Origin of the sequence: Flavobacterium sp. UW10123 (genome assembly GCF_040538975.1) — a bacterium.
In the GTDB taxonomy this organism is placed as follows: Bacteria; Bacteroidota; Bacteroidia; order Flavobacteriales; family Flavobacteriaceae; genus Flavobacterium.
The window spans coordinates 57,672-115,342 of sequence record NZ_JBEWQE010000012.1; the positions used below are offsets into that span (position 1 = coordinate 57,672).

Genomic DNA, 57,671 nt, shown 5'->3' on the forward strand with positions numbered 1-57,671 from the left:
GATCTGTTCTGCTTTTCCTCCACCCGCATGCTGACCTATGAAAAGCCCTGGGACTTTTCGCAATAAGTCCTGAGAATTTGAAATAGGCTGAATTTCAAAATCGATTTTAGAAATGGTATTCAGATATTTTAGATTATTGCCAATCTTAACTTCTTCCAGTAAAAATGGCTTTTCTTGTAATGAAATAGTCAGAAAATCTAAAGAAGCTAGTTTTATTTTTTGAGTTGAAAATCCTTTTTTAGTAATAACCAAACTATCATTTACCTGTACATCTTCTAAAGTAAATTTTCCGTTTGCATCGGTGTGAGCATGTGCTTTTGAATTTAGATTTCGAATTAAAACTTCTGATGATGCTTTTCCGTCAGAATCATTTACAATACCGTTTAAAGATTGTGCATTAATAGAAAAAGAGAGAATAAAAAAGATAAGTGCTGATAAAGATTTCATTGCTATTTTGGTAACTTATTGGAATAATTTGAGAGCAAAAATAGCATAAAAAAGCATTTTTCAGCTTTATTCTAATGAATCTGAAATATTCTTTCTCTTAGGGTCATAAAGCATAGCAGTACACAAACAGTTTTTTCTTTCCTTACTTAATAATATTGGACAATTGATACAGCTTTTGCAGTTTTCCCAAAAAAGTTCATCGTTTGGTAATTCAGAATAAGTTACGGGTTCAAAACCGAGTTCGTGGTTCATTTTCATAACGGCTAAACCTGTCGTAAGGCTGAAAATAAGCGCTTCTGGGTATTTTTTACGACTAAGTTCGAAGATCTTTATTTTAATTTTTTTTGCCAATCCTGTATTTCTAAATTCAGGTGCGACAATTAATCCCGAATTAGAAACATATTTTCCGTTTTCCCACAAAGATATAAAAGCAAAACCCGCCCATTTTCCGTCTGGCGCAAATGCAATAATGGCTTCACCTTCTTTCATCTTTTTCTCGAGTAACTCTGGTGGTCGTCCTGAAATGCCAGTTCCACGTGCTTTAGCAGATAATAGTGTTTCTTTACAAATCTCATTTATATACAAAATATGCCTAGCCGTTGCCTCTTCGATAATGAAATCATACGATTCACTAACTTTTTCATCAGAAGAAAAAACAGTTGCATCTCTCCTATCCTCAATGGTTTTCATACTATGGCACTAAACTATTTTAGCGATCAGCATAACCGTGATAAAAAGAACTACCGTAAATACCATTAAGTTGACGAATCGATCTTTGTTTCGTCTAGATTTATTTGAAAAATACGTTTTTGTTATTTCTTTATTTCTTTTGTTACTTGTTTTCATATTCTTTAAATGCTTTTATAATTAAAGGCTAGTTTATCATCTATAAGATAAAAACAAAAGGCATACCACAGCAACGCAACCCGAAATAAACCACTGATTATAAAACAAATAACAAAAAATAAGTTTTAGTTAATTTGTAAAAACTTATCAAAATGATACGATGATTTTCAAAATGAAAGGGATTCAAATAAAAAAGCTCTAAATCGAAACTTAGAGCTTTCTTAATTATATAGGTGATTATAAATTAATCCCACTGATTGTTTTTGGAAACAGCAAATTTCCCCGCTCCAGTAAAGAACAATGCAAGAGCACCTAAAAAATACAGCATTAATAATTCTAAAGCATATCCTCCGTGCTCACTAATTGAGAAAATTTCCTGACTATGCATTGTTGCAACCGCCACCACACAAGTTATTGCCAAAAGAACTGCTGCAATTCTAGTTCTAAATCCTAATAAAATGGCAATTGGAGCTAAAACTTCGCCAATGTAAACTGCATATCCAAATGCGCCCAAGCTTTCTACAAGGAACGAAACTCCGTGAATTAGTTTAGAAACACCGTGAAAAAGCATTAGTCCACCAGTACTTAAACGCAATAGCAATAATCCAAGGTCTGTGTTTTTTGAAATCATAAATAATTTTGTTTTAGGTTAAAAATTTATCCAAATTGGGTTTGTAAGCGGACTAAAATACAAAATTTTCTTATTTAAAAACAATATTATTTAAAACGGTTCAAAATAACCTTTTTAAGCTATCACAATGCTTATTTTACGCTTTAAAATGTAATGGCAATCTTTCCAATTGTTCGGCCTGACTCCAAAAGTTCATGCGCTTTTTTCAGATTTTCAGCTGTAAGTCCATTTAAGGTTGTATTTAAAGTTGTTTTCAGAATGCCATCGTCCAACAAATCTGCTACAATATTTAAAATATTATGCTGTTCAATCATATCTTCCGTCTGATACATAGAACGCGTGTACATCAATTCCCAAGAAAAAGATACGCTTTTACTTTTCAATTTGGTTAATGCAACAGGATCGCTGCTTCCTGTAATTGAGGCAATATGTCCCTGCGGTTTTATCAATTCGACCATTGTATCCCAATAAGCGTTAGTGTCTACGAAATCTAAAATAAAGTCCACGTACTCAAAACCAGCTTCTCGAACCGAAGAAACCAAATCTTTATGATCTACGACAAAATCGGCTCCTTGCTGTTTGCACCATTCAATAGTTTCAGGACGCGATGCTGTTGCAATAACAGTTAAACCTGCAATTTTCTTAGCCAATTGAATAGCAATCGAACCTACTCCGCCTGCTCCGCCGATAATTAAAATCGATTTTCCTTTGTCTTTATCTACCGTAATTCTGATTCTGTCAAATAAAATTTCCCAAGCAGTTAAAGCCGTTAACGGAATTACAGCTGATTCTTCAATACTTAATGATTTCGGTTTTCTGCCGACAATTCTTTCATCAATAATCTGATATTCGGCATTGCTTCCTTGTTTGGTAATATCTCCAGCATAATAAACGGAATCTCCTACTTCAAACAAAGTAACGTCTTGTCCAACAGCTTGAACGATTCCGACAGCATCCCAGCCAATGATCTTTGGAGCTTCTAAAACAGTATCTTTCGCGCTATTCTGGCGAATCTTAAAATCAACTGGATTTACTGAAATCGCGTCAATTTTAACTAATAAATCGTGTGGTCCAGGGATTGGTTTTACAGCTTCAAATTCGATAAAACTTTCTGGGTTTTCTATGGGTAATGATGTTTTAAATCCTATTGCTTTCATTTCTTTTTAATGTTTAAATTAAAACTATACTACAAATATAAGACGAGTTGAAATCTCTTAATTGGTATATTTTGAGTGTATATTTGTATATATTAAGCACAATGTCTTTTTTGTTTCACGCAGATTTTACAGATTATAGCTGATTCTGCAGATTTTTTATTTAAAATTTGCTAAGATCTGCTCAAATCCTTTAAAATCTGCGTGAAATAATTTTAAAGACTAAATTTGCTAAAAACACGTCACTATGAATATAAGAAAAGCCGAAAAATCAGACTCAAAATATATCGCTCCCATATTATTATTAGCAATGGAAGATATTATCTATAAGTTTATTGCAAAAGAAGATTACGCTTCCGCGAAAGACTTTCTACAACATTTCGTTGAAAGTGAAAACAATCAATATTCATATCAAAACTGTTTTGTAGCCGAGGAAAATAACGAAATCATTGGCGCAGTAAACATTTATAATGGTGCTGATATTGAAAAATTAAGAAATCCTATAGTTGAATATGTGAGGAAACACCATAATCCTGAATTTGATCCAGAGTTTGAAACTCGTGCTGGAGAATATTATATTGATTCTTTAGGCGTGAATCCGAAATATCAAGGAAAAGGAATTGGTTCTCAATTATTGCAATTTTTGATTGATAAATACGTTCATAAAAATAAAGAGGTTTTAGGTCTGCTGGTTGAGGAAGACAATCCGAGTGCTAAAAAACTGTATTTAAAACTTGGTTTTAAAGTAGTTGGAAACAAAACTTTGGTTAAGAAGAACCTGGAACATCTTCAAATCAAAAATTAATTATAGAATGAAAAACATCACAATATTAGAAGCAGGTTTAATTTTAAGAATAGTTTTAGGAATCACAATGCTTTCGGCCGTAGCAGACCGATTTGGAGTTTGGGGCGCACCGGGATCTAACGCAGTCGCCTGGGGAAATTGGGAAAACTTTGTTATCTATACACAAACCCTAAATTCTTTTGCCAACAGAGCCACAGCAGAAATTCTTGCAGGAATTGCAACTTTCTTTGAAGTTATACTGAGTCTTCTACTATTATTTGGTTTCAAAACCAGACTTGCAGCCTTAGGAACTACCGTTTTAATGTTCTTTTTTGCTTTTGCCATGTCGGTTTCTGTTTCTGTAAAAGCACCTCTAGATTATTCGGTTTGGACAAGTTGTGCAGCGGCTTTACTACTTGCTAATATTGGTAAAACCTCTTTTGCGGTTGACAATAGAATATAGTTTTCGATAAAAGCGTTCTAGAAACTTTGTCAAAGTTTAAAACTTTGACAAAGTTAATCGCTTCGAAAAATTCAGCTTAAAAAACATCTTTTTTACATCTTTTTTCGAAAATAAATTCGTTTTGGAAATTGATCTTCCATGCTTTCTTCTAAACCAAATTCTTCATAATTTAATGATCGTAATATATCGATCAAAGCAGTATCTACGGCAAAAGTTTGCACCCAAATTAAATCGTGTTTTCGCTGATAAGCAATTTCTTCTGCTCGTTTAATAAGCGCTGTTAAATCTTCTTCATCAAAATAAATAATCTCGCTTAGATTAATTGCTTTTGACGCTCCTAGATTTTCGTTTAATATTCTTGATGAATCTAGTTTTAAATAAGATTGAGGAATTTCGCCAAGATATGCCATGAGAATTTCTATCGAAAAATCATTCTGAATTCGAAACAATTCTTTTTGAGAAAGATGCTGTTCTGCATATTTTTCTCCTAAATCTTTTTTCTTAAATAAATTGGTATAAAACTGAACGGCTTTATCTTCCATCCAAAAGACATTATCGTTAATTATGACCACAAATTTTGCAATTTTACTCATTTCTTTTCTTTTATAATAAGAGAGCAAAATTCTATCGATTATAGGTCTGAAAAAAGAGCGATACGGCTTCAAAATTGTGCAAAATGTCGTAAATCCTATTTTATTCGTTTTGTTTTTTTCGATATTCTAAAGGCGAAATCCCTTCGCGGTTTTTAAAGAATCTTCCAAAAACAGATTGATCAGTAAAATGCAGTAAATCACTTATCTGATTGATTGACATTTTTTTATTCTGCAAGAGGACTTTAGCTTCTAGAATCACCATTTTGCTAATCCAGTCACTCGCAGTCTTTCCACTGTGTTTTTTAATGACTTCAGACAAATATTTTCGACTTACATTCAATTCATCGGCATAATGCTTAACCGTTCTAAAATTCAAGAAATCTTTAAAAAGAAGCTTTCTAAATTTTTCATATAAAGTGTTTTGCACTTCTGTAGCGCCTTTTTCGATCTGAATGGCATCGATCTCATAAATCAAAATATACAGATAACTCCTTAAAATAGAAGCTTGATGCTTAGACTTGCCATCTGATGCTTCTTTAATCAAATTAAAAACACGTTCAAACTTATTTTCATCTGTTTTTGCAAGCTGAGATAAGTGATTATGACTGTTTTCAAAGAAATCATATTGCGCAAGAAAAAATACATTTGCCTGATTTTCAAGAAAGAAATGCGGTTTAAAGAATATAATATCAATTAAAATTTTGTCATCATTTTTAGAAAAACTCCTAATCACAGATGGTCCCAAAGTAATAATGGCTGGAGCATGAACTACTTTTCTCTCGAGTCCAGTCTGCATGATTATACTTCCTTTTCTTAAAAACTCAATTGCATAACTTTCTGCACGATAAGGCTCACTGATGTAAGGATGCTCGCTAGTTTGGACGTAGAAATATTCTTTCTGATCTGCATTAGAAAACAAACTCTTATGGTGCGTTAAGGAATAAGTGAGAATTTTATTCTTCAATACTGCTCTTTTTAATAATCATTGTTTTTTCAAATATAAGAACTTTTTTAGTAGAAGTTTTCGACTGTAACTAAACCCTAAAAACATTTTTAAGGTATATTTAAGTTCATGAACAAATATGTATTCGTAAATTAGCAATTACAAAAACATATCTTAAATGACAATACTTACCTTTACACTGATTATGATTCTGGGAGCCTTTTTGGCTGGATTTATCGGTTCATTATCAGGCTTAGGAGGCGGTATCATTATTATTCCGCTTCTTACGATTATTCTCGGTGTCGATATTCATTATGCCATTGGAGCTGCTTTAGTCTCTGTTATCGCCACTTCTTCGGGCTCTGCCGCTGCTTATGTAAAAGAAGGAATTACCAACATGCGAATGGGGATTTTTCTCGAAATCGCCACTACTATCGGAGCCGTTTGCGGAGCATTGCTTTCTACAATTGCCCCTACCTCTTTTATAGCCGTTTTATTTGGTTTGACTCTAATTTTTTCTGCAATTAATTCGCTTCGAAAAAAAGAAGAACACATTGTTTTAGAATCTAGTCCATTAGCTAAAAAACTAAAATTAGAAGGAACGTATCCTACCCACGACGGTGAAGTTGTAAAGTACGGAACCAAAAACGTAATTGGCGGTTTCAGTATGATGGGAGTTGCAGGAATGATGTCTGGCCTTCTCGGAATTGGTTCTGGGGCTTTTAAAGTGATTGCAATGGATAATATTATGCGAGTTCCTTTTAAAGTTTCGACAACTACAAGTAATTTTATGATGGGTGTTACAGCAATGGCGAGTTCTGTAATTTATATTCAAAAAGGATATATCGAACCTGGAATCTGTATGCCGGTTGTAATTGGAGTTTTGTTTGGAGCTATGGCCGGAGCAAAAATCTTAGTAAGAACGAATCCGAAGAAATTGAGAATATTTTTTGCCTGCTTGATCTTTGTTTTGGCAATAAACATGATTTATAACGGTCTAAATGGAAAAATCTAATATGGTACAAGAAGAAAAATTTGGAGAAAAAGATTTTCAGACAATTATAGGAAACTTGCTTCGTTACGGAGTTTGGATTTCATTATCGGTTGCTTTTATTGGCGGAATTGTATATTTAATTCACAACGGCAGCCAAATTGAAGATTATTCTGTTTTTAAAGAAAATGACCGAAATATATTTGAAGTAATTACCGCTATTTACAATGGTGCAATTCAAGGAAACGGAGAATCGTTAATATTTACAGGAATTATTTTCTTGTTCATGACACCCGTTTTACGTGTATTGCTTTCGTTGTTTTCATTTTTATTAGAAAAAGATTATTTATACGTTGGCATTACGCTGATTGTGATCATGATTATCATTATCAGTATTTCATTCGGATTCTCACATTAATTGGCTGTAAGCCATAAGCTTTAAGCTATACGCTCCAAAAATGCCTAAAGCTTAAAGCCTATTGCCTAAAGCAAAAAAATAATATCGCTCTAGGCTATAAGCCGTAAGCTTTAGGCTTTCTAAAATGCTTACAGCCTATAGCGTAAAGCTTAAAGCTAAAAAATTATGGAAATAGGAATAGACAGTTTTGCTTCGGCAATGTATGGCGATAACAACACTCTGAGCAGTGTTGATGCCATGGAACAGCTTTTGCAGCGAATTGAATTTGCAGATCAGGTTGGTCTTGATGTTTTCGGAATTGGAGAACATCATAAAAAAGAGTTTTTAGATTCTGCGACAGCTGTTATTTTGAGTGCAGCAGCGGCAAGAACAAAAAATATCCGACTTACAAGTGCCGTGACTGTTTTAAGCGCTGCAGATCCAGTGAGGGTTTATCAGAGTTTTGCCACTTTGGATTTAATTTCTAAAGGAAGAACTGAAATTGTAGTAGGGAGAGGATCTGCCATTGAAGCTTATCCCCTTTTTGGATATGATTTGAGAGATTATGATGCTCTTTTTAAAGAAAAACTAGAACTTCTTCTTCAAGTTAGGGATAATGAATTTGTTTCTTGGGAAGGAAAATTTCGTCCTGCTTTAAACAATTTACCTGTTTATCCAAGAGCTTTACAAGAAAAATTACCAATTTGGCTTGGAGTTGGCGGAACGCCAGAATCTTTTATAAGAGCTGGTTCGTTAGGCCTCCCATTAATGGTTGCTGTTATAGGTGGACAAACTCATCGTTTTAAACCTTTAATTGATTTATATCGTGAAGCTGGAAAAGCCGCAGGCTATAAACCGAATGAATTAAAAATAGGCTTGCATTCACCTGGATATGTAGGCGCAACAACAGAAAATGCTATTGCAGATTATTACCCAGGGTACGCCGAATTATGGACTAAATTAGGATACGAAAGAGGTTGGCCTCCTGTAACAAAAGGTCAATTTGACGGTTTAATTGATGATTTAGGCGTTTTAATTGTTGGAAGTCCAGAAAGAGCTGCAGAGAAAATTCTGCGACACAGCGAAGCGCTAGGTGGTGTGAACCGATTCACTTTCCAAATGGATAATGCTGGTTTGACACACAAACAATTAATGAATGCCATAGAATTGATTGGAACAAAATTGATTCCTTTGATACGCAAGGCATAATAATTAATCTCGCAAAGTCGCTAAGACGGAAAGTCTTTGTTTTTAAAAAGCCACAGATTACACAGATTAAAAGGATTTAAAAAAAAATGAATAGCGTCCAGCTTAAGCTGGATGGAAAAATATAGCAAAAAACGAAAGGCTTTAGCCAAACTTCATCTAGTTTGGCTAAAGCCTTTCCAATTTCAATTTACAAAACCTCCAGTTAAAACTGGAGGCAATTCAAAAAAGCTATACTTCAAGACCTTTCTTCCTCTGAACCTTTGAACCTTTGTCCCTTTGAACCTAAAAACCTTAGAACCTTAGCCCCTTTAAAACTTGTAAGTAACCCCAACTCTAAAGTTTCTTGGCGCTTCAGTCTGCCAGTAGTAAGCACTTAACCACTCGTAGTACGAACCGCTGTAAAGACATCTATCTAAAATATTGAATACGTTTGCTGTAACTTTAATTTTACCAGTTTCATAAGACAATCCACCATCTAATTTAAAGTAAGTTGGAAGTTTTACAACTCCTGGACTCCAAGTATCTGTTTGGCGTCCATCAAGAAAAGTTCCTCCGATTGAAGCACCAAAACCTTTTAATTTTCCGTGCTGAAGCGTGTAATTTAACCATGCATTTGCAGTATGTTTGGCATAACCAGGCACAACATCTCCAACCTTAATACCATTAGCTTCAGAAACATCTGGATCAATTTTAGTTACAACTGACTCTGTAAACGCATAATTTGCAATAAGATTTAAGCCGTCAAAGATTTTTCCTCTCAAATCAAACTCAACACCACGAGCTCTTTTTTCACCCAAAACAATTTTATACTGTTCATTTGGCTGATTATTAGGATCTGACGTTAACTCATTCTTCTTTAAGATATTGTAAACTGATAAACTGGTATTCCAAGAACCGTCAAACCAATCTTTTTTAAGTCCAAATTCAACATTATTTCCTGTAAGAGGCTTTATATCACCACTTCTTACAACACCCGATTGAGGTGTAAAAGCTTGATCATATAATCCGTAAACCGCAAAATCATCAGTAATAGAATAACTTAAACCGGCACGAGGCGTAATGTGGCTATCCTCTTGTGGCACATCATAACTGCTAGTTTGGCTAATCCAAGTATATCTTGCAGCAAGAGTCAATCTTAATCTATTTTCTAAAAAGCCAAGCTCATCTTGAACATAACCTGCTGCATATTTCGAACCGTAAAGTCCGCCCGCTCTCTGACTTAAAGGTGTATCATGATCAAATTGCGGAAGACCATTTGCTGGTGTGTCATAATTTGGATTGTAAACATTAAACGGATTTGCATAAGTATCTAAATCATGCGATTGTCCCCAATCTGCCATATAATCTTTGCTTCCTAAATCTACTCCACCCAATACTTTATGCGAAACATTTCCAGTACTGAATTTTCCGTTCAAAAAGATCTGCCCTAAATACATATTGCTCTCTGCGTCCCAAATACCAACATTTCTAATGATATCACCTTTATCAAGAAAAACATCTGGAATTTTATCTCCATCCGTATCAATTTCAGCTGGTCCAACTAAACTTGGCCATGAACTATATCCTTGCTGAATATATTTAAAATAAGACGTTTGAGCTGTAAGTTTCCAGTTTTCGTCAAATTTGTGCTCAAACTGTAAATACCCACTATGATCCTGAATATTAGTATCAGGCAATCCTGGTTGTGTCATCGTAAAATTACGCGGTAAAGTGGCATACCCATCAGATTTAGGTCCGAAAACATAGTAAGAACCAACTTCTGTCATGTTTGCGTATTGAAAGTTATATTCTGCAGTAATTTTTGTTTTATCATCAATTTGATATGAAATTACGGGTGCAATCACATAACGGTCGTTATGCTCAAACGGACGATGCGATCCTTTCTTTTGCGCAGCTCCATTAAATCTGTATAGTAATTTTCCTTTTTTGTCTAACTTTCCATCAAGATCAAGACTTACTCTATAAAAATCGTAACTTCCAACCAAAGCACTTACCTCTCCTTTTGTTACACCTGTTGGCTTTTTAGTCACCACATTGTACAATCCACTTGGATCACCGCTTGAAAGCATAAATCCTGCTGGACCTTTTACAAACTCAATGTGATCTACAAAACTCATATCCTCTGTTAATGGCCCCCAGAAAGAAGAAACTACATTAAATCCGTTTCTAAAAGCCTGAATTTGAGAACCTCTCATTGTAATATTCGTATACAAATCTCCCCAGTGTTCCAAACGCACAGCACCACTCACGTTACGGATTACACCATCGCTCATACTCGTAATCTGCTGGTCTTTTAAAGTCTGACTGCTTACAATTTGTATATTTTGAGGAATTTCTAAAACTGGAGTCTGAAGACGCAATGACAATGAAGGTTTATCCTGCTTGTATTTATTCTTTTTGATTACCACTTCTTCAAGATCTTGTTGGCTTTCTGAAAGAGAAAAATTCTTAGTCGTCGTTTGTTTTGAATTGACAACAATTTTATCCTCAACAGGCTGAATTCCAACTCCATTTAATACAATAGTATATGTTCCTGGTTTCACATTTTTAATTTCATAATGTCCTGAAACAGTTGTAATATCTGAATATTTTGTTCCTTTTAAAGCTACCGCAATATTTTCTGCGGGTTTATTGCCACTCAAAGAAACTTTCCCGTTTACATTTCCAAGCTGTTGCGCCATTATATTTAATGAACTCAAAAACAGTGCAAAAAAATAAACTTTTGGATTAATAATTATTTTCATTTGGTTTGGATTTTAAATTGAGCGACAAAAGTATATGCAAATCTCAACTTTTCCAAATTATTTTAATTCATTCTAAATAAATACAACAAATTATACTAAATCAGTAAGAATTAAATTAGAAATAGCTATTTCGCAGTTATTTCCTTATAATATTAATCTACATTAAGTCTGAAACCAAAATCTATTTTTATCTTTATACTTCTAAATTTCAAAAACAAAAAGCAAATAACTTCCTGATATGAAATCAAATACAATAAGAAAAGTTGCCATTGTAGGCTATAACAGAATTCCTTTTGCCAGAGCTAATACTGCTTATTCTAATGTTGGAAACAAAGAAATGATGACCGCATCGCTCAATGGTCTTATTGAAAAATACAATCTGAAGGGGAAATTATTGGGCGAAGTTGCCGGAGGCGCCGTAATCAAACATACTTACGACAATAATTTGATTCGCGAATGTGTTATGCAGACTAGCCTTGATCCTGCAACTCCTGCTTGCGATTTACAGCAAGCCTGTGATACTGGAATTGAAAGCGCTATTTATATTGCCAATAAAATTGCTCTAGGACAAATAGATTCTGGAATTGCTGGCGGTGTAGATTCTATCAGTGATATGCCAATTGCTGTAAGTGAGAAACTTCGAAAAATTTTATTAGAAGCAAGAAAAGCAAAATCACTAGGCGGAAAAATTAAAACTTTTTTAAAACTTCGTCCAAAAGATTTATCTCCCTTAGTTCCTAGAAACGAAGAATCACAAACAGGACTTTCTATGGGCGGACACACTGAAATTACTGCAAAGTATTATAAAATTTCCCGCGAAGAACAAGATCAATTTGCTTTAAAAAGTCATCTGAATATGGCCAAAGCGTATGATGAAGGATTTTTTGACGATATGATTACTCCTTTTAATGGTTTAGAAAAAGACAATAATCTTAGAAGAGACAGCACAATTGAAAAATTAGCGAAACTAAGTCCCGCTTTTGATAAAGTAAACGGAACTTTGACAGCAGGAAATTCAACGCCGCTAACAGACGGAGCTTCTTGTGTTCTTTTAGCTAGCGAAGAATGGGCAAAAGAACAAGGACTTCCTATTTTAGCTTATATTACTTTCGCAGAAATTGCTGCAATTGAATATGTTAAAAATCAACAAAATCTTCTATTAGCGCCTTTATTTGCTGCTTCAAGAATGTTGGAAAAAGCAGAATTAAACTTGCAAGATTTTGACTATTATGAAATCCACGAGGCTTTTGCTGCTCAAACTTTAGCAACTTTAAAAATTTGGGAAAGTCCAGAACTAAGTGCCGAAATCGGTTTAAAGAAAACTTTAGGCGCGATTGACAGAAATAAACTGAATGTAAAAGGAAGTAGTTTGGCAGCTGCTCACCCATTTGCCGCAACTGGCGGAAGAATTATTGGTGTAATGGCAAAATTATTGAATGAAAAGGGCTCTGGAAGAGGGTTAATTTCAATCTGTGCCGCAGGCGGTCAAGGACTAACAATGATAATTGAGAAATAAAAAAAACAAATAATATCCTACAAAAATATAATAAATTGACAAGAGGAAAGTTCTAGATTTATTATTAAATAAAACTGCGCAGTATTATGAGAATATTGAAACTTACTATTCTACTCATTTTTAATTTTGTTTCTTTTTCAACAATAACTTGTCAATCTGTTCAAAATGACAGTATAAAGCTGGATTATGCTAAAATTTATTCTTTCGCATTAGACGGAAAACCTACACGTGCTTTACCACTATTAGAAATTGATCCAACAAAAAAGATATCAAAAAAAGACTTAAAGTTTATAACGGACTTTGAAGGACGTTTTAAATTTAAAAAAGATAAAAGCGATTTTCTAGAAACACGAAAATCAAAAATTGATGGATTACTAAAAATATACAGAGATTATTGGCGCTTATCATTTCTTAATAACAATAAGAAATACGACACGCTTATAATGAAAAATGTTTTCAAATTTCTTAAGAAAGAGTTCCCATTATCACAAAAGTTGACTTTTAACAAAGACAGTATAGATGTCTATCAAAAAAAGTACATTTCTAACTTAGGCTATCATAGCACTGGATTCGGAAAAACGGGAAGCTTATACGATTTATTAGTTTGGAAAACAGAAAAGGATACGGTTTACAAAGTCAATTATGACCGAAAAGAAACAGATATCAAAATTTATTTTATGGATGATTTTGTAACTCTCGGTTGGAACGAATATGCTACTTTGGGACGTTATTATCCAGCGGGCTGGGCAAAACGCGATGCTCTATTTTGTGTAAAGAAAGCTTATGATCTAAAATCAGAAAAGTTCAGAGTTAGCTATATTGGTCATGAAGGCAGGCATTTTGCAGATTATAAGTTATTTCCGAAATTAAAAGGGGTTGGTTCAGCAGATTTAGAATACCGAGCTAAATTGACTGAATTAGCGCTGTATTCACCAGATGGTTTATATAATAGATTACAATTCTTTATAGACAACGGAAATTATGATAGCGAAAATGGTCATTCTATTGCTGCCTTTTGCGTGATAAGAGACTTATCCAGACTTCTATTTCAAAATGATTACGAAAAAGATATGGATAAATGGAAAGCAATCCCAGCCACTAAAATAAATGAAGCAGCCACTAAACTTCTCGAAGAAAACACTAAATCATTGGAGAAAATTCCAAACGTTGAAAAATTCATCAAGTAAAATTTTGATTAACTTCTTTAAAAAGCAACACAGCTTAATAATAAGCTGTGTTTATTTTTTTAAGTAACTATACAACAGATAAGTAATAAAAAGAAAGAACTAGGTAAGACATAATTCATAAGGAAAAAAATAGTTTTTTATTTACAAAATACCATTTTTTATAGTAAATTTAGAATCTATTATAATTCAGGTTTCTTTTAAGCTTTTGCATCAATTCATTTTAAACCACTAAAAATGATGGAATCAAAAATACCCGAAGGTCCTCTTGCAGATAAATGGAGTCTTTACAAGTCTAAAGCCAAACTGGTCAATCCTGCAAACCGAAAAAAACTAAACATTATAGTTGTCGGAACGGGTCTTGCTGGTGCTTCGTGTGCGGCTTCTCTAGCTGAGCAAGGTTACAACATAAAATCTTTCTGCTTTCAGGACTCTCCGCGACGTGCGCATTCTGTTGCCGCTCAAGGCGGAGTAAATGCTGCCAAAAACTACAAAAATGATGGCGACAGCACTTTTAGAATGTTTTACGACACAATAAAAGGTGGCGATTTTAGATCTCGCGAAGCCAATGTTTATCGTTTAGCCGAATGTTCTGCACATCTTATCGACCATGCAGTTGCACAGGGAGTTCCATTTGCAAGGGAATATGCTGGATATTTAAACAACAGATCTTTTGGAGGGGTTCAGGTTTCTCGAACTTTTTATGCTAGAGGCCAAACTGGACAACAGTTATTATTGGGAGCTTATCAAGCATTGGAACGTCAAGCGTCTTTAGGAAAAGTTGATTTATATACTCGTCACGAAATGCTTGAGCTCGTTGTTATCGATGGCAAAGCCAAAGGCATTATTGCACGAAATCTCGAAACCGGAATTTTGGAACGTCATGCTGCAGATGCTATAGTATTAGCATCTGGCGGTTACGGAAAAGTATATTATCTGTCTACTCTTGCTATGGGGTGCAATAGTTCTGCCATTTGGCGTGCGCACAAAAAAGGCGCTTATATGGCGGGCGTAAGCTGGATTCAGTTTCATCCTACTTCATTGCCACAACATGGAGAAAATCAATCTAAACTGACTTTAATGTCGGAATCACTTCGAAATGACGGAAGAATCTGGGTTCCTAAAAAAGCGGAAGATGCCCGAAATGCAAATGCTATTCCAGAAGAAGAACGTGATTATTATTTAGAACGCCGTTATCCTTCGTTTGGAAATCTGGCGCCAAGAGATATTTCGTCACGAGCGGCAAAAGAAAGAATCGACGCCGGTCATGGCGTCGGGCCAATGAAAAATGCTATTTATCTCGATTTTTCTGATGCCATCAAAGCGCAAGGAAAAGATAAAATTGAAGCCAAATACAGCAATCTTTTTGCCATGTACGAAAAGATTACAGGCATAAACGCTTATAAAGAACCGATGCTGATTTCGCCTTCAGCGCATTTTACAATGGGTGGACTTTGGGTCGATTATGAACTTATGACTACAATTCCTGGTTTATTTGCTTTAGGAGAAGCCAATTTTGCCGATCACGGTGCCAATCGTCTTGGTGCAAATTCGTTGCTTCAAGCCTGTGTTGACGGTTATTTTATTGCGCCTTACACCATTCCAAATTATTTAGCAGGCGAATTGAATTTGCAAAAACCCGATATTTCGCATCCAGCATTTGAGGAAGCTGAGAAAACAGTTAGACGACAGTTGGATCGCTTTCTACATACCAACGGAACACTTTCAGCAGATTATTTCCATAAAAAAATCGGACGCTTATTATATGAAAAATGTGGTCTTTCGCGAAGCAGAAAAAAACTGGAAGAAGCCTTAATTGAAATCCGTGAACTAAAAGCTTCATTTGAAAAAGATCTCAGAATTACTGGGGATAATACTTTAAACAGTGAACTAGAAAAAGCAGGTCGAATTGCCGATTATATCGAATTGGCCGAATTAATGTGTTACGATGCCTTACAACGCGAAGAATCTTGCGGTGCACACTTTAGAGAAGAATACCAAACGGCCGACGGAGAAGCTGTCCGCAACGACGCTGAATTCTGTTATGTATCGGCCTGGGAATGGAAAGGTTTAAATAGCAAACCCGAACTTCATAAAGAACCTTTAACGTTTGAATCAGTAGAACTTGCAGTCAGAAGCTATAAATAAATGGTGAATATTAATTGTGAATTGTTAATTATTAATTCACAATACTCATTCATAATTAACAATTCATAATTAACAATTCATAATTAACAATTATATATGAAACTTTATCTTAAAATATGGCGGCAGTTTAATTCTTCAACAAAAGGAGAAATGACAGATTATGAAATTGATGGAGTGTCAGAACATATGTCGTTTCTAGAAATGTTGGATCTTTTGAACGAATCTCTTATTCAAAATGGCGAACGTGTGATCGAATTTGATCATGACTGCCGCGAAGGAATCTGCGGGCAATGCGGCGTTATGATAAACGGACGCGCTCATGGACCTTTAAAAAATACTACAACTTGCCAGCTTCATATGAGAAGTTTTAAAGATGGAGATACTATTTATATTGAACCCTTTCGAGCAAAAGCTTTTCCTGTTTTACGCGATCTAAAAATTGACCGAAAAGCATTTGATTCGATCATTGCTTCGGGAGGTTTTATTGGCGCTTCGACGGGGCAGGCGCCAGAAGCAAACAGTATTCCGATTTCATACGAAACCGCCGAAGCCGCCTTTGATGCCGCTGCCTGCATTGGGTGCGGAGCTTGTGTGGCTTCCTGCAAAAACGCCAGCGCCGCATTGTTTGTCGGTGCCAAAATAACACATTTAGCGCTTTTGCCTCAAGGAGAATTAGAAGCTCCAAAACGTGCTGTCTCAATGGTTAAACAAATGGATGAAGAAGGTTTTGGAGCTTGCTCCGATACAAGAGCCTGCGAAATAGAATGTCCGCAGGGAATTTCGGTGCTTTCAATTGCTAAAATGAATTTAGAATATATGAAGGCTTTGACTTTTAGGAAGTAAGTTTTTTTTGCCGCGAAGACGCAAAGTCGCAAAGCTTTTTCTTTTTTAAGTTTTAAAACTTTGCGCCTCCACTCCCAATAGCTATGGGAGCGCAAGATTAAATATATTTTTAATACATTGCGCTTATCCTTCGACTTCGCTCAGGAAGACAAAAAGCACTAGCCATTTTTTCAATAAAAAACTTTGCGCCTTTGCAAAATTAAAAAAGCTTAGTGCCTTTGTGCCTTCGTGGCAAAACTATACAGTAAAATAAGGCGTCAGGATATCTTCAAAATTATACAATCCTTTTTCTTTCTCTTTAAGATTTTCGGCAACAAAAATAACTCCATTCCCAAAAGCTTCCCTAGAAATCGATTCGTGAATTAAACGCACGGTTTGAAACGGAAAACCAAAAATAACTTCGTGTTTTCCAACAATTCCTCCTGCCCTAACCGAATTGATATTTTCTTTATCTACATCTAGTGCTTCGGCAATTTTTACTGCTGTTCCAGAGGTTCCTTGTTTGGTTTTAAAATGCTCTTCGTTTACTTCGATATCAACCCACGGCGCAATTTTCTTTAAAAATTTTGCTGCAAATAATAAATAGTTAACTCCTAAAGTAATATTAGGCGACCAAAACACAGTCGTTTTTTTGGACAGCTTTTTCAGAAAAACCAGTTCTTTGTCTTTATAGTGCGAAATCGCCGAAATGATTTTTATATTCTTTTTTGCTGCCTCTTCTCCATAGGTGTAGATTCCTTGATGAGACGAAAAATCAATAATGATATCTACAGGATGTTTTTCTAATAATTCTTCAATAGAAGTTTTAGAACTAGAATAGATTAAGCCGGGTTCTTCTGACTGCACTCCAAAGAATTCTGGAACCGATCTGTGTTCTAAAACCGTACTTTGTCTTAAAACCCATTCTAGACAGAATTTTTTATTTTCTAATAATATTGAAGCTACTGATTTTCCAGTTTTTCCGAATCCGATTAATCCTATTTTCATAAGCATTTATTTTTTTATGGGCGAGACTGCCCGATTGAAAATATTGATATTATAAAGAAGTAAATATCAATTCTAATTTTAAAGAAATCAGCTGTTTTAGAAACCGCTGGTTCATAAAAATAGGCAAATCATAACAGAATGACCAACAAAAACTTCCTTTTATAACAATAAAGACATTAATTAGTACGACTTTATCTGTTAATGCAAAATAAATCTATCCAATTTTACACCTAATTGCATTTCTAAATTATTTCGCTTAAAATGTTAAAAAATGGTTTTAAAAAATGAATTGGAGAATGCACAAGTAAACATATTTTGACTAGATTTATGGCCAGATATCCCCAAATTAATATCGTAAATAATGGCTTACAATAACAATGGACTACTCCGTTTTTTAGATGCTCAGAATAAATTGTATTTAACAGCTCTAGACGAAATCAAAAATGGAAAAAAAGAATCTCCTTGGATGTGGTTTATATTTCCGCAGATAAAAGGAATGGGTTCAAACGATACTTCCAAATTTTATGAAATCAAAAATGCCGATGAAGCAATTGCTTTTCTGGAACATCCCATTTTAGGAAAACATCTTGTAGAAATCACTTCTGAATTAATCAAAAAGGAAGAAAATGTTTCTGATATTTTTGAAAGCATTGACTTAGAAAATCTTCAATCTTGTATGACATTGTTTGCCAGCGTTCAAAATACAGAACCTATTTTTCAGGAAGTGCTTCATAAACATTTTGATGGTTCATCTGATTTTCATACGCTGCAATTATTGTATAGCAATCTTTGATGTCGTAACCGCAAGGGACGCAAGGTTTTTATTGCGCAAAAAACGCAAAGCTTTGTCTATAAAAAAAACTGTCACATATTAATAAATAAAAGCTCGATCGCAATCGGGCTTTTTTTATTTAAACGCAAGATTACAAAATGAAAAAAAATCGAAAATCTTACAACAATGTCAGTTTGTCTTTTTGTAACTTTAATAAAGCATTCTGAGATGATATTTTGCTATTATCAATATTTATTTACTATTCTTTCATTGATGTATAAAATAGAGCTTTATGCATGAAAACATTGGTATTCTTTAAATTTGACTATCATTCAAAAGAAGCTTTTTCTTTTTTAAAAATTTACTACTATGAGAATAGATCAGATACAAATCAAAACAAACGATATTCAAAAAACGAAAGCATTTTATCAGGACATTTTTGGACTTTTTATTCTGGAAAATGATCAAAAATCGATAACGTTTCAGGCTGGAACTTCTATTTTAAAATTTGTCGAAGATAAAGAGTTTAATTCCATCTATCATTTTGCTTTTAATATTCCCGAAAATCAGCTGGAAGAAGCTATCAAATGGTGTGAGAACAAAGTCGAGTTAATTGTTCTCGAGGATAAAAGTGTTGTTACTAATTTCGAAAACTGGAATGCACATTCTATTTATTTCTTCGATTACAACGGAAATTTACTCGAATTCGTTGCGCGACATGATCTTAATAACGAACAAGTTGGCGAATTTAACTCTGCTTCTATTTTAAGTATAAGTGAAATCGGAATTGTTACGGAAAGTCCATTACAATTAGGAAATCAATTAATTGAAGAGCATGGACTTCATTTCTTTTCTCAAAATACAAATACCGATAAATTTGCTGCAATTGGTGATCATGAAGGTTTATTGATTCTGGTACAGCCTACTAGAAATTGGTATCCAACTCAAATTCCTTCAGAAAATAATCCAACTGAAATTACAATAGAGAATAATGAAAATATTATTAATCTGAAATTTTAAATAAATTTCGAACCACAAAAAACAGAAAAAAGTAAAGCCCAATTCTATCGAATTGGGCTTTTGATATTTTAGAACTTCATTCTCTGAATCCTCACTGCATTCAAAATTGCTAATAACGCCACACCAACATCTGCAAAAACAGCTTCCCACATTGTGGCAAGTCCACCAGCACCGAGAATTAAAACAAAAGCCTTAACTACAAAAGCCAAAGTAATATTCTGCCAGACAATCTTTTTGGTCTGTTTCCCGATATTGATTGCCATGGCAATTTTGCTAGGTTTATCATCTTGAATAACCACATCGGCAGTTTCTATGGCAGCATCGCTTCCTAAACCTCCCATCGCAATTCCAACTGTACTTAAAGCAATTACAGGCGCATCGTTTACTCCGTCGCCAACAAAGGCAATTGTTTCGTTTTTAGCTTTAATTTCGTTGACTTTGTTCACTTTATCCTCTGGAAGCAAATCACCAAAAGCTTTTGTAATTCCTAGTTTCTCGGCTACAAACTGAACTACATTCGATTTATCTCCACTCAACATAGTCAGCTTTACACCTAAAGATTTTAGTTTAGAAACGGTTTCTTTAGCATCTTCTTTAATTTCATCAGCAATAGTTAAATAACCAGCAAATTTACCTTCGTAAGCAATTGCAATTGTGGTATAAACTATTGAAGACGGATCGATATCATACGAAATCGAATATTTATCCAAAAGTTTAAAATTCCCTACATGTAATTCTTTTCCGTCATAAAAAGCTTTTAATCCGTGACCTGAAATTTCTTCGATTTCTTTTAATTCAATCGAGGAATCTATTGGTCCAACGTAATTATGAATAGCAGTTGCCACAGGATGTGTGCTTCGGCTTTCTAAAGCATTGACCAGTTTTAAGATTTCGTCTTTATCCAATTCAGGTTTTATAGTGACTTCCTGAACTTTAAAAACACCTTCGGTCATTGTTCCTGTTTTGTCTACCACCACATTCTGAATTGTCGAAATACTGTCAAGGAAATTACTGCCTTTAAACAGGATTCCATTTTTACTTGCAGCGCCGATTCCGCCAAAATAACCCAACGGAATACTAATCACTAAAGCGCAAGGACAGGAAATAACCAAGAAAACCAAAGCTCTATATAACCAATTGCTAAAAACATAATTATCCACAAAAAGCATCGGAACTAAGCAAATTGCAATTGCCAAATACACTACAATTGGCGTATAAATTTTAGCAAACTTTCTAATGAACAATTCGGCAGGCGCTTTTTTTGTTGTCGCGTTTTGTACTAGTTCTAGAATTTTGGATAATTTACTGTCATTGTAAGCTGTTGTTACTTTTACTTCGGCAATAGTGCTTCCGTTTAACATTCCAGCTAGAACAGTTTCACCTTTCTTTTTAGTATCTGGTTTACTTTCTCCAGTCAAAGCCGCTGTGTTAAACGAAGCTGAATCAGATAATAATTCTCCGTCCAAGCCTAATTTTTCTCCTGCTTTAAGCTGAATAATGGCTCCAATCTGAACGTCTTTGGCTTTGACTTTTACCGCGACATTATTTTCTAAAACATGAACCTCATCTGGACGCTGATCGAGCAGACTTTTAATACTCGATTTTGCTCTATTAACTGCCATTCCCTGAAAAGTTTCGCCAATGGTATAAAACAGCATAACGGCAACACCTTCTGGATATTCTCCAATGGCAAAAGCACCGATTGTAGCAATACACATGAGAAAAAATTCAGAGAAAACATCTCCTTTTACAATGCTTTCGTAAGCTTCTCTTAAAACGGGAAGTCCGACTGGAAGATACGCTATCGCATACCAAACAATTCTAACATATCCTGTAAACCAATCTTGTTGGAAATAGTTATCAAAACCAATTCCGATAATCAGTAAAATAAAGGATATAATGGATGGAAGAAACAATTTGAACAAGCTTCCCTCTACATTGTGTTCATGATCATGTCCCCCATGGTCGTGCCCTTCATTATCTGAATGCACTGGTTCGTCATGTGAGCAACAACAGGAAGGTTTTGCTTTATTTTTTATATTTTTTACTTCTTTATCTTGATGTATCATGGATAACTTTTTTAACTTTTAAAGTTTTACTTTTCCTGTTTTAGGTTAGGAAAACTTTGTTTTAAATTATGTCCTAAATTTAAGCATTTTGTATTAAAGTTTATTGCCGCAAAAGCACTAAGTTTTTATTTAACTGTGGCGAATTAATCTCGCAAAGTCGCCAAGTCGCAAAGTTTTTTTTCAAACAGATTTAATGAATTTAATTTGAGTTGCCTCCAGCTAAACCTGGCGTAAATTGAAAAATAAGTTTTGCCACAGATTTAAAGGATTAACATGATTTTTAGTTAGCAAAGATTTAGCGGATTTTTTTTTAATCTTTTTAATCCTTTAAATCTGTGGCAAAAAAAACTTTGCGACTTGGCGACTTTGCGAGCAAATTTCATTTCAGCATAAAAAAACTTTGCGACTCTGCACTTTCGTGGCAAAACCACTTCTTAATGCGTATGTTCTCCTCCGCCCTTCATTGCTGAAAGCAGATAAAACGCGCCTTTCGTTACAATTTTAGCATTTGCAGGAATATCGTTTACAAACTTAACTTCTGTAAAACCTAAATCGGTTGTTCCTGGAATTACTTCTATCGCTTTAAAATGTACTTCTTGCTCGTGCACTTCTTCATTTTCACCATCTTTATGATCGTGTTTTACTTCGGCTTTTTCATCTTCTTGAACAAACACAAAATACTTATCAGCATTTTTAACCACAGCATCTTTTGGAAGCGCAGGAACAGTTGCATTTACAATATTGATATTCGCTGAAACATACATTCCCGGAATCAGACCTTTAGCATCTGCTGGATCAATTTTGGCATGAACCGCAACGGTTTTACTTTCGTTAGAAAAAGACTTGTTGATTCCGAAAATCTTTCCTTTAATTGATTTATTCGACTGATTCGTTAAGACAAAATCAATGACTTGACCAATTGAAATTGAACCTAAATCTTTTTCATATACATTCAAATCCAAATGCATTTGGCTGTTGTCAACGACTTCAAAAAGCGAAACTCCAGTGTTGGCAAAAGCGCCTTTGGCAATATTGATTTTTCCAACAAAACCATTTATTGGCGAAACAATTGGCACAACCGATGTCGTTCCTTTTGTATTGACATGTAAGGCTTCTAATTTATTTTTTGCTGCCTGAGCGCGTGCTTTTTCAGCTGCTAATTTGGCTTTTACTTCCTGAAAAGTCTTTCTCGGATTTACATTTTCATCACTCAACGTTTTCTGGCGATTGTATTCCAACTGCAGATATTCAACATTTGCAACAGCCGACTGATAGTCTTCCTGCATGCCTATAACTTCCAGATTTTGAATCGTTGCTAAAACTTTCCCTTTGTTTACATATGTTCCTTCCAAAACAAAGATGTCTTTTACTGTTCCACCAATTAAAGTCGAAACCTCAGCAGAATTTTGCGGAGGTACTGTCGTGTAACCATTGGCTTTGATGACTTTATTAAGGTTTCTATCTTCCACAGAGCCTATTTCAATTCCGACAGTTTTATATTGTGATTCTGTTAAAGCCACTTCTGTAGTTGATTTTTCTTCTTCCTGTGGTTCTTCGGCTTTCTTTTCATTGCAACTTGTTAAGGTAATCGCAAAGATCGCAAAGAAAAATCGCAAGGCACGCAAGTAAATTGAACTTTGCGTTCTTTGCGTCCCGATAGCCATCGGGATTGCGTTCTTTGCTGTTAAATTCATAAATATATTTTTCATGATTAATTGTTTTTGATAGTTGGAAATTGAAGTTCGATCGCGCTTTGATTATAGCTGTGCGTAGCTTCTGCAAATTGTTTTTTAATATCAATTGCCTGATTCAGAAAACTGATGTACGACCAGTAACTCATATCGCCATTAGCATAACTTTTTTGTGCTGTTTCAATAATCTGATCGGCATAATGCAAGCCTTCATTTTGGAAATACGCTAAGTTTTTCTGCTGTTTTTTGAAGTTATTTTGTAATTCCTCTCGTTGAAGATTTAGCATCATTTTATTTTTATCTAAAGCCAATTGTGACTGCGAAATACTGATTTCGGTCGCTTTTGCTTTAGTAGTGTTAACACCTCCAAACAACGGAATCTGCAACCCTGCTGTAAAACCCTGAAACAAAGACTCTTTATCTATTGTCTGAGCAAAATATCCTAAACCAACTTTTGGCGTTCGTAAAGCCTTAAATGTTCCCGCTTCTTTTTGATAAACCGAAATCTGCTGTTGATAAAAATCTGTAATCAGAGCTTCTGCTTTTGTATTTTCCTGATTTTCTATAAAAGTATACTGTAAAGTTGTATTTGAATCTGGAACAATATTTTCATTTGTCTGGATGAAAAACTGCAATTGTTTCTGATAAATAGTCAAATCGTATTCTAACTGCGCTTTCTGCGTTTCAATTTCTTTTACTTTCGCTTTGGCACTGATAACTTCGATGTTTCCGCTTTCTCCTGTTTTAAAACGCAATTCAGCATTTTTTAAAAATTTGGTATAAATATCATTCAATTCTGTATTGAGTTTCTGAATTGAAACGCCGTACAAATATTGATAATAAGCCAATGTAACCGCTTTTTCGATTTCATAAGAAGACAGCGCCTTTTGTTTTTCGGCCAGTTTTGCGAGTTCTTCCTGCAATTGCCTGTTGGCTTTTGTAATATTTCCTAATGGAAAAAACTGCTGTACCGAAACATTATGATCATAATCGGCACTATTGAACTGACCTCCTTGATACTGCACCTGAAGCGGATCTGGTTGAAATGCTGCCTTTTTGAGAACGGTTTGTTTTTCGATTTCTTTATCGGCTATTTTTAAGTCGATGTTGTTTGATTTTGCAAGTTCCACTGCTTTTTCTAGACTGATAGTTTGCTGTGCAAATGTTGTTGTTGTTGTTGTGCTTGCCAATAGAAACGTGCTTAACCACAATCCCGATAACGATCGGGAGCAAAACTTTTTCTGTACTTTATTAATTAAATTTTTCATTTTTATAATTTTTGTTTCACGCAGATTTTAAAAGATTTAAGCAGATAGCGCAGATTATAAATTATAATCAAAATTTAATCTGCTTTAATCTGTTAGATCTGCGTGAAAAATCTTTTTTACATTCAGCAGTAAATTATCTAATTATCAAATTTTCTCATTTACTAATTATCTCTGCGGTTAAACTTCTCCAACAATAAATACAAAATCGGTAAAACGATCAAGGTTAATAAAGTTGCAGAGATTAATCCGCCAATAACTACGGTTGCTAATGGTTTTTGTACTTCTGCCCCGCCGCTTGTCGACAATGCCATTGGCAGAAATCCTAATGAAGCTACGGCTGCGGTCATTAAAACAGGACGCAAACGTGTTTTGGTTCCGATAAGAATTCTTTGAAACGGGTCTGAAATACCTTCTGTTTTTAATTGATTGAAATACGAAATCAGTACGATTCCGTTTAGAACCGCAATTCCGAATAAAGCGATAAAACCAATTCCGGCAGAAATACTAAACGGCATTCCTCTTAACGAAAGCGCAAAAACACCTCCAATGGCCGATAACGGAATAGCGCTAAAAATCAGCAATGCCTGTTTTGCACTTTTAAAAGTAAAATATAGCAAAACTAAAATAAGCCCCAAAGCAATTGGCAAGGCCACAGAAAGCCTTTTTGATGCTTCAATCAGATTTTCAAATTGTCCGCCATAAGTCACATAATAACCCGCAGGAAGTTTGAAACTTTTATCGAGTTTTGCCTGAATTTCTTCTACTACACTTTTAATATCTCTTCCACGAACGTTTAATCCGACAGTGATTCTTCGTTTTCCGTCTTCGCGGATGACTTGTACAGGGCCTTGTTCGTATTCAACAGAAGCAACTTGAGACAAAGGCACTTGCTGGCCGTTTGGAAGCGGAATAAACAAATTACTGACGTCAGTAATATCTCCACGATTGTTTTCGTCCATTCTCACCACAACATCAAATCTTTTGCTTTCATCATAAATTTTTCCGGCAACTTCACCTGCGAAAGACGAACGGATTATTTGATTGATGTCAGAAATATTCAGTCCGTAAAGCGCGATTTTATCGTAATCGTATTTTATGGTAATTTGCGGTAATCCTGTTACTTTATCGGCTTTTAAATCTCCGATTCCTTCGATTCCTTTTATTTTTGAAATCAATTCTGTGGCTTTAGTATCTAGAATCTCCAAATCGTCACCAAAAATCTTGATGGCAATATCCGATCGGCTTCCCGTCATTAATTCGTTAAAACGCATTTGGATTGGCTGCGAAATTTCGATATTCGCTCCAGGAATAATTTCCATTTCCTCTTTCATCGCATTGGCCAGTTCTTCCCAATTACGGTATTTGCTTCTCCATTCTTTTTTGTCTTTTAAAACAATAATCAAATCCCCACTTTCAATAGGCATGGGATCGGTCGGAATTTCACCGCTTCCTATTTTGGTTACAATGGTTTTAATTTCTGGGAATTTGGCTTTTAGAATCTGTTCGTACTTTGTAGTAGTTTCAACCATCTGCGTAAGCGAACTTCCTGTCATAATGGTTGCATTTATTGCCAAATCACCTTCTTCAATCGTCGGAATAAATTCACCTCCCATATTTTGAAAAACAATAAAAGCAAAAGCAAATAATCCAACTGCGATCGAAAGCACCACTTTTTTAAACTCTAAAGCTTTTTTCAATAATGGAGTATAACGGCTTTCTAACCAAGCAATCATACGGTCGCTAAAGTTTTCTTTGTGTTCTGTTTTTTTCGAAAGAAACAAAGCACTCATCATCGGAATATAAGTCAGCGAAAGAATAAATGCACCAATAATGGCAAAACCAACTGTCATAGCCATTGGTTTAAACATTTTCCCTTCGGTTCCAATTAAAGCAAGAATTGGCAAATACACAATCAGAATAATAATTTCACCAAAAGCCGCGCTATTCCTAATTTTTGAAGCCGAATTGTAAACCTCGGCATCCATTTCTTCTTGAGTTAATTCTTTTTTATTTTTGAATTTCTGGAGATGATGCATCGTGGCTTCAACAATGATTACGGCACCATCGACTATAATTCCGAAATCTATGGCGCCGAGACTCATTAAGTTTCCGCTTACGCCAAAGGCATTCATTAAAATAACCGCAAACAGCATTGCTAGCGGAATTACTGAAGCAACAATCAATCCTGCACGGAGATTTCCTAAGAATAAAATCAGAACAAAAATTACGATTAACGCCCCTTCTAATAAATTCTTTGTAATCGTTTTAATAGAATTGTCAACGAGTTTTCCTCGGTCAATAAAAGCTTCTGCAACAACTCCTTCTGGAAGGCTTTTGTTAATCTGAGCCATTTTTTCGTGCACACGATTAACTACTGCGCTGGAATTTTCTCCCTTTAACATCAAAACCAAACCAGAAACAATTTCTCCCTTTCCATCTTTTGTTGATGCTCCATAACGCAAAGCAATCCCTTCGCGCACCTGCGCTACATTGCGCACCAAAACGGGCGATCCGTTTCGGTTCTTCACCACTACATTTTCAAGATCTTTTATCCCTTTTGCCATTCCGACACCGCGAATAAAATAGGTGTACTGATCTTTTTCGATATAAGCGCCTCCTGTGTTTTGATTGTTTTTTTCTAAAGCATCAAAAATTTCGGTAATCGTAACACCCAAACTATTGAGCATATTCGGATTTACGGCAATCTCAAATTGTTTGAGTTTTCCTCCCCAAGAACTTACTTCGGCAACTCCTTTAATTCCCTGCAATTGCGGAATAATAATCCAATCTTGAATTGTTCTTAGTTCTATTGCACTGTATTTGTTTTCGTAACCTTTTTTGGCATAAACATCGTATTGGTAAATTTCTCCTAAGCCTGTAGAAATTGGCGCTAATTCTGGAGAATCTACATAATCTGGAATGTTTTCTTCGGCTTGTTTTAAGCGCTGAAATATCTGTTCTCGAGCCCAATAAATATCTACATCATCTTCGAAAACAACGGTTACAACCGATAATCCGAAACGGGAAATACTGCGGAGTTCTATTACGTTTGGAACTGTTTTTACAGCCCTTTCTAAAGGATACGTGATTAATTGTTCGATTTCCTGACTTGCCAGTGTTGGTGCAGTAGTAATAATCTGAACCTGATTGTTGGTTACATCTGGCAAAGCATCGAGCGGTAATTTTTTAAGCGAATAGCTTCCCCACGCTATGAGCGCAAGGGTAAATAATAGTATGACGAATTTGTTTCGTATACTAAACTGAATGATTTTATCTAACATTTGAATATATAATGACGTGAGAAATGAGACAATTAAATTGTCTGTAAACGTGTGGAAAGTCCACAACTCTCTCGCCTTTCCGATCTTTATCGGACAGGCATAATCATTATGCTATTTGAGGGGGCTGCCAAATACTTCCGTAGAAATTGGAAATAAAAACAGAATTATAGCTTGGTAAAGCTATTGAAATTTGAGTGTATGTTTTTGGAAATTCGAAAGTTACAGCAGAATGGTAACTTAAAACCTGCGCCCCACAACAGTTGCAGGCACAAAACGGAGAACATAAGTCATTTGTTTTATCGTGCGAATGATTGTCTTCTGATGCAAACTGAGCTGTTTTATGCATAGCGCTGTTTACTTCCATATCTGCACATGGCATATTAGACAATGCCAACAGGTAAATTGATAATATGATTGTTATCCATTTCACAGTCGTAAAAGTACAATTATTTTTTTAATTGTAGTAGATGGCAATAATTCCTAGAAAGAAAAACACTTAAAATTATCCTAAAATTATTTTTAAAGCTTTTATCATTTTCTCATTTATTTTTTGTCGGAGGTAAGAAAATTTCGTTAACTTTAACACTAATTAACACATTCTTAAGCCTTAATCTTTAATTATACCAAAACCTATTTAGCATACAAATAAAAAGATTCCCAAAATAGCATTAGTACATATTTATTTTTCGCAGTTCAATTAATTAACATTAAAACACTCAATCAATGAAATGTAATACACTAATATCAGCCTTTTTATTACTATTCAGCATGCAAATCTTCGGACAGGTTTATACCGATAAAATTGTAGGACAAAAAAATCAGGAGTTAAAAGACAGCCTTAAAGTCGAAAAATACCCATACGCTCTACCAATTTGGGGAGAAAAAGTAGCTCAAAAAGGCTACAAGCTTCCTTATTCTGCAGGGGTTTCTGTTAACTACTTCTGGCAGGAATCTGAAATTGTTATTAATGATTTAAATATTGGTTTTAACCACGGCCCTCAGTATAACTTAGATGAAATTGTACGATTTGATAAATCAACGGTTGAAGCTGGTGCCCTTACTATAAGACCAGATATATGGTTGCTTCCCTTTTTAAATATTTATGGAATTTTTGGAAAAGCCAAAACGGCAACTAAAATTAATGCTGGCATTTGGGTTCCTGATGCAGATAACAATTGGTCTGAAATTGCAACTTTCAGCACCAAAGCCAATTTTGACGCTACTACTTTTGGTTTAGGTATGACACCTACAATTGGTATTGGCGGTGGCTGGCTTGCTTTGGATATGAATATGGCCTGGACTGATATTAGTTCGCTGGATAAACCTGCTTTTTCATATATTTTTGGACCCAGATTAGGAAAAACATTTAAATTCAATAAACCAGACACCAATATCGCGGTTTGGGTTGGAGCTTTTAGAGTTCATATTTCTGGCGATACTAATGGAGATTTGCCTTTATCTGATTTTATTGATCTAAGTAGCGCCCAAGCTAAAGTGGACAACGGACTTCAAAAAGTATCTGAAAATCAGACAAAAGTTGATAACTGGTGGGATAGCTTAAGCCCAGCTGAGCAAAAAAATCCGGTTAATGTAGCCAAACATAATACTGCCGACAGAGCTTTAGAAAGAGCAGGAACATTTCTGGCTACTTTGGATGGTGCATTGAGCACAGCCTCAGATTCATCTGTTCAATATTCTCTTCAAAAAAGACCTAAAGATATGTGGAACTTCATAATTGGATCTCAATATCAATTCAGCAAACATATTATGTTTCGTGCAGAATGCGGTTTCTTAGGCTCACGTACACAAGTTCTGGGAAGTTTTCAATACCGATTTGGACTTTAATTCATGAATTGTATGAAAAAAGGTTTTCTAATCCTTATCACATTTTTTTGTATAACCACAGCGCAATCCCAAGTCTTGATTTCCTTAATATTTGGAGACAAACTCAACTCGGAGTTTTTAGAATTTGGTCTTGAAGGTGGTGCTAATTTTTCTACTATTTCAAATATGGGATCTTCTGCCTTAAACCCAGGTTTTAATCTTGGTTTTTATTTTGATCTGAGATCTAGAAAAAATCCAGCTTGGATGATCAATACGGGGGTAATTGTAAAATCTCCTATGGGAGCCAAGGATATTCCTGTGTATTCTTTAAACGACGAAAACTTGGATAATACATTTGCTGGCGGACGCGTAAATCGTGAAATCCGTTATTTCAACGTTCCAATATTAATTAAATATCAATTCAAAAATAATATCTATCTCAAAGCTGGACCTCAATTTGGTTTATTGGCCAAAGCTTTTGATGAGTTTAAAAATGAAATCAATAAAGACGATGTGGTGTATAAGAAAAACATTAGAGATCAAATTCATGTTATCGATGCCGGACTTGCCTTTGGCGCAGGCTATCATATGAATGTTGGAAATGGTTTAAATATTACCGTTCAGTATTATTACGGACTTGTTACGGTAATGAAAGGTGACGGTCCAAATAATCAATATAACAGATCTTTGTATGTTACGGCAGGAATACCTATCGGAAAAGGTAAAGCGGCACAAAAAAGAGCGGAAAAAGAGGCTGAACTTAATAAAGTGGTTCTTCCAGAAGATGAGAAAAAATAAGAGATTGAAGATTTTAGATTGAGGATTAACGATTTTTGATTTCTTCCATCTGAAATCAAAAATCGTTAATCAAAAATCAGCAATATTAATTCCTTTTACAAACTCAAGAATTTCTTCGGTGCTTAAAATAAAATCTGGAACTGTATGCAGAATTGCATTATTGGGCATAAAAGGCATTTCTGCAGAAAGCGGATTCTGCACTACGCTAATCCCTCCGGCAGTCTGAATTGCACGAAGCCCAATTGTGCCGTCAGAATTGGAGCCAGAAAGCAAAATTCCAACCAAATGCTCGTCATATATTTCTGCAGCAGACTCAAAAGAAACATCTATGCTCGGTCTGCTGTAATTTATTTTTTCTGAAGTGTCTAAAGACAAAGTTTCGTCTTTCTCAAATAATAAATGATAATTGGAAGGAGCGATATAAATGAAACCTGGCTCAAGTTTACTTTTATCTTCTACTTCTTTTACTATTATTTTTGATCTTAAAGCGATTAAGTCTTCTAAGGTTTGTTCGTCTGAGTTTTTTCTATGAACAACAATTACGATTGCAAAAGAAACAGGTTGTTCTATAAAAGGCAAAATCTGTAATAATGCCTGTAAACTTCCTGCTGAACCGCCAATTATAATTACTTTACAATTTGTTATTCTTTTATTTTTCTCCATATTTTCTCTTTAGCAAATGGTTTGTATTTGGTTTGAGATATAGAATATTTTATAGTTTCTTTTGTTCCGAGTGCTAAAAATCCTAAAACAGCCAGACTGTCATCAAATAGATTAACTACTCTTTTCTGCAGATTATTATCAAAATAAATTAAAACATTGCGACATAAAATTAGGTCAAACTCATTAAACGAAGTGTCTGAAACCAAATTATGCTGCGAGAAAACCATTTTCTCAGAAAGGTTTTCGTTAAACTTTGCAAAGCCGTAATTGGCAATATAATAATCTGAAAAATCTTCCTGACCGCCAGCTTCACGATAATTATCTGCATAATCTTTGATCATTCGCAACGGAAAAATACCGCTCTTAGCTGTTTCTAATACCGATGCATTGATGTCTGTTGCATATAATATCGATTTATGCAGTAAACCTTCTTCTTTAAGCATGATTGCCATAGAATACACTTCTTCTCCTGTAGAACAGCCTGCATGCCAAATACGGATAAAAGGTTTGGTTCCTAACAACGGAAGAACTTCTTTTCGGAGTGTTAGATAAAATGATGGGTCGCGAAACATCTCGGTTACATTCACCGTAATTTCGTCAATCATTTTTTTACAATATTCGGGATCAGTGCGGACTTTAGACAAAAAATCATGAAAATGCTTAAATCCTTCCAAAGCAAATACCCTACTTACACGTCTTTTAAGTGAGGCTCTTGAATAACTTCCAAAATCAAAACCATAATATTCGTAAACATCGTTGATGAGGGTTTCTAATTCAATATCTTCAATCATAATTCATTTAAATTTCTCCCAAGATCTGAAGTAATTTATCTACATCTACAGGTTTTGAGATGTATGCATCTGCTCCGGCTTGTAAACATTTTTCTTTATCTCCTGACATAGCTTGCGCTGTTACGGCAACGACAAAAGTATTCTCTTGCAAAGGAATGGCTTTGATAAGCGGAATGGCTTCATAACCGTCCATTTCTGGCATCATCATATCCATCAAAACGGCATCTATTGAATTATCTTTTGCTAGTATTTTCAAGGCTTCTTCAGCACTTAAACAAGACAAACATTCGTAAGATTTTGCTTTTAACGTATTTACTAAAGCAAAAATATTTCTAGAATCGTCATCTACAATCAATACTTTTTTCTTTTCCATTTACAGTATTTTTAAGATTAGATTTTATCGTATAACCAAACTCGAAGCAGCGACAACAACTGATCGACATCTACTGGTTTTGTGATATAATCTGAAGCTCCCGCCTTTATACATTTCTCTCTATCGCCTGTCATGGCTTTGGCTGTTACGGCAATTACGGCTAAATTAAGAAATTTAGGATTGCTTCTAATTTTTTCTGCTGTTTCGTAACCGTCCATATTAGGCATCATCATATCTAAAAGCACGACGTCTGTATCTGGATTTTCATTTAAAATCTTAATTGCTTCTTTTCCGTCAAAAGCCGTAATAACATTCATTTTAAACGCTTCTAACGCTTTAGAAAGCGAATAAATATTTCGAACGTCATCATCAACAATTAATACTTTTTTCTCAAATAAAATATTGTTTAGCGAATTCAGTTTTTTACTGCTTTCTTTTTTACCATTTCCTTCTTTTTTGTTTTCTACTAAATGAAGGAAAAGCGAAACCTCATCGAGCATTCTTTGATACGAATGCGCCGTTTTTACAATGATAGAATCGGCATATTTCTTAATTTTTAATTCTTCTTTTATAGAAAGACTTTTTCCTGTAAAGACAATTACTGGCAGATTTTCTAAACCTGGGCTTTTCTTCACTCCGTCTAGAATTTCGTACGCTTGTTTATCTGGAATTCCCATATCGAGAATTACGCAATCTACTTCTTGTTTTCCTAAAGCTGACAAACCTGCTGAAACTTCGCTTTTTATTTCGGAGTTAATATTGTAAGTTTCTAAGAAATACGCCAATGCTTTTGCATGCTTCGGATTATCTTCAATAATTAAAACCTTCTGCGATTCTTTGTTTATGATATGCTCTATACGCTTAAAAACGTCTGGAATTCTATCAAAAGCAACTGGCTTGTCTAAGAAATCTACAGCTCCTTTTAACAGACTTTCCTGTTTCAATTTATGCGAAGACATGATGTGTACCGAAATATGTTTGGTATGAGAATGATTTTTTAATTCTTCTAAAACCTGCCATCCACTTTTTATTGGAAGTTCTATATCCAATAAAATTCCGATTGGTCTATAAATTAAAGCAAAATTTAAGGCATAATCGCCTCTTACTGCTACTACTCCTTTGTATCCTTTCTTCTGAGTGAAAGCCAATAACGATTTTGCAAAATTGATATCGTCTTCCACAATCAAAATAACCTTATCTCCTTCAACAATCGAATCTCTATCGTCTTCAATTTCTTGCGGAATAACGTCACTAATGTATTTTGGTTTTTCTTCATCGCCTTCCATAGTTACCTCGATTTCTTCTGCATGCGGAATTTTACTTACCGAAACTTTGTTTATGGCAAATCCTAAAACTGGAAGACACAACGTAAACGTACTTCCTTCATTTACTTTACTATGAAGAATAATTTCTCCTCGAAGCAATTTGGCAAGTTCACGGCTAATTGATAATCCTAAACCGGTTCCTCCATATTTGCGTTTCGTAGAACCATCGGCTTGCTGGAATGCTTCAAAAATTAGTGGCTGTTTTTCTAGCGGAATTCCGATTCCGGTATCTTTTACAATAAAACAGATTATTTTATCATCGTCTGTATCTACTTTTATTTCAAGCGAAACAGTTCCTTTTTCGGTAAATTTAATGGCATTTGAAATCAGGTTTTTCAGAATCTGCTCCAAACGCATTTTGTCTGTTTTAATAACAATTGGCGCTTCTTTGGCAATAATCTCAAAATTAATTCCCTTTTCTTTTGCAACCATATAAAACAGATTATGTAGATTATCTGTAATTTCTTTAGTCGAAACATCTAAAAATTCCAATTCCATTTTACCGGCTTCAATTTTAGATAAATCTAGAATTTCATCTATCAATCCTAACAAACTGTTTCCTGAACTCTGAATTACTTTTGCAAATTCAATTTCTTCATTGTTCATCGTTTTGTTGTTATTTTCAGACAGCAAACGACTCAACAATAAAATTGAGTTCAATGGTGTTCTCAACTCGTGCGACATATTTGCCAAAAACTCAGATTTGTAACGAGTGGTTAATTCTAAGGCTTCTGATTTCTTCTGAATTTCTGTGTTTTTTTCTTCTAATAAAACACTTCTTTCAGACAATTCTTCATTAGTTTGCTCCAATTCTTCCTGTTGCACGCGAAGCTCTTCTTCCGAAGCCTGGAGTTTTTCAGTCTGCGCTTCCAATTCTGCATTTATTGCTTCCAATTCGCTGTGCTGAAGCTGTAATTCTTCAGATTGTGATTTGGTTTCTTCCAGAAGCTCCATTACCCTTTTACGGTTTTGAGTTGCTTTTAACGCAATTCCAATATTATTGGCAACCAAATTCAGAAACTCCAATTGAAGTACTGAGAAACCATAAATACTTGCCAATTCAACTGCACCTTCGACTTTAAAATCCATTAATGGCAGTGCTACAATATGCGTTGGTTTAATTTCGCCTAACGCATAATTAATGTGAATATTATCTGGAGAAAGTGCTTTCAGCTCTAGCATTTTGCCAGAAATAATTGCCTGACCAATTAATCCCTCGCCTTTCTTGATTCGTTCTCTATTTTTACTTGGTATATAACTGTATCCGCCAGAAATCGCCATTTCTTCTCCATCTACAACATACAAAACTCCTGCGCTGCTGTTGGTATATTGGCATAAAAATTCGATTACATCTTTAGATAATTTCTGAATTGTTTTTTCGCCAAGCATTTTATCATTCAGAGCTGCAACACCCGATTGAAGCCATTCTTTTTGAGATAACAATTCGAAAGAATCTTTTAATGAATCTTTCATATTATGAATAGATGCACCTAACGCTCCCAAAGTATCGGCTTTTTTATCATCTATCTGCACATCATAATTTCCTTTAGAAATTTGTGTTGCAATACCGCTTATTACATCAAGTCTTTCTGCAGTTTCTTTATCTTTTCTCTCTAACTCCTGCTGTAATAAAGATCTTTCGTTGTAATCTTTCAGGATTCTAATCATAAAAACGATAGAGATAAGAAAAGCTATAAAGAAAGCAATAACGATTAAAGCCAAACTATAATTACCGTAACGTTCTGAATTTGAGTTACGTTCTTCTAATAGTTTTTGTTCTGTATTTTCTATTTTTTTGACGATCGTGCGCATGTCGTTCATCATGTTTCTGCCTTCATTCAAATCAAAAATTAGCGTTTCTTTGCTTAAACGTTTTTTGACAATCTGATTGTTTAGATACTTAAAGAAACCTGAACGTTTATCACGTAACTCTTCCAATAATTTTTTTTGCGAAGGATTGTCAGATGTAAGTTCATCTAACTTTTCAAAATAAGTATTTGATTTTGCTTCAGCATCATTAAAACGGTCTACAAACTGCTCATCTCCTGTAAGCAGATAGCCTCTCATACTCGTTTGAGCTTCTGTAATAATCGATGAACCTTCATTTAGGTTATAAATTACATCCTGAGTATGGTTGACCCAAAAGTTACTGTTTAGTAAACTTTTAATACTTATAAAAGAGGCAACAGAACTAATTGTAAGTACAAGCAGTGAAACTAGTGAACTGATTAATAAATTTCTTTTAAAATTACCATTCATATATTTTAAATTATTTTTATTCGTATTTTAAAGGAAGAACAATGATAAAGCTTGCACCCTCACCCACTTTACTTTTAGCAGTAATTAATCCGTTATGTTTTTCTATGATTTTTTTAGCAATTGCCAACCCGATTCCCGTTCCTTCGTAGGATTGGCGATCGTTTAAGCTTTGAAAAATAATAAAAATACGATCAAGGTAAATCTCATCAAAACCAATTCCGTTATCTTTTACTGTAATCCTGCAAAATTTTCCTTCTGGCGAAGTCGGACTATCTATTGATTTTTCTAAAATAGTTTCCGAAGTAACTTCAATTACCGCTTTTTCTTCATTTCCAGAAAACTTTAAAGCATTCCCTATCAGATTTTGAAAAACCTGTCGCATCTGGCTCGGAATACTGTCAATTGTTGGAAGTTCGTTGGTTTTTATTGTGGCATTTTTGCGTTCTATCAGATAATCAAAATCACCAAGTACCTCTTGTAAAACGACATTTAAATCCGTTTTTTCAGGTTTAACTTGTGCCGAAAGCCTAGAATAAGCCAAAAGATCGGTAATCAAAGTCTGCATTCTTTCTGCCGATTTTATTGTTCGATCTACATAATCTACAGCCTTGTCATCTGCTTTTAAATAAAGGTCTTTTATTATTTTGATAAAGATTTGAATTTTTCTAATCGGCTCATTTAAATCGTGTGAAACCACCCAAGAAAACTGCTGTAATTCATGATTTCGAAGTTCTAGCTCTTCATTTTTCTGAACTAGTTCTTTTGTTCTTTCTGCAATTTTGATTTCCAGATTATCCTGCGCTTCTTTTCTAATTTTGATTTCTTTAGAAAGCAAGTCTTTCATTGCTTTAAGTTCGTTTTGCTGTTCGTAAATTTTAATGAAAGTTTTTACTTTTAAAATCAGCAAATCGCTATCTACAGGTTTCGTAATATACTCCACAGCGCCCGTTTCATATCCTTTAAAGATGTATTTTTTCTCGGTATTAAGTGCCGAAAGAAAAATTACAGGAATATCTTTTGTGCGCTGATTTCCCGAAAGGATTTTTACCACTTCAAAGCCATCAAGTCCAGGCATTTGAACATCCATAATAATCAGACAATAATCTGTTTTTAGGATTTTTTTTAAAGCTTCTTCTCCAGATTCGGCACTATCGACATCGATATTATGCAGCTCTAATGTTTTTTGCAGAGCGATAATATTTGCCCTTATATCGTCTACAATTAATACCATGTCGGAAAGCTAAATCGGTTGTAAATCAAAACACTTAATTTTAAAATGAAATATAAAAATTTTCTTATTTTTTAAATAAATTGCAAATGAGCTGTTAAAAAATGATGCGGAAATTCTCAAATGTATAAAAAAAATAACGGCGAGGTTTTTTATTTAAATAAGAAATAGTTACAAAATTCCCATCTTTTAACATCTATACCTACGTATCACATGATTGCTAACCTATTAGAAATTTCTTATTATTTTAACATTTTTAAGAAATGAATGTATTTTCATACAGCGTTTACCATTTTGTTTTGATTGAGCTAAACAAAATTCCTTTTAAGGCAAGCAAAGAATTTGGTTAGAGCTAATTTTAAGATACCATGCAAAAGCTTAAAAAGAGAAATCATGAAAAAGAAACAAACTTTTCCAGAACAAAAGCAAAATCTTCCCGGCAACGAACACATGATGAATCCGGAACCTGAGATTATAAGAGAAAATTATGTTGGCAGCGGTAAATTACTTGGCAAAACAGCTTTTATTACAGGAGGCGACAGCGGAATCGGACGAAGTGTTGCTGTACATTTTGCCAGAGAAGGAGCCAATATAGCGATTGTTTATTTGAAAGAAGATAAAGATGCACTCGAAACAAAAGCTTTGATTGAGAAAGAAGGTCAGCAATGCCTTTTGATAAGCGGCGACCTTAGAGATGAAAAGTTTTGTAAAAGTGCCATTAAAAAGTGTCACACCACTTTTAAAAGCCTCAATGTCATTGTAAATAATGCTGCAACTCAGTTTCCACAAAATGAATTTGAAAATATTACAAACGCACAGCTCCATAAGACTTTTGAAACCAATATTTATCCTTTCTTTTATATCACAAAAGCGGCACTTGCTTTTTTAAAAGAAGGTGATACCATTATTAATACCACTTCTGTAACGGCTTTCCGCGGAAGCGAACATCTAGCCGATTATGCCAGTACAAAAGGCGCGATTGTGAGTTTTACACGTTCGCTTGCGACCATGTTAGCCAAAAAGAAAATTCGTGTAAACGGTGTTGCGCCTGGACCAATCTGGACGCCGTTAATCGTTGCCAGCTTCGATAAATTATCTGATTTCGGAAAAGATAACCCGATGGAAAGAGCCGGGCAGCCATCTGAAGTAGCACCTGCTTATGTGTTTTTGGCTTCTCAAGACAGCAGTTATATTACAGGACAGTTTATTCATATTAATGGCGGGGAAATGGTAGGTTGATTTTTTTTTATAGGTTCAAAGTGACAAAGTGACAAAGGTTCAAAGTTTTTTCACTTTGAGTATATTTTTTCATTTAGTTACAGAGGAAACTTTGTGCCTTTGAACCTTTGTAGCTTTGGAACTAAAAAAATAAAAAAATGAATTTTATTGATGCAATAGGACTTTTTGCGGGAGCGTGCGTGACAATATCGACAATTCCGCAAATTCTGAAGGTTTGGAAAACCAAAAAAGTAAAGCAGATTTCGCTTAGAATGTTTGGCACACTTACCTTCGGAATTGCAATTTGGGTGGTTTATGGCATTCTAAAAAACGATCTGCCCATAATTATCACCAACAGTATATCTCTGATTCTAAACCTTATAATGGTTTATTTTATTCTGTATTTTGAAAAAGAGTAAAAAGAAAAAAACAGCTCGGTCAAAGCTGTTTTTTTGAAAGTAAAGGATATGATAATGCTTACTAGCTAGCTAATTTTTGGTTGTAAGGTTCTAATTCCAAATGGTATTTTCCCTTTAGTGTTCGTGCTTGCAAATTTCTTTTAAGATATAAAGCTGGTGCTATAATGCGTCCGAAACCTATATCTGAGAGTTTCTTGATTTCAGTTAACTGTTTAACGGCAAAGTTTAAAATTGGCACAAATGGAGTCAGATAATTATAACTATGCTGCGCTATCTCTAATTCTAAAATTTCTCGCAAAATGCTTTTCATTAACACATAACGAAGTGCTCCTTGGTTTGGAAGTATTTTAAGTTTCTGAAATTTCTCTTCGATTTTGTGATTTTTATCTCCTATGTAAATGTAATTTCCACAATTGCTCGTAAATATTTTTTTTACTTGTGATACAAAATCAGTTGCTTGATTTTCGATTGTTGTTGGCATACCGATTATTGAGAATTGAATTTGCTGATGACTTTGAAAATACAATACACTATTAATCGTAGAAGAATTACTCAAAATACCAGATTGCTGTTTTTTAAGACAATTAGTCGCGCCATTGGCACCAAAACTATGCAAAACATTTCCTTTCTCGCAATACGCAAAAAATACAGGTGAAAACGGATTAGATTCGATGCTTAAACTAATTTCTTGATTGAAAGTTAAATCAAAACTTAGGTATGACATCTCTTTTTCAAAACGAACGCCAGAAATACTCCCTTTTGCCCATTTTGATTTAATTGTCAATTTGTATTCTTTGGCGTTCACTTTTAAGTTTCCGCCAAAACTTTCCTTCAAATTATTAAAAACAGCATCAAAGCTTCCAGTATTTATGTAAAGTTTTTTCATTATATGGTTTGGTTTAATAAATCGGTTAGTAACTATTTACGTACAAAAACCAACTATGGTTTTTACCTCATTTCTATAATCCAAATTTCGTTCATATTGTATTTCAAACCTTTATACAATTTTGCAGAGATATTTCATAATTTTTATTTCGAGGGACAAAGGTACAGAGGAACAAAGATGCAGAGGTTATAATCTTCATATATAAGCGTTTTAGATAAAAACAAGCTTCAAAGAAAAACCCTGAACCTATATATGTTAAACCTTTAGACAAAGAAAAAGCTTTGTCCCTCTGCACCTTTGCACCTAAAAATAATCTTTGTATATAAACGTTTTAAACAAAAACAAACTTCAAAGAAAAGCCCTGAACCTATATATGTTTAAACCTTTAGCCAAAGAAAAAGCTTTGTTCCTTTGTCCCTCTGCACCTTTGCACCTAAAAAAAAGCAGCTGCCTCAAATAAATTTGAAACAACTGCTCATCAGCAAAATAAAAATACCAATCTATTTTTATCCTTTTATGTTAGTTCGTTTATGTCTGCATTTTTGGAATAATTGGCTTTCGGAATATCTTTAAAAAATTCGGCTTCCTCCAAATCGGCCGTTGGACCATACCCAAGCAAATGAGTTCCTTTTCCGCCATCTTTAGTTTCTATTATGTATAAAATTGACATATCATCGGGATCACTCATGCCTTCATAACGATGATGCGCCACGATAAAAATATCTTCAGGCTTATAGGCTACTTTACTTTCTGAATCTATCAGCTGATCGTTTTCGAATAAATAATTTACCGTATAACCTTCCTCTTGATATCTCTTTATATTATCGGTTTCGTGTTTTGAATCTTCCCTTTTCATTGCTTTATATTTTTAACTGTTATTCAAATTTCCGCATTGAAGTGAGATAAAATTAACTCAATTGATTTTAATGTTACCTCATTCAAAAATGGGCTCTAAATGAATATTTATTTTTTATTAATTTTAACTGAGGCTAATTTGAAGCATGGAAAATCCTTTGAAAATTAGCTGATTATTAGACCAATAAATACGAAACCTTAAATGAGTAAAAACTATTCTTTTCTGGCAAATGGAGGAGAAATGGGACAACTTACCCGTGCTAAAGATTGGAGCAAAACGGCTGTTGGACCAATAGAATTATGGCCGCAGAGTCTGCGCACTACTTTAGGAATTCTTTTAAACTCCAAATTCCCCATGTTTCTGTTTTGGGGACCAGAACATATATGCTTTTATAATGATGCCTATCGTCCAAGCTTAGGAAACGATGGCAAACATCCATCCATTCTAGGCGAAAAAGGCGCCGAATACTGGCCTGAAATCTGGGATTTTATAAAACCTTTAATCGATCAGGTTTTGGACAAAGGCGAAGCAACATGGCATGAAGACCAATTGCTGCCGATTTACAGAAACGGCAAAATGGAAGATGTTTACTGGACTTTTAGCTACAGTCCTGTAAATGATGAAAACGGAAAAACGGCTGGTGTTTTGGTTATCTGTAATGAAACAACAGACCAAGTACTGACTCGAAAAAAACTTGAAGAAAGCGAAAGACGTTTTAGAAATACTGTTAAACAATTGCCACTCGGAATTTGTATTTTAAAAGGAGCCGATCTAATTGTCGAAATGGCCAACACTACTTATCTTCATATTATTGATAGAAAAGAAAGCGAAATTTTAAACAAATCTATTTTTGATTCTGTTCCCGAAACGAAAGAAACAGCATATCCTATCCTAAAAAATGTTTTTGAAACAGGAGAGCCTTATTATGCAGATGAATTTGCTGTAACCTTAAATCGTTACAACAAACAAGAATTAGCTTATTTTAATCTTGTTTTTTATCCTGTAAAAGAAGACAACAACATTACTGGAGTTACCGTTGTTGCTTATGAAGTTACTGAAGAAGTTAAAACAAGATATTTATTGGCCGAAAGAGAAAAAGCCTTTCGTGACATTGTTATGGATTCGCCAATTGCAATGGCGATTTTTAGAGGCAACGATTTAACAATCGAAATGGCTAATAAAAGTATGATGCATAATATTTGGCAAAAAGAAGAAAAGGATTGTGTTGGAATTCCTTTATTGAAAGTTTTTCCAGAGTTAGAAAATCAAAAATATCCCGAATTATTGCATGATATTCTTGCAAGCGGAAAAACAATTCGCGAAAATGAAGCGATTGCCTATGTCGATATTAAAGGCAAACTAAAAAAATTCTATCTTGACTACGAGTATACACCGCTCTACGAAAAAAATGAAATGGTTTCGGGCATTATGTGTACTGTAAACGATGTTACTTCTAAAGTAAAATCGAGGAAAAAAGTTGAAACTGCAGAAGCAAGAGCACGTTTAGCTGCCGAAATTGCCGAAATTGCCATGTGGGATTTGAATCTTAAAACCAAGGAATTAATCTACAGCGATACCATTCTAGATATTTTTGGATTTGAAAAAGATAAAAAAATTGTACATCAAGACATTCGCAGCTGTATTCTTCCAGAAGATGAGCATATTGTTTTAGACGCTTTTGCGGAAGCATTAAAAACGGGAATTTATAAATATGAAGCTCGAATTTTAAAACTAGACAATTCGATTGCATGGATTAAAGTACACGGGAAAATCTTTTTTGACGAAAATAAAGAACCTTCTAAAATGCTGGGAACTGTAATGGATTTTACCACCGAAAAGGAAAGCCAGCAGGTTTTAATGAAAAGCGAAAAAAAATTCAGACTCCTAGCCGATTCTATGCCACAACTTATCTGGACAAGCGACACTTTGGGAAATCTAAATTATTTTAATCAAACAATATATAATTATTCTGGATTGTCGAAGGAAGAAATTGAAAAAAATGGCTGGCTTCAAATTGTACATCCAGACGATCGTGAGGAGAACGTAAAACTCTGGATGGAGTCTGTAAAAACAGGAAATGATTTTCTATTTATTCACCGGTTTAAACGCTATGACGGCGAATACAGATGGCAACTCAGCCGTGCAATTGCACAACTAGACGAATCTGGAAAGGTGCAAATGTGGGTTGGAACCAGCACCGATATAGAAGAACAAAAGAACTTTACCAATCAGCTGGAAGAACAGATTTTTGAACGTACAACTCAACTGGAACTCAAAAATAGAGATCTTGTTAATATGAACATCGAACTGCAGTCGTTTGCATATATCTCAAGTCATGATCTTCAGGAGCCTTTGCGAAAGATTCAGACTTTTGCCAGCCGATTATCCGATTTAGACGAACAGAATATTTCGGCGAATGCCAAAACCTATTTAGCCAGAATTGAATTTTCGGCAAAGAAAATGCAAAATCTAATACAGGATTTGCTCACCTATTCTCGCGCCAATTCTGCCGATCGTGTCTTTACAACAGTTAAAATTGACGAAATTGCAGAAGAAGTTATAAGCGATTTTTCGGATCGCATTGAAGAAAAAAATGCCATTGTAGAATATCATGATTTGGGAGAAGCTACTCTCATACAGTTTCAGTTTAGACAGCTGCTTCATAATTTGATAGAAAATGCTTTAAAGTTTTCACATCCTGGCATTCCTCCAAAAGTAAAAATATCTGTTACCAAAGTGGATGGAAAATTGCTTCCTAATGCTGAATTTAAAGTATACCATCATCTTCAAGTTTCGGACAACGGAATTGGTTTTGAACTTGTTTATAAAGATAAAATCTTTGAAGTTTTTCAGCGTCTAAATACTGAAAGCGAGTACAAAGGAACAGGAATTGGCCTTGCGATTGTCAAAAAAATTGTAGAGAATCACAAAGGATTTATCACCGTTTCGAGCGAAAAAGGAAAAGGTTCTGTCTTTAATATTTATATTCCTGATTTATCTGAAATCAATATTTAAACACAAAATTAGATTGGTTGGGAATAAATTTTTTCCAGTCAATCTGCATGGCGTGTTCTATTGCTTTTATGATGTCACTCATTAAAACGGGTTTGGTAATAAAGCAGTTGGCACCAAGTTTAAGACATCTCTCAATATTACCCGGTTCACTAGATGTAGAATAGATTACTACGGGGATATCTTTTTTATCATCAGAATTACGAAGTTCTTCCAAAACATCAAATCCATTTTTTCCAGGCATATTTAAATCTAAGAAAACAACAGACGGAATTATAGAGGAATCAGAAAGAGCATTCAAAAAGTTTTGGCTTCCTGAATACGTTTGTAAATTGATATTGTGTGGTATAGATTCTACTGCATCAGCAAAAATACATAAGTCATCTTCATCGTCATCGGTATAGAATATAGTAAAATCTGTCATGGTATTTTTAGGCTTAGAAATTTTAATCTTCCAAATATAATGCAATTTTATGTAACAAATTAATATAGGAGTTAATTTCTTACAAAACAACTGAATTGAAATCTCATAATTTATAAGTTTAATTATATAATCTAAAAAAGTATAAAAAGCGCCAACTTTACTTTTAGAAATTCATTAGACAATATTTACTTGTCTGTCAAATAATTAAATATCAAACTTAAAAATATAACGTTATGGGCGATCATAAAGACCTTACAGATGAATTTGCAGTAGACAAAATAAAAGATCTTGCTGCGCATATTAAAACGTGTATGTTTTGTACATATAACGAATACAGAATACAATCTCGACCGATGTCTGTTCAGAAAATTGATGATTTGGGAAATCTATGGTTTTTATCGGATCGAAACAGCGGTCAAAATGCTGAAATCACATTAAACCCAATGGTTGAAATATTCTTTGCCGAACCGCATGATAAATTTTTAACCTTGCATGGAACGGCAAGCGTTTCGTACGATCGAGAAACTATCGAAAAATTATGGGATCCTGCAGTAAAAATCTGGATGCCAGGAGGCGTAGATGACCCAAATCTAAGCGTCATTAAATTTGTTCCCGAAGATGGTTATTATTGGAACAACAAAAACGGAAAAATGGTTGCCATTGCAAAAATGACGGCCGCTCTTATTACAGGAAAAACAATGGATGACGGAATTGAAGGAAGTTTGAAATTGTAGTTTTTTTAACCGCAAAGAGCGCAAAGTATACGCAAAGTTTACAAAGAAAATTATCTTATATACTGTGCGTACACTTTGCGCTTTTTGTGCTTATTTTTTATGTATGCGGATAATCATTTTTCCCGCAGATTTTGCAGATCTAAACAGATTTTTTTAATCTGCAGAATGTTTTTCTCATGGTAAATCTGCATGATCTGCAAAATCTGCGAGAAACAAAAAATTAACCACAATCAAAAAGCTTTGCGATCTCTTTCACATCTGCATTAAACCCTCAAAATAAAGAAACTTTGCGAACTCTGCGTTAAAAAAAATGCAACCAGAAAGACTCTAACTATTCATTCTTTTCAATTCTAAAGCATTCAGAATACCTGCTTCGCTGGCTGTGTTATTGAAGTAAACAAATCCCTTCTGAGAATGAATCTGCTGATTTACGTGTTTTAACTCTTCTGTAGAATAACTCGAATGGAATAATCTCGGAATTCCGTGAAAACGCATATAAAGCAGTGGAAAATCTTTGAAAATAGTTTGAGGAAGATTTGGATAACTGACACTGCAAAACGTGATGTTATTTTCTTTAAAAGCATTCCATACCTCATCGTTCCACCAGCTCTCGTGGCGAAATTCGACTACATTTTTAAAATTATGATCTAGAATTTGAATTATGGTTTCTAATTTCTCTTTACTAAAAGCATAACTAGGCGGAAATTGAAACAAAATGGCCGCAAGTTTTTCTTTCATTCCTTCCTCACAAACTTTATAAAAGTCATTTAAAAGACTTTCACAATCCTTCAGCTTTTTGATGTGCGTAATTTCTTTTGGCACTTTGACCGAAAACAAAAATGATTCTGGCGTTTTATTGTACCAGTTTTGAAAAATACGAACGGTTGGAAATTTATAAAAACTGCCATTAAATTCATAGGTGTCAAAATGATGGCAATAAAATTCGAACCACTTTTTGGAAGGAAGATTTTGAGGATAAAAAATAGTCTTCCAAAAACTGTTGTAGAAACTGGAACAGCCTATTGTTACTTGGTTTTTCATATATATAATTGTTGGCAGTTAGTGCAGAAAAAACTTCTGCGTTTTCGTTCTCCAGTCTGTTTTTTCTGAAACGGAAGATTGCATCGCAAACACACACTTTTTGTATACGCTTCCCAATGCTTTTTGAGTTCAAATTTCTTTTTCCAATATAAAAACTCAAAGCTGTAAGTGGAGCATTCGGCGATAAGCTGGCTGATGACATGAGGCGGAATTTTCTCTACAATAGATTCTGGATGAACATAACAGCGGTATAAAACCTCATTTTTTATAATATTGCCTACTCCAGAAAAAATATCCTGATCTAAAATGACATCACAGATCATTTTTTCGGGCATTTTTTCAATACTCTTCTGTGCTTTTTTAGGATTCCAATCTTCATTCATAACATCAACACTCCAATCGTAATGAGAATTGATATCGCCTTCTAAAATTTTGACCGAGCAGGTATAAAAATTAAGTTCGCCGTTTTCAAAAACTAAACTCAGTCTGGGTTTTGAAGCTTTGCGTTCATTTACTCGATACGTTCCAAACATCAGCATGTGAATTTTTACTGTAAATGAATCAAAACAGATTAAAAAATGTTTTCCCCAGGTTTTAAAAGCTAAAATGGTTTTATCCTTCAGGCGAGAAATATCAATATGGGTATTTCCAGATACAGAAATTATTTTCTGTCCGGTAAATTGCTGCACTTCTTCTTTTAAGATTACTATAGACGGACCTTCGGGCATATATTCAAATTTTTATAATTAAAAAGTGCAGTTCGAAAACTGCACTTTTATTTCATTTCTTAAAAACTACTCCATTTCGGCAGCTTCCAAATTCACTGCATTAACAGCGACTTCTGTAAGGGTTTTATCGGCTCCTTTTTCTTCATCGAGTGTTTGTTCTAATAAAGTCGCGGCTTCTGGCAGACCAAGGGTTTCTGCAAATTGTCTTAAGGTGCCGTAAGTAGCAATTTCATAATGCTCAATTTTCTGGCTTGCCGCAATAATTCCTGCATCGCGCACTACTCCAAGTTCAGTTTCTTCCAGCATTCCTTTGGCTTCTTCAATTAAACCTTCCATAGCATCGCATTTTTTTGCTGTTGCTTTTTTACCAATAATTTTAAATACTTCTTCTAAACGAGCAATCTGTTCTTCAGTTTCTGTTAAATGATTGTCAATTGCATCTTTCAATTCAACAGAAGAAGCATTTTTAACCATTACAGGCAAAGCTTTTGTCAGCGCTTTTTCTGCCCAATAAATATCTTTTAATCCGTCTTCAAATAATTCTGTTAATCCCGAAGCTGCATTCGACTTCGGCTTCGTAACTCCTCTCGGCGTAGTTTGTTTTGCATTTTTACTATCTGTAGTTTTCATGGTAATAGTTTTTATGATTAATATGATAGTAAAATTACTGCCTGCGCAATCAGAAGGGTTATATGATTACAACTTAAAATTCTATTCTAAACATCTGTTAATTATAGAATTACACTTTATAATTTTATAATATATTCCATCAGCTTCATGCTAGCTTTGTATATATAATCATAAAAAACAGCTATCATGAATACTATAGATAAAAACAGCAGCACGAATAAAGATTTGAAAAATCATTTCTCAAATGATCGAAATCTGGCAGAAGATCTTAAAGATGACGTTAAAAAACCTGATAATGATAATCGCGAAATTGCAGAGCGAGGTTATACGGTAAGAAACGGCTACGATCCGAACAGGCCTAATCCAGAGCAGGAAGATTTTGCTGATGATGATTTGGACGATTTAAATGATGATTTTCATAATGACAGGGATTTAGAAGACAATAACGACGATATTTATGAAGTCGAATTGGAAGACGATTTCGAAGAAAACGACGAACTTGACAATCCTTCAGATTTAAAAGAAGACGAATACGACTTCAACGAAACCGAAGATGTCCTAGAAGACATTGACGATGAAGATGATGAGGATGAGGATGAGGATGAGGATGAGGATGATGAGGATGAGGATGAGGATGACGACTATTTTATAGAAGAAGATATTGACAACGATGATAATGACTATATCGAAGACGATGTGCAAGAAGACAACGATGACGAAGGCTATCCAGAAAATGATCCCCGTCGATTTTAATATTTTCTTATCAGTAAAAATAAAAAACCATCCCGTTAAATAACGAGACGGTTTTTTTGAGTTTAAAATTTAACTACTTAATCTCCAATAATTTTCAATACTGGAATATCGTCCATTCGCGCTAAACGTTCGGCTAATCCAGCTCTGGCTTCATTTAGCTCTTGCTCTGCTTTTCCTAGTTCTACATACCATTTTTCTTTACCAACTGGCGATGTCTCTATTTTTCTAATAATTTCATAAATTTCGCCTTCTGCTTCCATTACTTTTAACCTTTTATAATACGTTAAGCTTTCGGTCATATGTGCAAGTGCAATCATAGCGGTTAAAAACGGATGATTATTGGTCACATTTACCTCTTTTATTCTTCCGTGTTCCAATTCTACTTTTAATGCAAAAGCAAATTCTTCCATATTAAAAGCTTCATGCTTACTTTTTGGATCTAAATAGGCTTTTATGGCATGAACATTATTCATAGTTGAAAGATCAACATGGGTGTGTTTTTTATCATTTAAGTCTTTAAAAACCACATTTGCAATCGCTCTTGCTTCTTCAGTTGTTGGATCATTTTTAGGATTTTCAAAATCACGCACCGACCAGTCCCAATTTTTAGGATGGACAGGCTTTATATATTTTTCACAAAAATCTGTTACATCATTTTTTAAGCTTACCATTTCATCTTCTCTTTTGATATATACATCTTGATAAGCACCACTTTTTGTTCCCATGATTTGCTTTTTTTTAATGAAACCACAAACGACACATTTACAAAATAAAATGTGCCGTTTTAATTGGTTCCGTATTTACTGATACTTCTTTTACACTTTTGATCTTCCGCTGATTAACGAAATAACGAATAGAACTAAAAATATAAAGAATAAAATTTTTGCGATACTTGCGGCTCCAGCGGCAATTCCGCCAAAACCAAATATTCCCGCCACTATGGCTAGAATAATAAAAATGACTGTCCAACGTAACATAATAATAGTTTTTTAGTTAATAATGATTTTGTCTGTAATTCAAACTTTTAAGCTTTTGGAGAGAAGCCTAAACTCTTTTTTATGTACAAGATTCTTCTAAATTGACTTGGTAATTCTTTATCAATTCAGAGAATGCGGTTTCTGATTTTGTAAAATACTTTTTGACACTTCGACTTTTCTTGGCCAGATCAAAATACTGCTGAATAGAACCGTCTTCATAAGTCGAAATCAAAAGCGGATGAACGTAATAATCTTTGCATACTTTTCTAGTATTTCCGAGCGCTTCGGCTGTCAGATCAAAAGCAGTAATAATATTCAGTTTGATTTCTTTTTCATCTGAAGTCACTCCTATTTCCATCAGGCTTTCAAAGAAAATAATCGACGCTGCCCAAGTTCTAAAATCCTTCGCACTGAAATATTCTCCCGAAATATTGTGCAGATATTCATTTACAGCATGACTGTCTAAAACCTTTCTTTCGCCGTTTTTATCGTAATATTTAAAAACCTCATAACCTGGAATTTCTTCGCATCGGCTTACCAATTTTACCAATTGTTTATTTCGGGTCGTAATCGTATGCTGTTTCCCTTTTTTTCCAACAAATTCAAACCGAAGCGAATTTCTATTGATATTGATGTGGCGTTTTCTTAAAGTCGAAAGTCCGTACGATTTGTTATCTTTTGCATATTTCTCATTTCCGATTCGAATATGCGTTTCTTCCATAAGTCGAATGACCAAAGCAGTTACTTTTTCTTTAGACCATTCTTTTTGCTCCAAATCAAGATCGACTTGTTTTCTTATGGCTGGAAGTTTAGCGCCAAATTCTGCAATCTTGTAAAACTTGGTTTGGTTTCTAATCAAATTCCACTTTGGATGATAACGGTATTGCTTTCTATTTTTAAGATCGGTTCCTACAGCTTGCAAATGTCCGTTTGTAATATCTGTGATACGAACATTTTCCCATGCTGGCGGAAGCACAAGACTATTAATGCGTTTAATTTCATGTTTGCTCTTTACATTCTTTCCGTTCTTTTTATAAACGAAATTTTCTCCTTCGCGGCAGCGTACAATAGTTAACTGATGATCATTAATATATTCTAAGTCTAGTTTTTCAATTACTAGATGTGGTGATTTTATCAATTGATCCATTAAAAGTTCTTTTCTTGCTGCATTCATGATATTATAATTTTTATCACATCAATAGTTTTGTTTTAAATTTTAATTATTCCTTAAAGACTCGATCAAATCTTTTTTATTCATATAAGATCTTCCTTTTATGCCCACTTTACTGGCTTGTTTTAGAAGTTCTTCTTTTGTCCATTCGTTATAAGGCTTTGCTTTTCCACCTTTTTTTCCTGAGTCTGGCGTATTAGCAATACGAGCCGATTTTTCTTTGCTGTATCCTTTTTTTACCAATGCTTCATATTGCTCTTCATTCTTAATTCTTGGATCTGGCATGACTTTAAATTTTACGGTTAACATTTTGACATTCTTTATGTCGAAATCTGTTATACCAAAATTCATCATTAAGTCAGTATTTTCTGTTATAGAATTTTTGCTGGAAATTTCATTTTTTTAGGATGGGAATTGTGAAAGTGAATTGTAAAATGTGCTTTTTGTGTAATTTAATTATACCTTATTCTAATACAATCTAACCTTCGATAAGAAACTAAAAATAATATTCTATCATAAATTTGTATTCTTATTTAAAAATGTAAATAGAATGTATACTTTAAAAAATCCAAAAATTGGAGATCTCTTTTATACTCAAATAGGAAAGAAGTTTTTCTTTATGCAGATAATTCATATTACTACAAACTTACCAGAGCCTTATGATGAAAGTCAGTTTAAATACGGATATTTTATTGTTGTATTTGAAAAGTCATTTTTCAAACTTCCTAAATCAATCGAAGAATTAGATTTGAATAAAATCTATAATGTAAAATACAAGCCAAAGGATACAATTTTATATGTAAGTCATTGGAACGAATTTCCAGAAATTAAAATAAAGAATGGAAGAATCGATGCTGAGAAGTATAAAAAATATGAACTTTTATACTTCGGAAATACAAATGTGACAAGTAAATTTGAACCAGAAATTATTAGAGATTTTACTATGCCTGCTCAATGTAAATATGATGATAATGGAACTCAAATATCTCACTCTCCTGATGATCTCAATTGGATTTACAGCATACTAATCCAAGATGAAGAAAAACAGCATGAAAAGAAGAAAAAAATCGCAACAAAACATTTTCATGAATGGATCGAATTTGTGGAAGCAGATGCAATAATAAAAACTGAAAAGATTTTGTGCACTTTTGAGTTAGAATGCAAAACAAAAAATATTTGTACATCATTGAAAAAAAGCATAGTTGCAATAAATCGTTTAAACGAGAAACTAAATTTTATAACAACAATTGAAGCTGAAAATTTATTTGACAAATTACTAAGTTTATCTAAAGAACTCGGACTTGATGATTTTAAAGCAAACGAAATAATAGAAAATAATAGAGATTGGTAAATTCTTTTTTATGATATTAAAAAAGCTTAAAGCATCTTCACTTTTTTCTTTACATTTTAATCCTATAACAATCTCTAAAAATCCTGTAAGACATTCCTTTAACTTCTCAATAATTTTACATTATAACATTTAAACTATTAAAATCATGAAAAAGTTATTATTAGCCGGGAAAGCCATTTTAGGAGCAGGACTTATCATCATATTCCTTCAATCTTGTAAAAACGAAACCAAACAAGAAGATCCAAAAGAAGTTGCAGAAGATGCAAACGAAGCAAAATTTGATTCTATTGACAGCAAAGAAGATGATTCTGAATTTTTGGTAGATCAAGCCGAAATTAATTTAGCTGAAATCGAAATCGGTAAACTGGCGCAAACAAAAAGTACTAACGCCGAAGTGAAAAAATTTGGTAAAATGCTTGTTGATGAGCATACAAAATCGGCTTCTGAAGTGAGTGCTTTAGCAAAAGCGAAAAACTTTACTCTTCCAAATTCTTTAACTGAAGAAGGTCAAGAGGAATACAATAAATTAAACGAAAAATCGGGTGTTGATTTTGACAAAAAATTCGCCGATATGATGATTGATGGTCACGAAAAAGCGATCAAAAAATTAGAAAAAGCCGCAAAAGATGCTAACGATCAAGAAGTAAGAACTTGGGCTTCTAACAATATTGCAGGTTTAACAGCACATTTGGAACATGCTAAAATGCTGAAACAAAACCTAGACAAAAAGTAAAAAAATAATTGATTATTTTTTTAGATGCAAAGGCTCAAAGTTGCAAAGGTTCAAAGGTTTCTTTTAAAAGAAAAAATCTTTACATTTTAAGTCTTTGTATATTTTTACAAAACCCTCAAGAGTTGAATTGCTTGAGGGTTTTTCTTTTAGGTGCAAAGGTTCAAAGGTCTTTTCTGTGTCCCTTTGAACCTCTGTACCTCTGTACCTTTGCAACTTTGAACCTTACTTCCCCGCTATCTTCTGCAGATGTTCTGGATATCTTGAGCCTTCAATTGTGATTTTTGAAGCGGCTTCGTTGATTTTTGCTAAGTCTTGAGCAGAAAGCACTAAATCTACTGCACCAAGATTTTCTTCTAAACGATGCAATTTTGTAGTTCCTGGAATTGGTGCGATCCAAGGTTTTTGGGCTAAAATCCAGGCAAGGGCAATTTGAGCATTTGTTGCTCCTTTTTCTGCTGCAATTTTAGACAGCAATTCAACTAGCGCTTGGTTTACTTTTCTAGCTTCTGGTGTAAAACGAGGCAGCGTGTTTCTAAAATCGGTGCTGTCAAACTGTGTGTTTTCATCAATTTTGGCTGTTAGGAAACCTCTTCCCAACGGACTAAAAGGCACGAAACCAATTCCCAATTCTTCTAATACAGGAAAAATTTCTTCCTCTGGAGTTCTCCACCAAAGTGAATATTCGCTTTGCAATGCCGTTACAGGCTGAACAGCATGCGCGCGTCGAATGCTTTCTACTCCAGCTTCTGAAAGTCCAAAGTGTTTTACTTTTCCTTCCTGAATTAAGTCTTTTATAGTTCCTGCAACGTCTTCCATAGGCACATTCGGATCTACACGATGCTGATAATACAAATCGATAACATCGGTATTTAATCTTTTTAACGAACCTTCAATGCTTTTTCTAATCCATTCTGGACGGCTGTCTAATCCTTTTTTAGAATCGCCTTCCAGAAAACCGAATTTTGTAGCAATAACCACTTTATCACGAAAAGGCGCTAAAGCTTCACCCAAAAGTTCTTCATTCAAAAATGGTCCATAACATTCTGCTGTATCAAAAAAAGTAATTCCTTTTTCGTAAGCCGAACGAAGCAGACTTATCATTTCATTTTTATCATGAGCAGGACCGTATCCAAAACTCATTCCCATGCAGCCAAGCCCTAATGCAGAGACTTCAAGACTGCTATTTCCTAGTTTACGTGTATTCATTTTTTTCTTTTTTAGGTGCAAAGGTTCAGAGGGACAGAGGGACAAAGCTTTTTCCTCTCTACCCCTTTTAAACACAAAGATTAGAAACCTTTGTTACTCTGAACCTTTGTCACTTTGAACCTTATTTCAAAGAAGCCATATCAATCACAAAACGATATTTGATATCTCCTTTTAATAATCTTTCGTAAGCATTGTTTACATCGTTTACACCAATGATTTCGATATCTGCCGTAATGTTGTGTTCTGCACAGAAATCAAGCATTTCTTGAGTTTCTGCGATTCCGCCGATTGCTGAACCAGCGAAGCTTCTTCTTCCTAAAATTAGACTGAAAGAAGTTACAGGAAGCGGATCCATTGGCGCGCCAACTAGCGTTAAAGTTCCGTCTACTTTTAATAAATTTAAGTACGAATCGATACTGTGCTCTGCTGAAACGCAATCTAAAATAAAGTTCAAGCTTTTAGCATGTTTTGCCATTTGTTCAGGATCTGTAGACAAAACTACTTCGTCAGCTCCAAGTTCTTTTGCTGCGTCAAATTTTGACGGAGATGTTGTAAAAACGACAACATGAGCGCCCATAGCTTTCGCTAATTTGATTCCCATATGTCCTAAACCTCCAATTCCGACAATACCTACTTTTTGGCCAGGTCCAACTTTCCAATGTTTTAACGGAGAATAAGTTGTAATTCCTGCACATAATAAAGGCGCAACTCCAGCAAGATCCAATTTATCTGAAATGTGCAAAACATAGTTTTCATCAACAACAATACTTTGAGAATATCCACCAAAAGTATGTCCGCCTAAATGTTTGTCTGGTGAATTGAATGTCAGAATGCTTCCTTCATCACAATATTGCTCCAAATCATTTTTACAATGATCACATTCTCTACAAGAATCAACCATACAGCCTACCCCTGCTAATTGACCAACTTTAAAGTTTTTTACATGATCTCCAACTTTTACCACTCTACCCACAATTTCGTGTCCAGGAACAATTGGATACATTGTTCCATGCCACTCATTTCTAGCTGAATGTAAATCAGAATGACAGATTCCGCAATATAAAATTTCGATTTCTACGTCATGAGCTTGTACAGCTCTTCTTTGTATATCTAAAGTTTTTAACGGTGCTTCGGCAGCTTCTGTACCAAAGGCTTTAATGTTTTTTGTTTCCATAATTTATTTGTTTGTTTTTTGTTTCAAGTTTAAAGTTTCAGGTTTAAAACCGTTCTGAAATTGCAATAGAAGTCCGGCAGATTTATATTGATTTACAAACAGTTATATAAATTTCGATTATTTTTACCTAATCAAAAAATATAATCTGTTATAAATCAGTAAAATCTGCGTAAAAAATCAGTCCCGATAATTTTGGGAAAAAATATTAGGAACTTAGAATCTCAGCACCTTAGCGTTTTAGAAAGAATAATACTCTTCGTCAGTAACACTATCCATCCATACTCCAGATCCTTTGTCTACTTCTGTGACAATGGTAATATGCGAATATTTGCTGTTTGGTGTTGCTCCGTACCAATGCTCTATTCCAGGTAAAACTGTGATTACTTTTCCTTTTTCGATAAGATTAATTTGTCCGCCTCTTTCTTGGTAATAGCCAATACCATCTGTTACAATGATCAACTGCAGGCTAGCGTTACTGTGCCAATTACTTCTTGCTCCGGGTTCAAAAGAAATATCTTTGATAACAGTGTTTTCAGGATGAATTTCGCTTGTCTGCTTTTTATATGACACTTCGCCTGTCATATAAGTATTTGGAATTTTACCTTCTTCGGTTACAGCAGTGAAATGTGTCGACATAATTTCGTTGTTTTTAGGTTAATAATTAATTTTTAAAATTCTTATAAGCTTATTTGAATGAAATAATCAGTACATCGAATCTCTTTTTAGAAGGAGATTTTGATTTTAGTTACTACTTTAAAAAATTTATATTTTTTCTACTATCAAAATTTAAAACTAAATGCAAAGCGAAGCATGCTTTTGTGAAGTGTTATTTAGCCATTAAAAAAACTGATACAAAGATTCGTTGTTTATTTCAGGGCAAATGTAGTGCAATACTACAATGCCGAAATAACAATATTCAAACAAAAAATTAAGAAATTGAAACAATTTACATTCGAAGCGATTTCGGAACCGTTCCTGTAAGTCTTTTAAAATAATTATTGAAATAACTCGGATATTCAAATCCAAGCGAATACCCAATATCTGAAATACTCCAGTCTGTGTGCTGCAGTAAAGCTTTTGCTTCATTCACAACTCTTTCTGTAATGTGTGCCGTAGTTGGTTTTCCTGTAACTTCTTTTACAGAACGATTTAAGTGATTGACATGCACAGAAAGGCTTTGTGCATAATCTTGAGGTGTTTTTAAAGCCAGCGGCTGATCTTTGGTTTCTATCGGAAATTGTCTTTCTAACAATTCTAAAAACAAAGAAGTAATTCTCGAAGAAGCATTTTTATGTTTAAAGAAGTTCTCCGAAGGCTGCATTTTCATCGATTCATGAATGATCAAATTGACATAACTACGCATTAAATCGTCTTTAAAAGCATAATCGGTTTCGTATTCTTGAATCATTTTTTGAAATAATGAATCGATAAATACTTTTTGCTCAGCAGTTAAAGTAAAAATTGGCGTTCCTCCTATTTTAAACAAAGGCGATTCCTGAAGGGTTTCTGATCGGTCTTTTGTTTTAAAAAACTCTTCGGTAAAAACGCAAGCATAGCCTTCAAATTTCTCAGAAACCGTTTCCCAAGAATACGGAATAATCGGATTCCCGAAAAACAGAATCGTTCCGTCGGTTTCTATTCCGCGGTCAGCGTATTGTATGATGCTCTTACTGGTATTGATGCAGATTTTATAAAAGTCTCTTCGACTATAAACGGGAACTTTACTAAAATCTCCATTTATAGGATATACTTTAAAACCCTTCATTTTTAAATCTGAAGTAAAATCGCAATTCTGAGTTTCTGTCTGATTATTCATTTTGCAAAGTTATGAAAATCAAACAATATTTTTTTTGTTATTTTTTTGTTTCAGGTTTAAAGTTTCAGGTTTGCGGGGTTAACCGCAAAGAGCGCGGAGAATTACGCAGTCCCGATAGCTATCGGGAGCTAAGTTTTTTTAAATTAAAGAAAATGCTCGCAAAGTCATAGAGACGCAAAGTTATTTTTGAATTGCCTCCTGCTTTAGCTGGAGGTCTAAAGGAGACTAGCATAGAAAAGGCTTTAGCCAAACTATCCGCAGTTTGGCTAAAGCCTTTAAAAGTACCTTTTTTTCACATCCAGCTAAAGCTGGACGCAATTCATTTATAACTATTTTAAAAAGAGACTTTGCGTCTCTGCGACTTTGCGAGATTAAAACCTAGCGAACTTAGCATAAATCTTTGCGCGCCTTGCGGTTAAAAAAAACTAATTCTTTAAACTAGCAGCTCGCAATCCTTTCCCAGAAGCAGATAAAACCACTTCTCCTGCATTTTCATCTTTCTGAATAATGATTTGTGCATAACCATTAAAAAGCTTTCTTTTCCAAGGCTCTGCAGGAGTAATGACTTGAATGATTCCGGGATCTGTATTCATAACATCCCAATCTTTTACTTTTTGTAATGGAGTCGCTGCAATATGAATAGTGTTTTTCCCTTGTTTCAAAATAGCTGAATTCAAAACATATTTTTGAGAATCTTCTTTGCTTGGTTCAACCTTAGTTCCGTTTACAAAAACTACCGTTTCTACTCCTATTTTTTTATAAAAGAAGCTCACCGTGTTAGAAGCCGAATTGCTTTTTAAATCAAATTCTCCTTTATAAATATAGGAAGGCTCTTGCTTTTTGTAATCGCGATCTTTAAAAGCTTCTGTCCATTCGCTTTCTGCATAATTTGGCAATTGATGAGGCAAAGAGGCATTTGTTTCTTTTTGTTCTTTAAAATTATTTATAGCAATAAGCGCTATGTTATCAATAAATTGATCGCTTTCTAACGAAGTTGGATTTCCGTTGCCTACTCCTAAAATTTTTCCGCTTTTTATAGAAAATGTAATTTCGTCATTTGCTGTTGGAACGTGCAAATTATTTTTGTCTGTAACTTCAACGGTTAAGACCGAAACATTTCCATTTAAAACATTTTCTTTATCTAATGACAATTTGATGTTTTCTGCTTTTCCAGTAGTTTTTTGAACATCTGAAAGTACTTTTTTTCCATTTTTATACCCAACAGCTTCCAAAGTTCCGGGAACGTAATTTACCTTCCATTCTAAATGGCCGTTTTGCTGCATTTTCTTTTTGCCCAAAC

At 34.4% G+C, this 57,671-nt stretch carries 53 protein-coding genes (2 of these 53 cut by a window edge); 20 read left to right on the top strand and 33 right to left on the bottom strand.

Features of this window, described 5'->3' with window-relative positions; translation table 11 throughout:
- The 4 genes from ABXT06_RS14945 to ABXT06_RS14960 all read right to left on the bottom strand — a co-directional run.
- Positions 1-447: the beginning of a TonB-dependent receptor gene (locus tag ABXT06_RS14945; RefSeq protein ID WP_354591461.1), read on the bottom strand. Its footprint begins 1,758 nt before the window's first position; the window shows 447 of its 2,205 coding nt (coding positions 1-447); it begins with the start codon at positions 445-447; the stop codon falls past the left edge of the window.
- Between the two features lie 66 nt (positions 448-513).
- Positions 514-1,137 (bottom strand): GNAT family N-acetyltransferase, encoded by a 624-nt coding sequence (locus ABXT06_RS14950; RefSeq protein WP_354591462.1) that lies wholly within the window; start codon positions 1,135-1,137, stop codon positions 514-516.
- A 400-nt stretch (positions 1,138-1,537) separates the two neighbouring features.
- Complete coding sequence (locus ABXT06_RS14955) at positions 1,538-1,924, bottom strand: DoxX family protein (protein WP_354591463.1); 387 nt, start codon at positions 1,922-1,924, stop codon at positions 1,538-1,540.
- 143 nt (positions 1,925-2,067) lie between these two features.
- Positions 2,068-3,081, bottom strand: a complete 1,014-nt coding sequence (locus ABXT06_RS14960) for a zinc-binding alcohol dehydrogenase family protein (RefSeq protein ID WP_354591464.1) — start codon at positions 3,079-3,081, stop codon at positions 2,068-2,070.
- A 244-nt stretch (positions 3,082-3,325) separates the two neighbouring features.
- On the opposite strand from ABXT06_RS14960, the gene ABXT06_RS14965 reads away from it, so the two are divergent.
- Together ABXT06_RS14965 and ABXT06_RS14970 are read left to right on the top strand one after the other, a co-directional pair.
- Positions 3,326-3,883: a GNAT family N-acetyltransferase gene (locus ABXT06_RS14965; protein ID WP_202001791.1), complete on the top strand. Its 558-nt coding sequence runs from the start codon at positions 3,326-3,328 to the stop codon at positions 3,881-3,883.
- A 7-nt stretch (positions 3,884-3,890) separates the two neighbouring features.
- Positions 3,891-4,325: a DoxX family protein gene (locus tag ABXT06_RS14970; RefSeq protein WP_354591465.1), complete on the top strand. Its 435-nt coding sequence runs from the start codon at positions 3,891-3,893 to the stop codon at positions 4,323-4,325.
- A gap of 92 nt (positions 4,326-4,417) precedes the next feature.
- On the opposite strand, the gene ABXT06_RS14975 is transcribed toward ABXT06_RS14970, so the two are convergent.
- Together ABXT06_RS14975 and ABXT06_RS14980 are read right to left on the bottom strand one after the other, a co-directional pair.
- The gene (locus ABXT06_RS14975) at positions 4,418-4,918 is read right to left on the bottom strand and encodes a hypothetical protein (RefSeq protein ID WP_354591466.1); all 501 of its coding nucleotides are present in this window, start codon (positions 4,916-4,918) and stop codon (positions 4,418-4,420) included.
- A 100-nt stretch (positions 4,919-5,018) separates the two neighbouring features.
- A complete protein-coding gene (locus ABXT06_RS14980; RefSeq protein WP_354591467.1) occupies positions 5,019-5,882 on the bottom strand; it encodes a helix-turn-helix domain-containing protein in 864 nt (287 codons plus the stop codon).
- A 157-nt stretch (positions 5,883-6,039) separates the two neighbouring features.
- On the opposite strand from ABXT06_RS14980, the gene ABXT06_RS14985 reads away from it, so the two are divergent.
- From ABXT06_RS14985 to ABXT06_RS14995, 3 genes are all read left to right on the top strand, one after another.
- Positions 6,040-6,876 (top strand): sulfite exporter TauE/SafE family protein, encoded by an 837-nt coding sequence (locus ABXT06_RS14985; RefSeq protein ID WP_198855974.1) that lies wholly within the window; start codon positions 6,040-6,042, stop codon positions 6,874-6,876.
- Positions 6,863-7,270, top strand: a complete 408-nt coding sequence (locus ABXT06_RS14990; RefSeq protein WP_095927569.1) for a DUF1634 domain-containing protein — start codon at positions 6,863-6,865, stop codon at positions 7,268-7,270. Before ABXT06_RS14985 ends, ABXT06_RS14990 begins: the two co-directional genes overlap by 14 nt.
- Before the next feature lie 165 nt (positions 7,271-7,435).
- Entirely contained in the window at positions 7,436-8,458 is a 1,023-nt protein-coding gene (locus ABXT06_RS14995) for an LLM class flavin-dependent oxidoreductase (RefSeq protein WP_354591468.1), read from the top strand.
- Between the two features lie 308 nt (positions 8,459-8,766).
- Here ABXT06_RS14995 and ABXT06_RS15000 read toward each other — a convergent pair whose 3' ends face one another.
- Positions 8,767-11,202, bottom strand: a complete 2,436-nt coding sequence (locus ABXT06_RS15000) for a TonB-dependent siderophore receptor (RefSeq protein WP_354591469.1) — start codon at positions 11,200-11,202, stop codon at positions 8,767-8,769.
- A 238-nt stretch (positions 11,203-11,440) separates the two neighbouring features.
- On the opposite strand from ABXT06_RS15000, the gene ABXT06_RS15005 reads away from it, so the two are divergent.
- From ABXT06_RS15005 to ABXT06_RS15020, 4 genes are all read left to right on the top strand, one after another.
- Complete coding sequence (locus ABXT06_RS15005) at positions 11,441-12,718, top strand: acetyl-CoA C-acetyltransferase (protein ID WP_354591470.1); 1,278 nt, start codon at positions 11,441-11,443, stop codon at positions 12,716-12,718.
- An 86-nt stretch (positions 12,719-12,804) separates the two neighbouring features.
- Entirely contained in the window at positions 12,805-13,905 is a 1,101-nt protein-coding gene (locus ABXT06_RS15010) for a hypothetical protein (protein WP_354591471.1), read from the top strand.
- A 234-nt stretch (positions 13,906-14,139) separates the two neighbouring features.
- Positions 14,140-16,050 carry a fumarate reductase/succinate dehydrogenase flavoprotein subunit gene (locus ABXT06_RS15015; RefSeq protein WP_354591472.1) on the top strand — a complete coding sequence of 637 codons (1,911 nt, stop codon included), beginning with the start codon at positions 14,140-14,142 and terminating at the stop codon, positions 16,048-16,050.
- A gap of 96 nt (positions 16,051-16,146) precedes the next feature.
- Positions 16,147-16,893 (top strand): succinate dehydrogenase/fumarate reductase iron-sulfur subunit, encoded by a 747-nt coding sequence (locus ABXT06_RS15020; RefSeq protein WP_354591473.1) that lies wholly within the window; start codon positions 16,147-16,149, stop codon positions 16,891-16,893.
- Between the two features lie 237 nt (positions 16,894-17,130).
- Here the strand turns inward: ABXT06_RS15020 and ABXT06_RS15025 are convergent, their stop codons facing one another.
- Positions 17,131-17,880, bottom strand: a complete 750-nt coding sequence (locus ABXT06_RS15025; RefSeq protein WP_354591474.1) for a 4-hydroxy-tetrahydrodipicolinate reductase — start codon at positions 17,878-17,880, stop codon at positions 17,131-17,133.
- Between the two features lie 361 nt (positions 17,881-18,241).
- Here ABXT06_RS15025 and ABXT06_RS15030 point away from each other — a divergent pair, with 361 nt between their 5' ends.
- Both ABXT06_RS15030 and ABXT06_RS15035 read left to right on the top strand, forming a co-directional pair.
- Positions 18,242-18,673: a DUF1810 domain-containing protein gene (locus ABXT06_RS15030; protein WP_111376930.1), complete on the top strand. Its 432-nt coding sequence runs from the start codon at positions 18,242-18,244 to the stop codon at positions 18,671-18,673.
- 348 nt (positions 18,674-19,021) lie between these two features.
- Entirely contained in the window at positions 19,022-19,672 is a 651-nt protein-coding gene (locus ABXT06_RS15035) for a VOC family protein (RefSeq protein WP_354591475.1), read from the top strand.
- Positions 19,673-19,740: 68 nt separating this feature from the next.
- Here ABXT06_RS15035 and ABXT06_RS15040 read toward each other — a convergent pair whose 3' ends face one another.
- The 5 genes from ABXT06_RS15040 to ABXT06_RS15060 form a co-directional block, all read right to left on the bottom strand.
- Entirely contained in the window at positions 19,741-21,741 is a 2,001-nt protein-coding gene (locus ABXT06_RS15040) for a heavy metal translocating P-type ATPase (protein WP_354591476.1), read from the bottom strand.
- Positions 21,742-22,175: 434 nt separating this feature from the next.
- A complete protein-coding gene (locus ABXT06_RS15045; protein WP_354591477.1) occupies positions 22,176-23,450 on the bottom strand; it encodes an efflux RND transporter periplasmic adaptor subunit in 1,275 nt (424 codons plus the stop codon).
- Positions 23,451-23,452: 2 nt separating this feature from the next.
- Positions 23,453-24,700 carry a TolC family protein gene (locus ABXT06_RS15050; RefSeq protein WP_354591478.1) on the bottom strand — a complete coding sequence of 416 codons (1,248 nt, stop codon included), beginning with the start codon at positions 24,698-24,700 and terminating at the stop codon, positions 23,453-23,455.
- A 161-nt stretch (positions 24,701-24,861) separates the two neighbouring features.
- Positions 24,862-27,981, bottom strand: coding sequence for an efflux RND transporter permease subunit (locus ABXT06_RS15055; RefSeq protein ID WP_354591479.1), 3,120 nt, complete (start codon positions 27,979-27,981; stop codon positions 24,862-24,864).
- Positions 27,982-28,087: 106 nt separating this feature from the next.
- Complete coding sequence (locus ABXT06_RS15060; protein ID WP_354591480.1) at positions 28,088-28,411, bottom strand: DUF6660 family protein; 324 nt, start codon at positions 28,409-28,411, stop codon at positions 28,088-28,090.
- A 293-nt stretch (positions 28,412-28,704) separates the two neighbouring features.
- Between ABXT06_RS15060 and ABXT06_RS15065 the strand changes: the two genes are divergently transcribed.
- Both ABXT06_RS15065 and ABXT06_RS15070 read left to right on the top strand, forming a co-directional pair.
- Positions 28,705-29,826: a hypothetical protein gene (locus tag ABXT06_RS15065; protein ID WP_354591481.1), complete on the top strand. Its 1,122-nt coding sequence runs from the start codon at positions 28,705-28,707 to the stop codon at positions 29,824-29,826.
- Positions 29,827-29,901: 75 nt separating this feature from the next.
- Positions 29,902-30,603, top strand: a complete 702-nt coding sequence (locus ABXT06_RS15070) for a porin family protein (protein WP_354591482.1) — start codon at positions 29,902-29,904, stop codon at positions 30,601-30,603.
- A gap of 69 nt (positions 30,604-30,672) precedes the next feature.
- On the opposite strand, the gene ABXT06_RS15075 is transcribed toward ABXT06_RS15070, so the two are convergent.
- Genes ABXT06_RS15075 through ABXT06_RS15095 form a run of 5 tightly spaced genes read right to left on the bottom strand, consistent with a single transcriptional unit; the run spans position 30,673 to position 37,245 of the window.
- Positions 30,673-31,266: a chemotaxis protein CheB gene (locus tag ABXT06_RS15075; protein ID WP_354591483.1), complete on the bottom strand. Its 594-nt coding sequence runs from the start codon at positions 31,264-31,266 to the stop codon at positions 30,673-30,675.
- The gene (locus tag ABXT06_RS15080; protein ID WP_354591484.1) at positions 31,245-32,057 is read right to left on the bottom strand and encodes a CheR family methyltransferase; all 813 of its coding nucleotides are present in this window, start codon (positions 32,055-32,057) and stop codon (positions 31,245-31,247) included. Before ABXT06_RS15080 ends, ABXT06_RS15075 begins: the two co-directional genes overlap by 22 nt.
- A 7-nt stretch (positions 32,058-32,064) precedes the next feature.
- Complete coding sequence (locus ABXT06_RS15085) at positions 32,065-32,430, bottom strand: response regulator (RefSeq protein ID WP_354591485.1); 366 nt, start codon at positions 32,428-32,430, stop codon at positions 32,065-32,067.
- A 17-nt stretch (positions 32,431-32,447) separates the two neighbouring features.
- A complete protein-coding gene (locus ABXT06_RS15090) occupies positions 32,448-36,014 on the bottom strand; it encodes a response regulator (protein ID WP_354591486.1) in 3,567 nt (1,188 codons plus the stop codon).
- Positions 36,015-36,030: 16 nt separating this feature from the next.
- Positions 36,031-37,245: a hybrid sensor histidine kinase/response regulator gene (locus ABXT06_RS15095; protein ID WP_354591487.1), complete on the bottom strand. Its 1,215-nt coding sequence runs from the start codon at positions 37,243-37,245 to the stop codon at positions 36,031-36,033.
- A gap of 390 nt (positions 37,246-37,635) precedes the next feature.
- Here ABXT06_RS15095 and ABXT06_RS15100 point away from each other — a divergent pair, with 390 nt between their 5' ends.
- Positions 37,636-38,481 (top strand): SDR family oxidoreductase, encoded by an 846-nt coding sequence (locus ABXT06_RS15100; protein ID WP_354591488.1) that lies wholly within the window; start codon positions 37,636-37,638, stop codon positions 38,479-38,481.
- Between the two features lie 137 nt (positions 38,482-38,618).
- Positions 38,619-38,879 carry a SemiSWEET family sugar transporter gene (locus ABXT06_RS15105; RefSeq protein ID WP_354591489.1) on the top strand — a complete coding sequence of 87 codons (261 nt, stop codon included), beginning with the start codon at positions 38,619-38,621 and terminating at the stop codon, positions 38,877-38,879.
- A 61-nt stretch (positions 38,880-38,940) separates the two neighbouring features.
- Here the strand turns inward: ABXT06_RS15105 and ABXT06_RS15110 are convergent, their stop codons facing one another.
- Entirely contained in the window at positions 38,941-39,765 is an 825-nt protein-coding gene (locus tag ABXT06_RS15110; RefSeq protein WP_354591490.1) for a hypothetical protein, read from the bottom strand.
- A gap of 514 nt (positions 39,766-40,279) precedes the next feature.
- Positions 40,280-40,621: a hypothetical protein gene (locus ABXT06_RS15115; protein WP_354591491.1), complete on the bottom strand. Its 342-nt coding sequence runs from the start codon at positions 40,619-40,621 to the stop codon at positions 40,280-40,282.
- 201 nt (positions 40,622-40,822) lie between these two features.
- Here ABXT06_RS15115 and ABXT06_RS15120 point away from each other — a divergent pair, with 201 nt between their 5' ends.
- Entirely contained in the window at positions 40,823-43,636 is a 2,814-nt protein-coding gene (locus tag ABXT06_RS15120; RefSeq protein WP_354591492.1) for a PAS domain S-box protein, read from the top strand.
- Here the strand turns inward: ABXT06_RS15120 and ABXT06_RS15125 are convergent.
- On the bottom strand, positions 43,626-44,057 hold the full coding sequence (locus ABXT06_RS15125; RefSeq protein WP_354591493.1) for a response regulator: 432 nt from the start codon (positions 44,055-44,057) through the stop codon (positions 43,626-43,628). The two genes, ABXT06_RS15120 and ABXT06_RS15125, sit on opposite strands and share 11 nt — an antisense overlap.
- A 233-nt stretch (positions 44,058-44,290) precedes the next feature.
- Between ABXT06_RS15125 and ABXT06_RS15130 the strand changes: the two genes are divergently transcribed.
- Positions 44,291-44,791, top strand: a complete 501-nt coding sequence (locus tag ABXT06_RS15130) for a pyridoxamine 5'-phosphate oxidase family protein (protein WP_202001680.1) — start codon at positions 44,291-44,293, stop codon at positions 44,789-44,791.
- A gap of 327 nt (positions 44,792-45,118) precedes the next feature.
- Here the strand turns inward: ABXT06_RS15130 and ABXT06_RS15135 are convergent, their stop codons facing one another.
- From ABXT06_RS15135 to ABXT06_RS15145, 3 genes are all read right to left on the bottom strand, one after another.
- Positions 45,119-45,832 (bottom strand): DUF72 domain-containing protein, encoded by a 714-nt coding sequence (locus ABXT06_RS15135; RefSeq protein WP_354591494.1) that lies wholly within the window; start codon positions 45,830-45,832, stop codon positions 45,119-45,121.
- Positions 45,829-46,560: a DNA-formamidopyrimidine glycosylase family protein gene (locus ABXT06_RS15140; RefSeq protein WP_354591495.1), complete on the bottom strand. Its 732-nt coding sequence runs from the start codon at positions 46,558-46,560 to the stop codon at positions 45,829-45,831. Before ABXT06_RS15140 ends, ABXT06_RS15135 begins: the two co-directional genes overlap by 4 nt.
- A gap of 66 nt (positions 46,561-46,626) precedes the next feature.
- A complete protein-coding gene (locus ABXT06_RS15145; protein ID WP_354591496.1) occupies positions 46,627-47,190 on the bottom strand; it encodes a YciE/YciF ferroxidase family protein in 564 nt (187 codons plus the stop codon).
- A gap of 186 nt (positions 47,191-47,376) precedes the next feature.
- Here ABXT06_RS15145 and ABXT06_RS15150 point away from each other — a divergent pair, with 186 nt between their 5' ends.
- The gene (locus ABXT06_RS15150; protein WP_354591497.1) at positions 47,377-47,943 is read left to right on the top strand and encodes a hypothetical protein; all 567 of its coding nucleotides are present in this window, start codon (positions 47,377-47,379) and stop codon (positions 47,941-47,943) included.
- Between the two features lie 77 nt (positions 47,944-48,020).
- Here ABXT06_RS15150 and ABXT06_RS15155 read toward each other — a convergent pair whose 3' ends face one another.
- From ABXT06_RS15155 to ABXT06_RS15170, 4 genes are all read right to left on the bottom strand, one after another.
- Positions 48,021-48,668, bottom strand: a complete 648-nt coding sequence (locus tag ABXT06_RS15155) for a DUF5661 family protein (protein WP_354591498.1) — start codon at positions 48,666-48,668, stop codon at positions 48,021-48,023.
- 90 nt (positions 48,669-48,758) lie between these two features.
- Positions 48,759-48,920, bottom strand: a complete 162-nt coding sequence (locus tag ABXT06_RS15160; RefSeq protein ID WP_354591499.1) for a DUF1328 domain-containing protein — start codon at positions 48,918-48,920, stop codon at positions 48,759-48,761.
- A gap of 79 nt (positions 48,921-48,999) precedes the next feature.
- Positions 49,000-50,094: a DNA topoisomerase IB gene (locus ABXT06_RS15165; protein ID WP_354591500.1), complete on the bottom strand. Its 1,095-nt coding sequence runs from the start codon at positions 50,092-50,094 to the stop codon at positions 49,000-49,002.
- 42 nt (positions 50,095-50,136) lie between these two features.
- Positions 50,137-50,376, bottom strand: coding sequence for a DUF7218 family protein (locus tag ABXT06_RS15170; protein WP_354591501.1), 240 nt, complete (start codon positions 50,374-50,376; stop codon positions 50,137-50,139).
- A 265-nt stretch (positions 50,377-50,641) separates the two neighbouring features.
- Here ABXT06_RS15170 and ABXT06_RS15175 point away from each other — a divergent pair, with 265 nt between their 5' ends.
- The gene (locus tag ABXT06_RS15175) at positions 50,642-51,442 is read left to right on the top strand and encodes a hypothetical protein (RefSeq protein WP_354591502.1); all 801 of its coding nucleotides are present in this window, start codon (positions 50,642-50,644) and stop codon (positions 51,440-51,442) included.
- A gap of 145 nt (positions 51,443-51,587) precedes the next feature.
- Positions 51,588-52,175 carry a DUF4142 domain-containing protein gene (locus ABXT06_RS15180; RefSeq protein ID WP_354591503.1) on the top strand — a complete coding sequence of 196 codons (588 nt, stop codon included), beginning with the start codon at positions 51,588-51,590 and terminating at the stop codon, positions 52,173-52,175.
- A gap of 222 nt (positions 52,176-52,397) precedes the next feature.
- Here ABXT06_RS15180 and ABXT06_RS15185 read toward each other — a convergent pair whose 3' ends face one another.
- From ABXT06_RS15185 to galA, 5 genes are all read right to left on the bottom strand, one after another.
- On the bottom strand, positions 52,398-53,381 hold the full coding sequence (locus ABXT06_RS15185) for an aldo/keto reductase (RefSeq protein WP_354591504.1): 984 nt from the start codon (positions 53,379-53,381) through the stop codon (positions 52,398-52,400).
- A gap of 121 nt (positions 53,382-53,502) precedes the next feature.
- Entirely contained in the window at positions 53,503-54,555 is a 1,053-nt protein-coding gene (locus tag ABXT06_RS15190) for an NAD(P)-dependent alcohol dehydrogenase (RefSeq protein WP_274256350.1), read from the bottom strand.
- A 237-nt stretch (positions 54,556-54,792) separates the two neighbouring features.
- Positions 54,793-55,191 (bottom strand): cupin domain-containing protein, encoded by a 399-nt coding sequence (locus ABXT06_RS15195; protein WP_111369646.1) that lies wholly within the window; start codon positions 55,189-55,191, stop codon positions 54,793-54,795.
- 310 nt (positions 55,192-55,501) lie between these two features.
- Positions 55,502-56,371: a helix-turn-helix domain-containing protein gene (locus tag ABXT06_RS15200; protein ID WP_354591505.1), complete on the bottom strand. Its 870-nt coding sequence runs from the start codon at positions 56,369-56,371 to the stop codon at positions 55,502-55,504.
- 425 nt (positions 56,372-56,796) lie between these two features.
- Positions 56,797-57,671: the 3' portion of a beta-galactosidase GalA gene (galA, locus tag ABXT06_RS15205; protein ID WP_354591506.1), read on the bottom strand. It continues 1,945 nt past the right edge of the window; the window shows 875 of its 2,820 coding nt (coding positions 1,946-2,820); its start codon lies beyond the right edge, outside the window; it ends in the stop codon at positions 56,797-56,799.

Bases quoted from the DNA above. Each gene is read 5' to 3' on its own strand.
- ABXT06_RS15140 (WP_354591495.1), bottom strand. From the start codon at position 46,560: ATGCCCGAAGGTCCGTCTATAGTAATCTTAAAAGAAGAAGTGCAGCAA.
- ABXT06_RS15035 (WP_354591475.1), top strand. From the start codon at position 19,022: ATGAGAATAGATCAGATACAAATCAAAACAAACGATATTCAAAAAACG.
- ABXT06_RS15175 (WP_354591502.1), top strand. From the start codon at position 50,642: ATGTATACTTTAAAAAATCCAAAAATTGGAGATCTCTTTTATACTCAA.
- ABXT06_RS15105 (WP_354591489.1), top strand. From the start codon at position 38,619: ATGAATTTTATTGATGCAATAGGACTTTTTGCGGGAGCGTGCGTGACA.
- ABXT06_RS15055 (WP_354591479.1), bottom strand. From the start codon at position 27,981: ATGTTAGATAAAATCATTCAGTTTAGTATACGAAACAAATTCGTCATA.
- ABXT06_RS15180 (WP_354591503.1), top strand. From the start codon at position 51,588: ATGAAAAAGTTATTATTAGCCGGGAAAGCCATTTTAGGAGCAGGACTT.
- ABXT06_RS15100 (WP_354591488.1), top strand. From the start codon at position 37,636: ATGAAAAAGAAACAAACTTTTCCAGAACAAAAGCAAAATCTTCCCGGC.
- ABXT06_RS15170 (WP_354591501.1), bottom strand. From the start codon at position 50,376: ATGCCAGATCCAAGAATTAAGAATGAAGAGCAATATGAAGCATTGGTA.
- ABXT06_RS14960 (WP_354591464.1), bottom strand. From the start codon at position 3,081: ATGAAAGCAATAGGATTTAAAACATCATTACCCATAGAAAACCCAGAA.
- ABXT06_RS15045 (WP_354591477.1), bottom strand. From the start codon at position 23,450: ATGAAAAATATATTTATGAATTTAACAGCAAAGAACGCAATCCCGATG.
- ABXT06_RS15015 (WP_354591472.1), top strand. From the start codon at position 14,140: ATGATGGAATCAAAAATACCCGAAGGTCCTCTTGCAGATAAATGGAGT.
- ABXT06_RS15195 (WP_111369646.1), bottom strand. From the start codon at position 55,191: ATGTCGACACATTTCACTGCTGTAACCGAAGAAGGTAAAATTCCAAAT.
- ABXT06_RS14995 (WP_354591468.1), top strand. From the start codon at position 7,436: ATGGAAATAGGAATAGACAGTTTTGCTTCGGCAATGTATGGCGATAAC.
- ABXT06_RS15160 (WP_354591499.1), bottom strand. From the start codon at position 48,920: ATGTTACGTTGGACAGTCATTTTTATTATTCTAGCCATAGTGGCGGGA.
- ABXT06_RS15090 (WP_354591486.1), bottom strand. From the start codon at position 36,014: ATGAATGGTAATTTTAAAAGAAATTTATTAATCAGTTCACTAGTTTCA.
- ABXT06_RS15040 (WP_354591476.1), bottom strand. From the start codon at position 21,741: ATGATACATCAAGATAAAGAAGTAAAAAATATAAAAAATAAAGCAAAA.
- ABXT06_RS15150 (WP_354591497.1), top strand. From the start codon at position 47,377: ATGAATACTATAGATAAAAACAGCAGCACGAATAAAGATTTGAAAAAT.
- ABXT06_RS15145 (WP_354591496.1), bottom strand. From the start codon at position 47,190: ATGAAAACTACAGATAGTAAAAATGCAAAACAAACTACGCCGAGAGGA.
- ABXT06_RS15155 (WP_354591498.1), bottom strand. From the start codon at position 48,668: ATGGGAACAAAAAGTGGTGCTTATCAAGATGTATATATCAAAAGAGAA.
- ABXT06_RS15050 (WP_354591478.1), bottom strand. From the start codon at position 24,700: ATGAAAAATTTAATTAATAAAGTACAGAAAAAGTTTTGCTCCCGATCG.
- ABXT06_RS15110 (WP_354591490.1), bottom strand. From the start codon at position 39,765: ATGAAAAAACTTTACATAAATACTGGAAGCTTTGATGCTGTTTTTAAT.
- ABXT06_RS15165 (WP_354591500.1), bottom strand. From the start codon at position 50,094: ATGAATGCAGCAAGAAAAGAACTTTTAATGGATCAATTGATAAAATCA.
- ABXT06_RS15065 (WP_354591481.1), top strand. From the start codon at position 28,705: ATGAAATGTAATACACTAATATCAGCCTTTTTATTACTATTCAGCATG.
- ABXT06_RS15010 (WP_354591471.1), top strand. From the start codon at position 12,805: ATGAGAATATTGAAACTTACTATTCTACTCATTTTTAATTTTGTTTCT.
- ABXT06_RS14985 (WP_198855974.1), top strand. From the start codon at position 6,040: ATGACAATACTTACCTTTACACTGATTATGATTCTGGGAGCCTTTTTG.
- ABXT06_RS15075 (WP_354591483.1), bottom strand. From the start codon at position 31,266: ATGGAGAAAAATAAAAGAATAACAAATTGTAAAGTAATTATAATTGGC.
- ABXT06_RS15185 (WP_354591504.1), bottom strand. From the start codon at position 53,381: ATGAATACACGTAAACTAGGAAATAGCAGTCTTGAAGTCTCTGCATTA.
- ABXT06_RS15080 (WP_354591484.1), bottom strand. From the start codon at position 32,057: ATGATTGAAGATATTGAATTAGAAACCCTCATCAACGATGTTTACGAA.
- ABXT06_RS15120 (WP_354591492.1), top strand. From the start codon at position 40,823: ATGAGTAAAAACTATTCTTTTCTGGCAAATGGAGGAGAAATGGGACAA.
- ABXT06_RS15135 (WP_354591494.1), bottom strand. From the start codon at position 45,832: ATGAAAAACCAAGTAACAATAGGCTGTTCCAGTTTCTACAACAGTTTT.
- ABXT06_RS15025 (WP_354591474.1), bottom strand. From the start codon at position 17,880: ATGAAAATAGGATTAATCGGATTCGGAAAAACTGGAAAATCAGTAGCT.
- ABXT06_RS14970 (WP_354591465.1), top strand. From the start codon at position 3,891: ATGAAAAACATCACAATATTAGAAGCAGGTTTAATTTTAAGAATAGTT.
- ABXT06_RS15095 (WP_354591487.1), bottom strand. From the start codon at position 37,245: ATGGTATTAATTGTAGACGATATAAGGGCAAATATTATCGCTCTGCAA.
- ABXT06_RS14950 (WP_354591462.1), bottom strand. From the start codon at position 1,137: ATGAAAACCATTGAGGATAGGAGAGATGCAACTGTTTTTTCTTCTGAT.
- ABXT06_RS14965 (WP_202001791.1), top strand. From the start codon at position 3,326: ATGAATATAAGAAAAGCCGAAAAATCAGACTCAAAATATATCGCTCCC.
- ABXT06_RS15000 (WP_354591469.1), bottom strand. From the start codon at position 11,202: ATGAAAATAATTATTAATCCAAAAGTTTATTTTTTTGCACTGTTTTTG.
- ABXT06_RS14975 (WP_354591466.1), bottom strand. From the start codon at position 4,918: ATGAGTAAAATTGCAAAATTTGTGGTCATAATTAACGATAATGTCTTT.
- ABXT06_RS14990 (WP_095927569.1), top strand. From the start codon at position 6,863: ATGGAAAAATCTAATATGGTACAAGAAGAAAAATTTGGAGAAAAAGAT.
- ABXT06_RS15190 (WP_274256350.1), bottom strand. From the start codon at position 54,555: ATGGAAACAAAAAACATTAAAGCCTTTGGTACAGAAGCTGCCGAAGCA.
- ABXT06_RS15130 (WP_202001680.1), top strand. From the start codon at position 44,291: ATGGGCGATCATAAAGACCTTACAGATGAATTTGCAGTAGACAAAATA.
- ABXT06_RS15020 (WP_354591473.1), top strand. From the start codon at position 16,147: ATGAAACTTTATCTTAAAATATGGCGGCAGTTTAATTCTTCAACAAAA.
- ABXT06_RS15125 (WP_354591493.1), bottom strand. From the start codon at position 44,057: ATGACAGATTTTACTATATTCTATACCGATGACGATGAAGATGACTTA.
- ABXT06_RS14955 (WP_354591463.1), bottom strand. From the start codon at position 1,924: ATGATTTCAAAAAACACAGACCTTGGATTATTGCTATTGCGTTTAAGT.
- ABXT06_RS15085 (WP_354591485.1), bottom strand. From the start codon at position 32,430: ATGGAAAAGAAAAAAGTATTGATTGTAGATGACGATTCTAGAAATATT.
- ABXT06_RS15115 (WP_354591491.1), bottom strand. From the start codon at position 40,621: ATGAAAAGGGAAGATTCAAAACACGAAACCGATAATATAAAGAGATAT.
- ABXT06_RS15030 (WP_111376930.1), top strand. From the start codon at position 18,242: ATGGCTTACAATAACAATGGACTACTCCGTTTTTTAGATGCTCAGAAT.
- ABXT06_RS15200 (WP_354591505.1), bottom strand. From the start codon at position 56,371: ATGAATAATCAGACAGAAACTCAGAATTGCGATTTTACTTCAGATTTA.
- ABXT06_RS15005 (WP_354591470.1), top strand. From the start codon at position 11,441: ATGAAATCAAATACAATAAGAAAAGTTGCCATTGTAGGCTATAACAGA.